The following is a 57,671-nucleotide window of genomic DNA, read 5'->3' as shown; positions in this document are numbered from 1 at the left end:
GATGGGGACTTTGTTGAAGCAAGTTGGGATGAAGCACTTGACCTTATAGCAAACAAAATGAAAGATGTTGTTGAAAAACATGGTCCAGATGCATTGGTTGGAAATTTTTCAGCAAGATGTACACTAGAAGATAACTATGTAGCACAAAAACTTATGAGGGTGCTTGGAACAAACAATATAGATCACTGTGCTCGTATTTGACACGCTCCGACAGTGGCAGGACTTGCCAAAACAATCGGTAACGGAGCAGCTACAAACAGCTTCACAGAGATAGGAACTCATAGTAACTGTATATTAATGATAGGTTCAAACCCTGAAAATGGTCACCCTATCGTAGCTATGCATGTTCAAAGGGCTTTAAATAGAGGTGCTAAACTAATAGTTATAGATCCTATAAAAACAGAATTTGCAAATAGAGCAGATATACATTTGCAACTCGAACCAGAGCATAATATACCTGTAATAAATGCTTTGATTTATACAATCATAGAAGAAAATCTTGCTAATTATGAGTTTATTAAAGAACACACTCATGGGTTTGAATATGTCAAGGAGGCTGTAAAAGATTATTCGCCAGAAAAAGTTGCTACATACACAAAACTAAAAGCTGAAGACATAAGAGCAGCGGCTAGAATTTATGCTACTACAAAACCAGCTGTAATAACACATGGAATGGGCGTAACACACTTTAATCACGGTGTAGGTGGCGTTTGTGATATATCAAACTTAATGCTTATAACAGGTAATATTTGTGAAGTTGGTAGCGGGGATTTGCCTATAAGGGGTCAAGAAAACGTTCAAGGCTGTTGCGATATGGGCGTTTTACCAAATGTATTTCCTAATCTAGGTGCAGTAACAGATCCTGAGGCAAGAGAATGGTTTGAAACAAAATGGCATCTACCAAAAGGGCATTTAAGTGATAAGGTAGGAATTCATAAAACAGAAGTTCCGAATGCGATATTGGATGGTAAGGTTAAGTTTTTTTGGACTATAGGTGAAAATCCTGTTATATCCGAACCAAACACAAACCACTTCTTGAAGGGTGTTTCTGAGGTTGAGATGTATGTGGTTCAAGATATTTTCTTAACAGAAACAGCTTTAAAAGCTGATATAGTATTGCCAGGTGTTGCAAGTAGCGAAAAAGAGGGGCTTTATGCAAATGCTGAGCGTAGAGTTCAGCACAATGATGCGGTCATAACACCTCCAGGCGATGCAAGACAAGACTGGTGGATAGTATGCGAACTTGCCAGAAGACTTGGATATGGGGAACTATTTAACTATAAACATCCGGAAGAAATATGGGAAGAAGTAAGAAAAATAGACCCTAAAAGATACGGTGGCATGAGTTATTATAGACTAAAAAGAAATCACGGATTACACTGGCCATGCCCTGATGAAAATAGTATGGGTGGACAAAGTCTATATCTTGATAAAAAATTCTTTACACCAGACGGAAAGGGAAATTTAGTACCTTGTTTGTTTGTTGATAAAGCAAGTGATATAGAGACAGCAAAAGAAGATTTTGCAAAAAAATTAAACATGCCAGAAGACTATCCTGTAATGGCTGGGTCTATTGATGAAAAAACAGATGAACAATACCCCATACAGTTACTAACAACAAGAAAAGTATATCAATATACAGTTGGCACAATGACAAGACGCTCAAAAGCGATAGAAGAAGGTGGCGATAGCATAGGACCTATAGCTGAAATGAATCCGGCACTAGCTGCTAGGTATGGAATATCTCACGGCGATTTTATAAAAGCATGGAGTAGATATGGCTATATAGTAATCAAAGCTGACTTAACCGACTGTGTTCCTGATGGAATCATACAGATGACATTTCACTACTGGGAAAGTTCATGTAACGAACTTACAAGTTCTGGATGGGATTATATATCAAAAACTCCTACATTTAAAGCTGCAATCCAAATCAAAAAGATAGATGAAGATGAGTTTTTAAGAGTTAGAGAGTTGAAAAGAGAGAAATTCCAAACTTCAAAAATCATATTTGATGACTTTCACCATCATCCTATGACTTTTTAGACATTTATACCATTCCTTGTTTGGAGATGGTTGTATTATTTTATTTTTTATAAATTTATTGTACGGCTATATCTCTATAGCCGTATTACAATCTTTATTTATGATCAAAAGCTTTTTCAAGACTTAAAGGCATCGCTTGATAGCCTATACCAGTTCCTTCAAACTTCATCCAAAGGCTAGGAGTTGTTGAACCCCATTTAAATTCTAAAAGTTCAGGAGCAGATGCACCAACTGGAACACCTTTAACCATATCAAACTGCATACCAGCAGTTGCTGAATAAACAACCAAAGAGTCTTTATCTTTATGATACTCTGTTAAGCTTGTAATGGAACTATAAAAATCACTTCCTCTATCTTTACCATATTCCCAAACTTGTTGTATAGTCATTTTCTTTTGATCTATTTTATAAACAACAGCACGAGAGTATTTCATACTAGCAATAGCTGGCTGTTCCATACCTCTTGCATCACCATTATCAAATACCGTAAGATAAACCACATCTTTATTTGACTTAGAGTCAATCAAAAATGCAGTATGTTGTGTCCAAGTCCAGTCAAATCCACCCTCATCATTTAGATATCCTGGGCATTTACTATATTCATCATCACAAACTATTTTTTTACCTTTTGCATCAACTGGTTGAAGTAGTTTATCTTGGAATTGTTTTCCCCAACCTTTATGAGCACCAGCTATCCATTTTACTTTTTTATCTCTGCCTATCTTAATCATAGCACTTTGATGGCGACTTGAGATAATAATAGAATCATCATTTGGATCATAATCAACACTATTTACATGAGCCCAGTTTCTACCTATACCGGTTCCTGCTATATCACCAAATTGATTACTTTCATCAAGCTTAGCAAGTTCTTCTGCACTTATGGTATGTCCTGCTTGAGAAGCATCAACATTCAGACAAACCGCACCTTGATCTAAGGCCATAATAACATCTTTTCTATATGGATCTAAAATTTTATATAAAGGCCATTCATCTACGACATATCCATTTTGATCTATCTCAACGATAACATCTCTAACTGTTCTTACATTTTTACCATCAAGCCTTTTTAAGTTAGATGAGCCAACTCTTAAGAAGTAATCACCATTTTGAGCAGCATCTAAAGAGTGTGAAAAGTCATTATAAGCAAGTGGTAATTGGCGGTTAAATATCTCTCTACCCATTAGATCATATTTTACATATCTTTGACCATAACCCCAAGTTAAAGCGCCATCTGCATTTTGTCTAAAACCCATTTGAATACCGGTATTATAAATATCGCCTGGATTTAAAAGTTTGTCTTTATCAAAATACCATCTAACCTCGCCTTGAGTATCTATAACAAATGAATTTGAGTCATTATTCCACTCTAAAGCACCACCAGATGGGTTATTCCATATAGCTTGTGCGCTTCTTCCTGGCATTTTGCCCGGCACATTATTTACAAGATAAAGTCTGTCAGAAAATTCCTTATCTGCCTTTTTAACTGTTACTTTACCAAAAGGCATACCTGTATGAGATTTTAAACCAGATGGAGTCATTCCAACAGGTCCTGTTGAGATTTGATACTTTTCTGTTACTTTTTCTGACTTTCCATTTAGCTCTGTTTTTGTATAACTTACTTCAACTGTGTTTGTATATGCAGCATAAAGACCAAAAACAGGTATACCGCCATGAGTTCTAGCTGTTTTATTATCTACTTTATAACTTACTGTTTGACCGCCTGGCTTTGGAAGTATTGTTACTTTAATATCAGATAATTCATATCCTCCGTTTCTAATTACCGCTGTAAGTGGTGCAAGACCATAAGGATTTAACTTAACTTCACCTATCTTACCTTGAACTTGATAATTTATACTAGGACCACTCAAGCCTCCCATACCAAGAGCAGATACACTAAGACCACCGACTAACATTGTGGCAACTAAAGCTGATGAGATTATAGATCTTGTTTTCATTTGTTCTCCTTTTAATAGGTTTTAAATGTAATTTTAAAATATTTTAATCATATAAAAATCACATGAATATTAAATTTAATTTATAAAAGCTTTTATAAAAAATAATTTTTATATTTAATCTTAAATTTATACTAGCGTTATTTTTTTGGAAGTTGGTTTGTATAAAATTACATTATCAAATTTTATCACAAGGAGTTTTATTATGAAATCTTTATTTACTAAGACAACTAAACTTTTGTCAGCTGTTGCTATCTTTGGTGCTTTAAGTGCAAATGCTTTTACAGAAGGAAAAGACTATATGAAATTAGAAAATCCTTTGCCTGTAGAAAACAATACACTAACAAAAGTATTTAGTTATGCTTGCCCATTTTGTTATAAATATGATAAAAGTGTAACACCAAAAGTTGTTGAAAAAGTTGCTGGTTTAAAATATGTTCCATTTCATCTAAAAACAAAGGGTGATTATGGTGAGGCTGGAAGTAAAATATTGGCTATTTTAGCTGTTAAAGATATGAAAAGTGGCACTAGTCTTTTAGATGAAAAATCACTATTTAAAAAAGCTAAATTTGCATACTATAAAGCCTATCATGACAAAAAAGAGAGATGGGATGCTGGTAAGAATGAAGCAGCTTTCTTAAAAACAGGTCTTGATGCTGTTGGTATGAGTATGGATGAATATAACAAAGAGTTACAAACTCCAGAAGTTCAAGACTTACTTAAAAAATGGGATGCTGCCTATGATGTAGCTAAAATTCAAGGTGTTCCAGCATTTGTTGTAAATGGTAAATATCTAATCTATACAAGTAGTATCAAATCAATAGATGGTTTTGCACAACTTATAGAAGAACTATTAAAAAAATAGGCTTTAAAAATGAATATAATACAAAAAATATCATCTTGGCAATATACTAGATACCCTTGGATATTGTTGATAATTGTAAGTGCGGGGCTAGTAATCCTAGCCCACTCTTTCTTTCAGCACTATCTTTATATGCCTCCTTGCGAGCAATGTGTATATATAAGATTTGCATTTTTATGTATGACTCTTGGTGGGATATTAGCAACAATAGACCCTAAGAAAAATTATTTTACACTACCTGGGTATGCTTTTGCTTTTTGGGGTGCGATACAAGGAATTATGTATAGTGTAAAGCTTGCTAGAATACATGCAGCAGCACATAGTGATGATCCTTTTGGTGTTCAAGGTTGTTCAACAGATCCAACATATCCATTTAACTTACCACTTCACATATGGGCCCCTGATTGGTTTTTACCTACTGGGGATTGTGGATTTGAAAACTCTGTAATACCAGATGGAGTTACTTTAAATAGCATTCAAGAATACTTCATAAACCTATATCAAGATGGCTGGTATTTGATACCTTCACAACACTTTATGTCTATGGCAGATAGTACTTTACTTGGCTTTGTTGTTTGTTTTATTGTATTATTAGTGTTATTTACTAGTAAAATCATAACAACGGTTAAAAATCCAAAATAATAAAAAGGTCTATTTTTAGACCTTTTTATGATAATAGCCATAACTTATGAAAAAGAAAAGATATTTAAAAATGGAGAAGAAATTTATCTATCTTATCTTCAAAATAAATTCTTTTGGCTCTTTGCTTATAATCTAAATAAGCTAGTTAGCTATGAGATGATAGAAGAGTTTGTGTATGGTAATGAGTATGTAAGTAAAGGTGCTATTCAAAACACTATATTAAGATTAAAAAGAGAGCTTGGCATAAAGCTAAAAAATGTATCAGAAACAGGATATATATTAACTTGTGATTAGGTTTAACAAAAAAATGTTAGCAGGAAAACCTGCTAACCCAAAAAATTAAGCTTTTTTCATATCAAATTTATTTACCATAAATCCAACAAGACCTACAAAGAATAGTCCCCCGACAACATTCCCCATAGTAACAGGTAATAAATTTTTAATCAAAAAATTAAATACATTAAGAGAATTTAAACCATCAACACTAACGCCGTGCAAAGAGCTAGCAAGTGCGTTAATATCGCCTGAGTTTGCAGCTAAATAGTGAGATTTTGCTATCAATGCTTCTGTAATTATAAACATATTTGCAACGCAGTGCTCCATAGAACAAGCAACGAAAGCACCTATCATCCACATAATTGCAAAAAATTTACCCGCCAAGTCATTTTCAGATGTTGCTGTCCAAATAGCCATGCAAACAAAAACATTACAAAATATACCACGTATAAAAAGCTCATGAAATGGAGTTGAGATTTTACCTACACCAGTTGGTATAAAGTGATGCAAAATATATCCATCAAATTTCAAAGGAAGCCCTGAATGATAATACATATAAGCGATCAAAGCACCGCCTATAAAATTACAAATCCAAACTAAAATCCAATAGCTAACTGTTTTTCCTAGTGTTAATTTTTTGTCATAAGTACTTACACCTGATAAAACAGAGCTAGTAAAAAGATGTCCCCCATAAAAAACAACCATCATAAGACCACAAGAAAAAGTTATACCTCCTATAAAATTAGCCATGCCTATTGATTGTTTTTCAGCCATGTCTACCGTTGAGTGAGCCCAAAAAATATCACCCATGGCAATAGCAGCCCCCGCCATTATTGCCAAAAAGACCACACTTATAAATGGAGTGTGAGCTTTGTGTTCCATTGAGCTTGAAACAGCCTGTGCTGTTTGTGCCGGATTTAACATTTCAACCTCCTTTTAAATTTTCATCTATAAATTCAATCTTTTTAAGAGCTTTTTTTGCACTTTGTTTTGCTTTTTCACTCATACCCTCTTTAAAATCAAGAACATTTTCAAGCAAAACATTAATTCCCAAAAAAAGCGTTTTAGGACATATTTTTCTTAAATAACTTAAAAGAATTGGAGTTGGTAGATTGTGTGTCGAGTAGATATAATCTCTATCATCACTTAAATCAAAAAATTCAATCTTCTCATCATCAAATCCGCTCATAGCATCTACGACTATAAGTATATCTGGAGCAAAATCTCTTATCGCACCAAACTCATTTTCAGGGACATCTTCCCCAAAAAAAACCTTCCAATCTTTTAAATTTTCACAAACTAATCGTCCAACCTCATTACCAACATCATCATCTCCACGCAAAGGGTTACCTATACACAAAACGGCTTTGTTCATCAAAAATCCTTTTTAATAACTAAATATCCTTCACGTAAATTTAGTAGAATTTGTTTAAGTTTACCATCACAAAGTTGTGGTAAAAGTCTTAAAGCATGCTCTGCAAAAATTTCAACTTCAAAATATTTGCTAAGATTTCCAAGCTTAAACTTTACATACTCGCCAGACTCATTTAGCATTTGTTCGTATTCCTCTTCACTCATTTGTGCTATTTGTTCGCTAAAATCAATCGTACCAACACCATGTCCAACGCAAGTTGAAAATATTTTTATATCTTTTAACTCGCGTGGCATTTTGTCGTTATCGTCCATATGGCGTTTTGTTAGTTTAAAAATTCTTATCATCTTTTATCCCAAATCTCTTTTTTAGGGTCTATACTAAAGCTTTTATCGGCTTTTGTATATTTTAAATAAATATCATTATGTAAAATCGCCATACATTCAGCATATCTAGGGTCTTCTTCTTTTTTAATAGCTTCTAACAAAGTATTTTTAGTTATATCCGCATTATGAATGTCGCTTGAAGAACTTACAGCGCTTATATATTTTTTATAAAGTTCTCTACCAAAAACATAACTCATAAGCCTTTTTGACTCAGCTTGTAAATCTCTTTCAAAAAGTATATCACCCATAACTGACTCTTTTACTTCTGGCGCAAGAGTTGTATCATTCTCATAGCTCTTTTTTTCTAGCTTTTGATCGATAATCCCAAGTGCCATTCCAAGGCCATATATAACACTTGCTGGGTGTGGAGGGCAGCCTGGTATATAAACATCAACCGGTATAACCTTATCTATACCACCCCAAACACTATAAGCATCATGAAAGATACCGCCACTAGAACCACAAGCACCAAAAGCAACTACTATCTTTGGATCTGGTGCTGCTTCATAAGCACGCAAAAGTGGATAATACATCTGTCTAGTAACAGGACCTGAACATACCAAAATATCAGCGTGGCGTGGATTTGCTACAAGTTTAAATCCAAAACGCTCAGGGTCCCACATAGGTGTAATTGCCGCAAAAATTTCTATCTCACAGCCGTTACAGCTACCGCAGTCTATCCTATAAACACTAAAACTTCTTTTTATATTTTGCAAATGTTCTAATTTTGCTGTTAGGTCATTTGCTGTTTTTATATTATCTGGAACTTGATATAAACTCATCTTATCCCCTTTATTATTTTATGTTTGTCTCGGCAACTGTTGTTAGCTCTTTTACAGCTGCTGCCTTTTTACATTCAGGGCATATATATAAATACTCTTTTGCTTCTTCTAACCTATGTGGTAACAAATTTGCTTTTTCAAGTCTTGCATAGCTAAAATTTATAAGTCTTTTTGGAGTAAAAGGTTTATCACAGCATTTACATCTTTGAATTTCTAACTCCCCTCTTTGGATAAGCGCAGACTTATCAAATTTAACAGCAAGTTCAAAACTATCACTAAGCTTAATAGCACCTGTTGGGCATACCTCATCGCAACGACCACAAAATATACAACGACCACAGCTAAACTCCCAAATAAGTCTAGTTTGCTCTTCGTTCATTTTTATCTCGATTGCGTTAGATGGACAAGCAACACCACAAGCCGCACAACCTATACAAAGTTCATATGTATAATTTGGCTGTCCGCGAAAATTATCAGGAACTATGTAAGGTTCAAATGGATAAGCATAAGTAGCTTTTCCGTATTTTTTTGTTACATCAAATAATTTCATCTTAACTCCCTTAATGGAGAATCTTTTAATGTTTGAGAATATAATTTCAAATCTTTTTCAGTTAAAATTTTACTCTTTTTAGTTTTAACATCAACAACTGTAACACGCTCGGTACAAGAGTAGCAAGGGTCAAGCGAACATACTATCAAAGCTGCATCAGCTATTGTATTTCCTCTAAATTGGAAGCGAAGGCTAGGCCAGTTATTGTATGTAGCGGCTCTACATCTCCAACGAAATACTTTTTGAGCGCTTCCTTGCATAATCCAATGCACATTTTCACCCCTAGGCGCTTCATCGTGTCCTAAGGCAAAATTCTCAGGCTTAATCATTGTTTTTGGATCTATCATTATAGGTGTTTGAGGCATTAGTTCAAGACATTGTCTAATGATATGAATTGAGCTTTTTAGCTCTTTATACCTAACCATCTCTCTACTAAATACATCGCCACCGTGTTCAACAGCAACTTCAAATTCTATCTGTTTAAAAAAGTCATAAGGATGGTCATATCTATTGTCTCTTTTAAATCCGCTACCTCTCATATTTGGACCAACCGGACTAAAATCACGAGCTACTTGTCTATCAAGAATACCAACTCCTTTCCAGCGACCTATCTGTCTTTTATCATCCATAACAGCATCCCAAATTTCATCTATTTGGACGTCTAGTTTATTTATGATTGCTATTGATTTTCTTATCTCATTATCGGTCATATCTCTTCTAAGTCCACCCATGATAACGTTACCATAAGTTTTTCTACCACCAGTAACAAGTTGAGCTAACTCCATTGAATACTCGCGAACCCTAAAAATATGCATAAATGCGTTATAGTTACCAGTCACCTCACACGCTAAACCTATATTTAAAAGGTGTGAGTGAAGTCTTTCTATCTCAAGACAAATAACTCTAATGGCCTGAGCGCGAAGAGGAATTTCTAATCTTATAGCCTTTTCAGCAGCCTCTATACAAGCTATGGCGTGGGCGTATCCGCAAATACCACAAACCCTTTCAGCCAAATAACCCATTTGGTCATAGTTCATTCTGTTTTCGGCAAGTTTTTCCATACCTCTATGTTGATAAAATAGTCTATAATCAGCATCTATTATCTCATCGCCATCGCAAAATAGTCTAAAATGCCCAGGCTCATCGCTTGTTATGTGTAAAGGTCCAAGCGGAACATCAACAACACCATCGCCTTTTGGAAACAAAAACTCAGCTTCTGGTTCATCTTGATGTGCGACAGGGTCTGGTCTATAACGATAGTCCATCGCATCTTTTCTAAGTGGATGTAGGTTTTCAGGCCAGTCATCACTTAAAACCAAACGACGTTTATCAGGCAATCCCTCAGCTACAAGACCATACATATCATATGCTTCTCTTTCATACCAAACACAAGCTGGAACGTGAGGTGTGACAGATGGAAAAGTAGGATCATTTGCTGGAATAAGTGTTTTTACAGTAACAAAACATTTATCCTCAGGCAAAAAATCATCTTTTTCTGTCATTTTTGAACCTTCCATAGACAAAGCATAATATAGTGCAAAATGTCCATTAAGTTCGCGCTCATCATTTGGTATCATTGTGCTTATAAAACCACCAATATCATAATAAAGTGTTTTTACAGCCAAAGGTAGATCATTTCTATCCACCAAAACAGTAACTTGATCATCAGCCTGTCTTGTAACCTCTAACACATTTACTTTAGTTTTTAAAATTTGTATAAAATTATCGCCACGCATTTTTAACCTCTCATTATTATTCTTACGCCATTTTCAACTAAAGTATAAAAGCTATCTACATGCCACAAACCAAAGACAACTATCAAAACACATAATGCTATCAATGGTATATTTTCAATTAAACTCATCTCTTTTTTGTGAGCAATTTCGCCTTTACTTTCGCCAAAACTAGCCATATTAAAGTGTGAAAAGTCTGCTATAAAAATTATAGTAAGTGCAACAGCAAATAAAGCAACAGCTCCAAATTGTCCACTTGTTATAGCTTGTTTAAATACCAAAAACTCGCTAACAAATATCGCAAAAGCTGGAACACCAACCAACGAACAAACAGCTGCTCCAAACATCATAGTTGTAACAGGTGCTATTTTTACCATGCCGCCCATTTTACTCATATCTTTATGTCCGTAAATTCTTGCTATATTTCCAGTTGAACAAAATGCAAGTGCTTTTGTAAAACTATGAGCTAGACAGTGAAAAAGCGCTGCAAATATTCCTATTTTTCCACCAACGCCCAAAGCAAATGCAATAACACCCATATGAGCTATAGAGTGATAAGCAAACATTCTTTTTACATCGTGCTGACGCATTAAGAAAAATGCTGAAACAAAAAGAGTAATTGTTCCAGAAATAAGCATAACATTTTGTGTAAATTCAAATCCAATTGCATTTGATACAATAGCGTAATATCTAAAAATAGCAAGCATAGCGCATTTTAAAAGCACACCAGAAAGAAGCGCTGATATAGGAGCCGGACCTTGTGCGTGAACATCTGGCAGCCATGTATGAGTTGGTGCTAAACCTGCTTTTGTTCCAAAACCAATCAAAGCAAACACAAATATAAGTTTTGCAATATCTGGGTTTAGATTTTTAGCATTTTCAATTATGTTTGTATATAGCATAGATGACTCCCCATCACCTAGATTTGCAAATGTTGCTGAATACAAAAGTATGGTTGCATAAAGAGCAAATGCCAAACCTATAGAACATAAAACTATATATTTATAACCACTCTCTGTAGATTTTTTATCTTTATTTATAGCAACTAAAAAGACAGAAGCCAAAGTTGTTGCTTCAATAGCTGCCCACATAAAAGCTATATTATTACAAACAACACTAAGGCTCATTGTAAATATAAACACATGACAAAGAGAGTAGTATTTTTTTAATGTATCTAAATTAATATGTCTATCAGCTACTTCCCATTTCATATATGTTGTTGAATATAAATTCACCAAAAAGCCAGTTACTGCTATCAAAACCAAAAACACACTTCCTAATCCATCCAAAAACAAAAACTTATCATCAGTAAAAAAAGCCCCATCTTGCAATACTTTGCTAACATTAAAAAGCAATATTAGTGAAGTCAAACCTGACACTAATATATGTATAAAATTTAGTTGTTTATGCCATTTTGGAGCAAAAAATAGCACTAATGCACCTATTAAAGGCGTGATTAACAATAAGCTTAAACTACTCATCACTACCCCCTTAAATTTGTAGCCTTAGAAGTATCAAGGCTATCGTAAATTTTATAAAATCTAACAGCTAATACACTCATTATGATTACAGCAAAAAGTGCATCTGTTAAAATTCCTAGTTCAACTAATTCGTGTGAATTAAAAGCCATCAAACCAAGGCTTAGATGTATTCCATTTTCAAAAAGACAATAAGAAAGTATCTGTTTAATAAATGAGTTTCTAAGTATGAACCCAAAAATACCCATCATAAATATAGTAGCTGAAGCTATTAGGGCTATTTTTTCTTTGATAAGAGAAAACTCTAAAAAAACACCGTGTATACTCATGGCTATTGCTAAAGAAAATCCCATAGCCACAACAGGGCTAACAAAAAATCCGCCAACCGGCTCATCTTCACTCACAACATTTAATTTTTTTATCACAAACAACAAAATAGATGGGACAAATAAAACCTTTGTAAAAAAGGCAACATAAGCCCAATTTCTAAGCTCGTGAGCATCAAATTTTGAAGATAAAACAAAAAACATACTCACTAAAAGCAATGTCTGAATTGCATAAACAAAAACTGATAATTTAAGACCTCTCAACCCAAAAACAGCCAAAGATGTCGCTATCATAGCGATAGATATTGTATCTATAATACCCATTTTAAACTCCTAAAGCATAAAGACTTAACGCTATAAAAGAGATACCAAGTGCAAAAAGTGCATTTTTACGGAGACTTGATGTAATTTTAAAGCGTGGTCCGAAGTTATCTATAAAAACAGCGGCTACATAAAACACACCTGTTTTTATAACAAAAACTATAATTGCTAAAATTGGATTTGAGAAATTCCAAGGCTCAAATATAGTCAAAAACAGACCTATCATTGCAAATTGTTTTAATATCAAAGCTGCTTGAACTAAACCCAAATCATATCCAGCATACTCACCAAGCAAACCCTCTTGAAGCTCTTGCTCAGCTTCGGCAAGGTCAAAAGGCTTTCTTCCTGTTTCAGCATACATACACCATAAAAAAGCTATAGAAGCAACAGCAAAACTAGGAATTTGATATCCTATGGTGCCTGTTTTTACCATTTCTTGGATTTCAACCAAATTTGATGTTTTTGCTGCAAGCATTACAACAATAAGACACATAATCATAACAGGTTCAACAAAAATTCCTATCATCTGCTCCCTGCTTCCGCCAGTTGCTGCAAAAGGGTTTCCGCTATCCATAGATGTTGCACCAAATATAAATCTAAACAAAGCGCCTAGATAAATAATCACAAATATATCAGCATAAGCACCAAAATCAGAATTTTGACTATATGTAATAGGTATAGCAGCTAATATTCCTGCTGCCGTAGCAAACAAAACAAAAGGCGCATATCTAAAAACCCAATGAGAACAAGAAGGAGTTGTTCTTCCTCGTTTAAATAATTTTTTTATGTCACGATAAGTCTGAAAAAAATCGCTCCCTTGTTTTGATTGGAGTTTTGCTCTAAGTTTTCTTGCCATACCATCAAACAAAGGTGCTACAAGGACTATCACAACAACTTGAAATATCATTAAAAATATAGTTTGCATAATAATTCCTTATATCAAGAAATAGCTAACTGCAAGCATTAAACAAAGATATATAATGATATAAAATGAATAAACATTTGTATATCCGCTTTGAAAAATACCTATTTTATCAGCTATTTTTTTGCTTAAATTTATAAAAGGTTCATAAAACAATCCCCACCAAATATCTTTTGGATGATTATGGTACTCAACAGGAGAGAAGTAATCTTTACTGATGACTTTTTTCTCTGAACGAAATAGCCATTGCATTATTTTTCTAAGATCTCCAGTAAAAGGACCCGCTGTGCTTTGCATTCTTTGGTTGTATTTAAAACCGCAAGCCCAAGGGTCTGTTTCTCTTGGTGCTGTTTTATTTGCTTTCATAACAGCAAGCATTATAAAAGGAAGTATCATTGTAGAACACAAAATTACAGCTATTAAAGGAGTAGATATAAAGCTACCCATAGGTGATGCAACTGAACCAAACTCTGTCTGAGCACTAAAAGAGCTTGGAGTTATTGAGTTTACAACTTGCATTATATAATCTGCAACAGTGCTTGCGCCGATACCAAAAGCTATACAAGCTAATGTTAGTATTGCTATACCAAGTATCATTCCTATAGGGCTTTCTTTTGCATGTTCAAAAATTTTCATATCTCTTGGTGTTCCGGCAAATATAACAGAATAAACTTTTACAAAACACATTACAGCCAAAGCACCAGTTAATGCCAATGCAACAACAGAAAATGTAAAAGCATATCTAGCGACAACACTATCTTTTAATGCACCTTGAAGCATACCTTGATATGTAAGCCACTCAGAGACAAAACCATTTACAGGAGGAAGAGCTGTGATCGCCATACTTCCTATAAACATACCAATAGCTGTCCAAGGCATTTTTTTTGCAAGACCGCCCAAAACTTCCATATCTCTTGTGTGAGTTGCGTGCAAAACCGAACCGGCACAAAGGAATAAAAGTCCTTTAAATATAGCGTGATTTACAACGTGATAGCAACCAGCTAAAAATCCTATAGCTGCCAAAACAGCATCGTTTTGTGCAAGACCATAAATTCCTGTTCCAAGACCAAGAAGTATAATTCCTATATTTTCAACTGAGTGATACGCCAACAAAGCTTTATAGTCGTGTTGGCAAAGCGCATACAAAACACCAAACAATGAGCTAGCTGCGCCCAAAGCTAATATAGTAAGACCAAAATAAGGGCTAAGTGGCAAGTAAAGTGTAAATTTAACAAGTGTAAATAATGCAACTTTTATCATAACACCACTCATAAGAGCTGATACATTTGATGGGGCAGCTGGGTGAGCTAGCGGAAGCCAAACATGAAATGGCCACATACCAGCTTTTGAACCAAAACCAATCAAAAATAATATAAATACAACTATTGAAGCACCTAAAGGCATATTTAGGTTTGCAAACTCGCTAAATTCTGTGCTGTTTGCATAATAAGACAATAAAAGCAAACCACAAGTTATACAAAATGCTCCTATTTGAGCTATACCTAGATATATCATAACAGCTTTTAGAGTGCCTTTACCATCGTTTACTAAAATCAAGAAAGATGATATAAGTGTCATCAACTCCCAAAGAACAACAAAGCAAAATACATTGTTTGCACTAATTACAAGAAGCATTGACAAGATAAAAGCGCTAAACAAACTTGCAAAAACAGCAACATTTGCTTTTTTGATATATTCGTTTGCATAGCTCATACCATAAATACTACTTGCAAAACCTATAAATACAACCACAAAGCTAAAAAAGTTACCAAGTGGGTTTAGTGCAAAATTTGGAGAATATAAAAAATTTCCACCAAGCAAAAAGCTATCACTAACACCCATATTGCATACAAAATGACTCATAGCTATAAAGCAACTAATCGCACTAAGTCCAAATCCAGCCTTTACGGCTAATTTTGGATTTTTATAAAAACACATACTAATAATAGCGCTTAATACAAAAAGCAAATAAATTTCAACCATCTCAGGCCTCCTCGCTTTGCATTATCTTATGCAAAAACTCATTTGCTGACTTAAAGTCTATACTTTTGCCAAGTTTGTGATTTTGATTTCTAGGATCTACCATAATAAGAGCTGAAGTAGGACAAACATCAACGCATGCAGGTCCTTTTTCCTGTCCATAACACATATCACATTTTATGGCGATATTTTTAGCTCCGGCTTGTGATTCTATTTCTAGATAATATTTTGGTTCAACTGAATAATTTACCGAAGGCATAAGTTCAGCGCTTGAACTAATAGCTCCATAAGGACAGGCGATAGTGCATAATTTGCAACCTATACATATCTCCTCGTGAAGCTCAATACAATCATCATCAAATCTCAATGCACCAGTCGGACAAACATTTGCACAAGGGCCATCATCGCATTGTCTACATTGTGTTGGCATTACACCAGCAGCTTGTCTTAAAACAGATAGCCTTGCTTTTGATAATTTCCCCCTCTCATAAGCGCTTTTAAAACACGCGGCCATACAAGTAGCACAGCCTATACAACGCTTATAATCAGCAATAACAAATTTATGCTGTTTCATAAATCCTCCTCGCGTTTTGTGAAAAACTTTAACAATTTTATAAAATTTCAATTTTTTTTTCTGTCATTTTCCTGACATTTATTATTTATAAAAATTAATTTTTATAATTTTGTATATTTTTATATATTTATAGTATAGCTATATAGGGGACTTGTATTATTTATAATGTAATATGTTTTATATATTTTAAATTAAAAACTATGTATTATTGATAATAAATTACATTTATAATTAAATATAAATGTAATATAATTATTTAAGATATATTTTATTATAAAGAAAGTTCAATGGACTTAAATTTATCATCTTTATCTGATATATTAAATCCATTTTTAAGATATAGCTTGATAGCTTTTTCGTTTGAGTTTAAAACGGATGATTTAATTTTTAAAACCCCCAAAACATTAAAAGCATATTTTTTAATCTCATCAATTAACACCTGCCCATATCCTTTTAAGTTTGGATTTTGATACAATCCAAACTCGCAAGAACTTGTGTCTATATCACTAAATGATATAACACCGATAGGGCTATCTTTTTTAAAAACTAAAAAATATTTTTTTGTATTTGAATGTTGAAGTGATTGAATAAAAATTATATGTTCATTTAGGCTGATATTTGTAGTTATCATAAATTTAGAAACTCTTTCGTCATTTCGCCAATTGAAAACCAAATGAGTTTCTTTATCATCTAAATCTATAAAGTTTTTAATCCAAACCATACTTTTTTTAGTACCAAAAATCAGATGTTGGGAATTTTTGATTTTTTACTTCATTGGCGTATTCTTGTATAGCATTTCGAACCAAGCTGGCACCACTCATATATTGCTTTACAAATTTTGGCTTAAATTCCTCAAAAAATCCAAGCATATCAGAAAATACAAGTATTTGTCCATCAGTCTTAACGCCTGAGCCTATTCCTATAGTAGGAATTTCAAGAGAACGTGTTATCTCATCTGCAACATCGCTAATAACACCTTCTAAGACTATACAAAAAGCTCCAGCATCTTGCAAAGCCAAGGCCTCTTCTTTTAGCCTTTTTTTATCATCATCATTTTTACCTTTTATCTTATAACCACCTTCAAATCTAACTCTTTGTGGCATTAAGCCTATATGTCCGCAAACACTTACACCTTCTTCTGTTAGTTTTTTAACAGTAGGAACAACCCTCATACCACCTTCTAGCTTTATACAATCAGCTCCGGCTTGTTTTATAAACTTTACGGCATTTTTTAAAGCCATCTTTTCATTTTGATAACTACCAAAAGGCATATCGCCCATAATTAAAGCCCTTTTTGCACCAGCACAAACAGCTTTTGTATGATAAAGCATAGATTTTAAATCAACATTTAGTGTGTCCTTTTGGCCATTAAAACTCATATTTAAACTATCTCCAACCAAAATAACATCAACATAATCATCAAAAAGTTTTGCAAACAAAGCATCATAAGCGGTTATTGCAACTATTTTTTCATTATTTTTTTTATTTAATATATCTTGAGTTGTAATTTTTTTATAAACTGACATTTAAAAAACCTTTGTTTTGTATTAATTGCATTTATTGCACTTTGTATTTTACCAAAAAAAATGTTACAATTAGGTTACAGTTTTTCAAGGATTAAATATGGGTATATTAAAAAATTTAGAGATAGATTATTCATTTGAGATTGTGGAGGAATTCTTATCACACTACTCAATAATGTGTGATATTTCAGAACCAATCGTAATAGGCCTTGGCAATAAAACAAAATATAACGAAAATATAAAAGAGCTATTTAGAATTTATCACAATATAAAATCAGCAGCTGGATATATGCACCTCGAGCCTATAATACATTTAGCAACATTAGCAGAAGAAATTTGCACAGAAGCTAGAGAAATAGAAGGTCCAGCAAATGATAAATTTATAGACTGGTTGTTACTAGTTGGGGATCAATTCATAAAATACAAAAATGATTTAGAAAATGACTCTGAATATTTTAGTATTCTAGAACCATTAATAATAAATATACCGGTAAAACTTGACTAAAATTTAAAAAGATATTAGAATATAAACTTAAAACATGGGAGTGACTTGGCTTCGACAGGAGCAGAGTGGCTACGATGGCATGTCGCTTTGAGCAAAGCGTAAAAAGCTCAAAATTAAATTTAAACGCAAACAACGTTAATTTCGCTCCTGCTTACGCTAAAGCTGCGTAAGTTCAGTTGAGCCTTGCACTTTTTGATGCTATCTAAAAAAGATTGCAAGCTACCCAGATAGTGTAGATTTGTATTTTGGCACGATATAGGTTGAAATTTTTGCCTTAGCTAGGATAAGTGTTTTGGAAAGTGAGCATGTCTTAGTGAATTTTTCACTTTTGCTAAACATGTAGAAGTTGTGGTTGTTTTGTTTTTGGACAGGGGTTCGATCCCCCTCGCTTCCACCATTTTACTTATTTTTCTTTAATAAACCACTACAAATCATAATTTTCTTTAATTTTAGTTTTTTATGTTGTTTTGATTTTTTAAGCAATTTTAAGAGACTAAACAATAAGCCTATTAAAACACAATAATAATTCAAAAATTTTATTTACAATTTTTAGCACCATTTTACAAGACACAAATCCAACAAAACTTATTGTTTGCCTTGGGCATATTAAATAATTTTGTATCTTAGTTTTGTTTTTATAAAAATATTATTATTTATTGATTATAATAAATAAATTTACATTTTATTTTATAAGGAGAAATATATGTTTGGATTTTTACGTTCCAAGCAAGGAAAAATGGTGCCTGAGTAGGAAGTCTTAGCAACCTACAACCGCAAAAGGTGGAATGCTATTTTTGGCATTTTTATCGGCTATGCTGCATTTTATATCATAAGAAACAACTTCATTCTCTCAACTCCATATCTACAAAGTGAGCTTGGCTTTGATAAAACAGATATAGGATTAATATCTGGAACCTCTCTTGTAATTTACGGCTTTAGTAAAGGTTTTATGAGTGTTTTAGCAGATAAGGCGAATCCAAAGTGGTTTATGATATTTGGTTTGGTTCTTTCAGCACTAGTCAACCTAATGATGGGATTTAGCACAGCATTTTGGCTATTTTTTATATTGGTTTGTTTAAATGGATTATTCCAAGGTATGGGCGCTGGTCCTGCTTATGTAGTTCTTGCCAGTTGGTATCCTAGAAAGTCTCGTGGTCTTATCACTTCTATATTTAATACATCGCACAATGTAGGCGGGGGACTTGTGGCACCAATAACCGGTGGGGCAATTGCTTGGCTAGGCACAGATCACTGGCAAACAGCAAATTTTATAATTCCTGTTGCAGTAGTTATTTTCATATCTGCTATTTTTGCTATTTTTGGAGCTGGAAAAACATATAATGAAGGTCTTCCTCAGCTAAATAAAATTTTAAACAACGACAAAGATGAATTAGTAACAGCAAAAGAAGATGGTGAAAAACTAAGTAGCTGGGAAATACTAAAAAAATATATATTAACAGATAAAAATGTATGGTTTGTTAGCTTTATAGATGTATTTACATATATGATACGATTTGGTGTTCTTACATGGCTACCGCTTTACTTACTAGAAACAAAAGGATTTAGCAAAAAAGATATGAGTATAGCATTTGCTATATTTGAATGGTCGGCTATTATTTCAACAATAGCCGCAGGTTATTTAACAGATAGCTTCTTTAAAGGTAGAAGAATGCCTCTTTCTATAATTTCTCTTGTTATAGTAGGTGGTGCTATGTTTATTTATCACGGCGGAGAAAGTTTAACTACCGTAACACTAGGTGCTGCTATTATTGGTTGTTTTATATATGTGCCTATGTTCCTTAGCTCACTTCAAACTATAGAGCTTGTTCCGCCTTTTGCAGCTGGTTCGGCCACCGGTCTTCGTGGTCTTTTAAGCTATGTGCTTGGTAGTTTTTCGGGAACTGCGCTTATAGGATATATGGCTAAAAATTATGGCTGGGATTATGGCTTTTATCTTTTAATGTTTGCTGTTGTTGCATGCATTTTATGTTGCTATATGGTTCATTTAGGAGTTATGAAAATAGAAGCTGAAAAGCTTAAAAAATAAATTTTAACCCCTTTAAAAAGGGGTTTAATACTATCACAAAAAATAAATCAAATAATACTTTCAAGCACTTTTTCCCCAAAAATTTTAAGATTTTCTTTGTTGGTTATATCCTCTTTGAAAAGTGGTATTTTTGCATAATGATATTTTCCAAACTCATTATCGCTTTGCTTTACATATTGTGCTTCTTGTGAGATTCTTGAGCTTAAAAAATCATCATTTGAACTATTAGGAAGGACTTTATTTAAAACAACAGCATAAGGTTTAAGATCTTTTTGATCTAAACTCTGTATAGCTCGTTGTGTTTCGGCTATAGCTAGCTTTGAAGCATTTAAAACCAAAACTATACCGCATTTATTGCTATCTTTTACTAAATTTGAAAAAGCGCTATATCTTGCATATCTTTCATCAAGTTTTTCTATAAGTCGACCCCTTATAAAACCATCTGGATCGCTAAATCTATTTTTGTCACCACCATCTAAATGCCCTAGTACTTTTTCGCTCATTCCGCCTCGCTCTTGCATACTAAGAAGTGTCTTACTCCAATCCCTTAACTCTTTTGGCATAAAAAATAGTCTTAATGTATGTCCTGTGGGAGCAGTATCTATGATGATATGGTCATAACTAGATATTTCTTTTGTTAGTATGGTGCTTAGTCTTTCAAACAAAGCCGCCTCTAAAGTAGAAGAACTATCAGCTATTTTCGCAAAATAATTATCTATTTGTGCATAGCTTGATGCACCAACAAAGCCTCTCATATCTTTTGCTACTTTTTGGACATATTCTTTTGCCTCAAGGGCAGAATCAATCTCCGCAACACTTAACTTTTCATCTACTTTTGTGATAGAGTTTTTAAACTCAACATCAAATATATCACTAAGATTGTGTGCTGGATCTGTTGAGACAAGCAAAACTTTTTTAGCATTTTTACCACTTGATAAGGCTACTGCCAGCGAGCTTGATGTAGTGCTTTTGCCAACACCGCCTTTGCCACCTACAAATATAACTTTTGGAAGTTCTTTGTTCTTCATTTATCTCCTTTAACAACAGCAACTGCATGGAAAATTTTCAAAGAATGAGTGCTTAAGTCCAACTTTTTGATGCCAACGATGAAATTTTGGCATAAGAGCAGGAAGCATTTCAAGTGTATAAAGCGAATAAGGATTTTCTATACCATAAATTTCACTAAATGTGATAATCATAAAAAAATCGTCAATTTCGGAATTTTCTTTCATAATGGCACTTTTATGCATGCCAACATAAAAACTCTCAAGATCTTGTGAGAATTTAATAATTTTTTTTATCATTTGTATCCTTTTGTATAATTCTTGCCAAGCCAAAAAAGGCAAGGCAAGAAATAGGATTAAGCGGCTGCCTTTTTATCGGCTAAAATTTTGCTTATAACTTTAAGCGCAGAAAGCACAACTAGAAGTGTTACAACTATAACAATAGCATTTAAGGTTGTAAGTAGATAATTTTGGTCATTATAATAATCACCAAGTTTTATAATCGCCCCCCAGAAGCTCATTACAAGAATAAAGCTCATAGGAACAAGAGCTACCAAGCTACCACCGAATTTTTTAGATTTTAGTAAAATAACAGCAACAACCAAAAGTGTAAGACTAGCTAGAAGTTGGTTTGTAGCACCAAATAAAGGCCAAATCGCAACTTTACCATCACTAACACCATTCATAGATATAGTAAAAGATGTAATAACTGCAACTATAGTAGCTATACCTTTTCCTCTTAAAAAGCCTATATTATATATATCCCCCCACTCTTGGATGATGTATCTTTGAAGACGAATACCAGCATCCATTGTGGTTGCTGCAAAAAGGATAACCATAAGTGAAAGCAATGTAGCACTAGCTTCTTGTGGAATGCCAAGTCCTTCATAAATAATAGCACCACCACCAGCAACGAAACTCGCAGTACCACCTTTATACAAATCAGCCCAAGTGTCTAGATTTAAATCGGCATTTATTAAGCTTAGTCCAGCAACACAAGCTATAATTGTAGCAAGTGATAACGAACCCTCGCCCATAGCACCTAGATATCCAACAAAACGAACATCTTTCATCTTATCAACTTGTTTTGAAGTTGTTCCAGAACTTACTATACCATGGAAACCACTAATAGCACCGCAAGCAACTGTTATAAATAAAACAGGAACTACGACATGCCAACCACCAGGATTATCTGTAATAGCGGGTATAAATGTAGGTGCAGCAACTGTTGGATGAACTATTATGATACTTGTATAAAGCAAGATAAGACCAACAAAAAGCTGTATGCCATTTACATAATCTCTTGGTTGTAATAAAGCCCATACAGGAAGTATAGAAGCTATACCAGCATATATATAAAGAAGTACAACCCATTGAGCATTTTGATTAAGACCAAACATTGAATCAGGCAAACTTAAAGGCACAGCAACACCAAGCGGAACAAGCGCATAAAGAGCAATAACAGCTACTATAGTAACAGGCACAAGTTTCATTTTAAATTTATAAATAGCTTGTCCCATTATAAGGGCTATAGCAACGGCACCCCAAGCAGGGATAATAGTGCTTGTATGCTCGACACTTTCTTTTGCAATAATCACACCAAAAGCACCGTTTACCATTAGAAGAACCAAGAATATAACAATCATAAACAACTGACCAACTTTGCTTCCAACAAATCTGGTACAAATAGTTCCTATACTCTTACCTTCGTTTCTAACACTAGCCCAAAGTGCTGACATATCGTGTATACCAGCAAAAGCAACAGTGCCTATAACAACCCATAAAAATGCAGGCAACCAACCCCACTGCACAGCAATAGCTGGACCAACTATAGGTGCAGCACCTGCAACCGCAGTAAAGTGATGCCCCCACAATACAAATTTATTAGCTGGAACAAAATCAACATTATCACAGTATTCGTGAGCGGGAGTAGTAAAATTATCATCAAGTTCCAAAACTTTTGATGCATATAAGCGAGAATACACAAACCATCCAAAGCCAAAAACAACAAAGCCGACCAACATAAGCCATACAGCATTCATAGCAAATCCTTTTCATTTAAATTTCATTTATTATAACACAAAAAAGTATTTATACCAATGTATTTAATAAATTAAATATTAAATTTATACAACCATTGCCAAAAATATATCATTTTAAACCCAAATATTCAAACTAAGTAACTAAATATTATATTAAAAATTAATTATTTATAAGCATTTTAAATAAAATTTATATTATTTATTGTGGTCAATAAAATATGCATTCAAAAAAATCTTTAAGTAATAATCAACAAGACTCTAAAGAAAATTAAAAAACTAATATATTAAATTAAAAGAATAAGCATAGAAAATACCATATCAATCTTTTTCTTCATAAAAGTTAAATAAATTATCTTTAGTGAATATACATATTTATAACATTTAAACAAATAGATAAATAAATTTATCAACAAAAAAAGAACATGAATCAATTCACTATAAATTTTTTATAATACTTATAAAGATTCTACATTATCAAATAACACTTTTATAAAGCATTCAATTATACTTATCTATAAATATAGCAGTATTATATGAGTAAAGTATTGATAAACTTACTAAGATTTTTAATAAAGAACGAAACAGGAATAATCGCTAATTTACCTTTCAGTACATAAGTACTTCGTATACTTACAGCTAATTAATCTTTTTTATATTATTTAAATAAAAGAACTTATATATAAATACTGTAGGAGTATCACACAATTACAGTTGTTTTTATATTATTTGCTTGTAACTTTATAATATGATTTGTTTAATGAGTTGATTAGTGATTGTAAAATTTCTATTTTGTTTATATGTCCATTAAGGAAGAGTTTGTTTATTTAAGTAGTTTTGTTTTTTATATCTTTGTAAATTTGATTTATCTGCTCACTCTTTTATTTTGCTAGCACATTTTATAATTATTATATTCTAATAAATTTGCTCCTAATTATTTCTATATGGATTATAATCATAACCTTTTAGATTAAATTCTGCGCTAATTGAGCTATTAAAATTCCTCCTATAAACAACAAACCTACCATCTAGCTATTAAGCAAAAAGAATTTAAATGATTTAAAAAGAATAAAAAACAATTATCCACAATCAAATAAAATATACCACTTGTATATTAATCATAACCAAGTAAAACACAATAAAATAAAAGAATAAAAAGAATTTAAATTTATTAAATAAAAAAACATAAGAAAGAATAAGAAATAAAGATATACAATAAATAAAGATATATGAATAAAGAGAAACTAATTGGATTTATAAAAAGAAAGAATAAACAAAGCTCGCAGCGACTTACTTTCCCGACATCCCAGTAAGAGAGAGTATCATCAGCCAGGACGAGCTTAGCTTCTTGGTTCGAGATGGAGCAAGGCGTTTCCTCGTCTGTATAGCCACGAGCAGTGTTAAATAAAAGATTTAAATATAATCTCTTATTTAACACTGTTTGTGTTAAATTATATCGTTAAGAGTAAAGCTTGTTTTATCAAACAATCTTTTCTTGTATAAGGTTTTACCCTTAACAAGGAAGTGATGCTTAAAAAGATAAGCAAACGAGCTATTAGTACTGGTCAGCTAAATGACTTTCATCAATTACACACCCAGCCTATCAAACTAGTAGTCTACTAGAGCTCTTAAAAGAAGATTCATCTTGGAGTTGGCTTCGAGCTTAGATGCTTTCAGCTCTTATCACATCCGAACGTAGCTACCGAGCGATGCCCTTGGCAGGACAACTCGTACACCAGTGGTTCGTTCAACCCGGTCCTCTCGTACTAGGGTCAACTCTCCTCAATCTTCTTACGCCCACGGCAGATAGGGACCGAACTGTCTCACGACGTTCTGAACCCAGCTCGCGTACCGCTTTAAATGGCGAACAGCCATACCCTTGGGACCTGCTCCAGCCCCAGGATGCGATGAGCCGACATCGAGGTGCCAAACCTCCCCGTCGATGTGAGCTCTTGGGGGAGATCAGCCTGTTATCCCCGGGGTACCTTTTATCCTTTGAGCGATGGCCCTTCCACACAGAACCACCGGATCACTAAGACCGACTTTCGTCCCTGCTTGACATGTACGTCTTGCAGTTAAGCTGGCTTATACCTTTATACTCTACGAACGATTTCCAACCGTTCTGAGCCAACCTTTGTAAGCCTCCGTTACATTTTGGGAGGCGACCGCCCCAGTCAAACTACCCACCAGACATTGTCCTGCATGAGGATAACTCATGCCAGTTAGCTATCAGAATAAAGAAGAGTGGTATCTCAACAATGGCTCATATACAACTGGCGTCATATACTCAAAGCCTCCCACCTATCCTGCACATCTTTATCCCAATAGCAGTGTCAAGCTGTAGTAAAGGTCCACGGGGTCTTTCCGTCTTGCCGCGGGTAGGAGGAATTTTCACCTCCACTACAATTTCACTGGATCCCTCTTCGAGACAGCTCCCATCTCGTTACGCCATTCATGCAGGTCGGTATTTAACCGACAAGGAATTTCGCTACCTTAGGACCGTTATAGTTACGGCCGCCGTTTACTCGGGCTTCGATCAAATGCTTCGCAGAGCTAACATCATCAATTAACCTTCGAGCACCGGGCAGGCGTCACACCCTATACATCCTCTTACGAGTTAGCAGAGTGCTGTGTTTTTGGTAAACAGTCGGGAGGGACTCTTTGTTGTAACCTTCAATGCTTACGGAGTAAATCCTTAACAAAGTTAGGCACACCTTATACCGAAGATACGGTGCTATTTTGCAGAGTTCCTTGAAGAGAGTTCTTCCACGCGCCTTAGAATACTCATCCCACCCACCTGTGTCGGTTTACGGTACGGGCAACATTATCTAAACTTAGAAACTTTTCTTGGCTCGACAGTATCAAGGATTCAGACTCGATTCCGAAGAATGTTGTCTGCCTGTGGGGTCTCGGCTTAAAAAGAACCGGATTTGCCTGATTCTTAACCTACACCTTTCGACCAGCACTTCCATCCGCTGGCTCCTTTAACTCTAAGCGTCCTTCCATCGCACAATAATGTTGGCATTGGAATATTAACCAATTTTCCATCGCATACCCCTTTCGGACTTTGCTTAGGACCCGGCTAACCCTACGATGACGAGCATCGCGTAGGAAACCTTGGGTTTACGGCGTTGGGGATTCTCACCCCAATTATCGCTACTCATGCCTGCATGCTCACTTCTATCCGCTCCAGCGCTCCTTACCGGTACACCTTCAACGCTGAATAGAACGCTCTCCTACCACTTAGTAAAACTAAGTCTAAAGCTTCGGTACTCATTTTAGCCCCGTTATATTTTCCGCGCAAAATCACTAGACCAGTGAGCTATTACGCTTTCTTTAAAGGATGGCTGCTTCTAAGCCAACCTCCTGGTTGTTACAGTAACTTCACATCGTTTTCCACTTAAATGAGATTTAGGGACCTTAGCTGTTAGTCTGGGTTGTTCCCCTCTCGACGACGGATTTTATCACTCGCCGCCTGACTGCTGTGATTACACACTAGGTATTCGGAGTTTGATAGGGTTTGGTACATTGGTGTATGCCCTAGCCCATTCAGTGCTCTACCCCCTAGTGTTACGACACAACGCTATACCTAAATATATTTCGGAGAGAACCAGCTATCACGATGTTTGATTGGCCTTTCACCCCTATCCACAAGTCATCCCATAGCTTTTCAACGCTAGCGGGTTCGGTCCTCCACTGGCTCTTACACCAGTTTCAACCTGCTCATGGATAGATCACATCGTTTCGGGTCTGCAACATCTGACTAATCGCCCTATTAAGACTTGCTTTCGCTACGGCTCCGGGTTTCCTTAACCTCGCCAGACATCACAACTCGCAGGCTCATTATGCAAAAGGCAGTCCATCACCCTGATAAATCATAGGGCTCTGAATGATTGTAAGTAAATGGTTTCAGGTTCTATTTCACTCTGATCACCTCAGTTCTTTTCACCTTTCCCTCACGGTACTTGTTCGCTATCGGTCTAGTAGTAGTATTTAGGGTTGGATAGTGGTCTACCCAGCTTCAGACAGAATATCACGTGTTCCGCCCTACTCAGGATACTGCTAAGTAAAACATCGCTTTCATATACGGGAGTATCACCCTCTACGCTTAACCTTTCCAGGTTATTCTATTAGCTTTGTTTAGTCTATGTTGCAGTCCTACAACCCCACTAGTAAACTAGTGGTTTGCCCTCTTACGCGTTCGCTCGCCGCTACTAGCGTAATCTCTTTTGATTTCTCTTCCTGTTGGTACTAAGATGTTTCAATTCCCAACGTTTGCTCCATTATATGGTAACTGACATCGCTATCAGTTGGGTTGCCCCATTCGGAAATACCCGGATCAAAGCCCCTTGACGGCTCCCCGAGTCTTATCGCAGCCTGGCACGTCCTTCATCGCCTCTACTAGCCAAGGCATCCACCATTTACTCTTAGTAGCTTACCTTTTTTACCTATTAATACATAATAAGTTGTTAGTATATTTTTTGTTATATTCTAATTCGCATCACTTCCTTGTTAAAGGTAACTGTTATACATAATAAATAAAATATAATAATTATACTTTTACTATGTAGTTACTAAATCTAAACACATAATCCCCAAGACGGAAAGCATTAACAGATAATATAGATAAGTTTTAATCCTATAATATCTTGTGATGTTAAACTTCTGTATTTATATACAAGAGATTAGATATTTAAATCTTTAACAAGTCCTGTAAAATTGTTTTTATTAAAACTTGCTTGTGACTCTTAACAATTGTAATTAAAAGAACAACGATTTGTTTAAAAATAAAATATTGACTTAATATTTTAAAGGAGATAAACTCCGTTTCTCAAATCGTGAGCTGGAATTATATAAGAGTAATGCTTAATATGTGCTTAATGTTATAAAAAAAATAAAAATATTTTAGTGGGTGATATTAAATAAAAATACGTTATCTATAAATCATAGTTAATAATTAATTTTAATTGCTACAATAATTTTAGCATTGTGTATTTAATTTTTTTATATTTTAAGATATCATAAGGCGACAAAAAGTCAATAATAGATAAAATAAAAATAAAAAATCAACAAGGATTAAAATGGAACATAGTTGCAAAGATAATGGTTGTGATGGGTTTTTATTAATGAAACAACAGCAATCTTGTGTGGTATTAGCTGGTGGCAAAAGTAGTAGGATGGGAATAGATAAAGCATTAATGCCTTTTAAAGACAAGGCAAGTCTATCTGCATATGTAACAGATAAGCTATCATCTATTTTTAAAGAGGTTTATATAAGTGCAAAAAATAATAAATTTAACAATGCTAAACTTAATCAAAGCATTAAATTTATAGCCGATGAAAGCGATGAAAGTTCTCCAATGATTGCACTTGCTAGTATACTTCATCATTTTAATGAACCAGTTTTTATACAACCTGTTGACATGCCTTTTTTAAAACCCGAGAGCATCAAAGATATGTCTAAGCTAAAAGATGATTTTGAAATCGTAATAGCTTGTGAAGCAGAAAGAGATCATGTACTTTGTGGTTATTTTTCTCCTAGCGTAGCAGATAAAGCAAAAAAATTAGCTAAGGATGGAAAGCATAAAATAAAAGAGCTTTTAAAAATTTGTGATGTAGTTAGGGTTGAACTTTCTGGTGATAATGAAGGGATAAACCTAAATAATCCTGATGATTTAAAAAAGGCTTTAAGTTATGAATAAATCATTATTTATATTATTTATTTTTTCTTTTTATTTATTTGCAAATGATGCTGATAAATTTAACCTTGCGAATGAGCTAGAAGAAGCAGGCGATATAAAAGGTGCAATGAATATCTATAAAAGCTTAGCCTCTAAGAACATAGAAAAAGATTCAAGTTCAGAAGAACACATTAAATCAGATATTATAAACAATTCAAAAGCAAAAGATGAAGCACTTTTTAGGGAACTTTTTGCTGGAAGTAGTATAAGTTTTCATGAATTAAACTATTTGCTCTTAGGTACATATGCTTCTAGTGTCCCTAATAACGATAGACAAAAATTTGAAACCAAATTTAACATAAGTATTAAAAAACCGATAGAAATTTCACTATTGCCGAAATGGGCCAATCTTTATATGGCATACTCTCAAACATCATGGTGGCAAACAGGAAAGCATAGTTCGCCTTTTAGAGAAACAAATTATAGGCCAGAAGTTTTTATGCGTCTATATACAAACAATGAACGGATAAATAGCTTTGATATAGGTGTTTTACACGAATCAAATGGACTAGGTAAAGATAAAAGCAGAAGCTGGAACAGGGTATATGCTAGCTCTAAATTAAATTTTAGAAATCTATCCATAACTCCTAGAGTTTGGTATCATATAGGAGACTTGAGCGACAATAAAGACATTTATCGTTATTTGGGTTATGGTGACATAAAAGCAAAGTATACTACAAAAAATATATCACTTGAACTACTATTGCGCAACAACTTTCATTTAAAAGACAATAAAGGAGCGGTTCAAGCAAGTCTTGTATTTCCACTATTTGGTGGAATTTTGGGATACTTACAATACTTTAATGGATACGCTGAAAGTTTAATAGATTATAACCACAGCACAAATAAAATAGGCATAGGTTTTACGTTACTTAGATAAAAGCAGAGGGTTAGAAACTCAATCTTTTCTAACCCTTAAAAAAGTAGCAAAGCGTGGTATACCATTTTTTGTTAATTTTTGATATTTGAAAGTAATAATACTCCCAATCTTTGGTGGATTTTTACGATTATCATCACTAAAACCAGATCCTATTTTAAATCTAATTCTATTTGCTAACTCACAAGTTATTGATCCCATCATATCTTTATACTTACCTTTGCCTTTATTTATAGACACTACCTTACACTCTTCATCAATAAATCGTTTATACTTTAAATTTAAATTACTTCTTGATTTTATGTATTTAGAGTTTGGCGCGCGAATTACAACACCTTCTCCGCCACTACTTATAATCTCATCTAACAAGCTATCTAATTCTTTCTTGCTTGTTATAAGTTTTTGGGGTATAAGCTTTATATGATTTTTTATATTATTGTTGTTGGAATTTTTATCTATATAATCTTGAACTACTTTCAAACGCTCAATCAATCCACCATTTGTATTAGGCACATCAAATATATAATAAGTTATATTTTTCCATTCTTTTTCATTTGGTGTTTGATCCATAACTATACTTTGTATTTTTTCAAATTCATCTGTTTTAGTATACAGTTCTCCATCTAATGCAAAGTCTGGAAGTGCTTTTAAAAAATAAGAAGGTGCATTTATAATCTTACCTTGTCTGCTTTTTAAATTTTTACCATCCCAATAAGCTCTTATGCCATCAAGCTTCTCACTAGCATACCATCCACTTATATTCTGATCTTTATATGTGCCAAGCTTCATTAATTCAATAGCATAAATACTTTGAATACATATAAAGACAATAACAATTAACTTTAAAATTTTATCCACCAATATCCTTTATGATTTTTAATATTTTTTATTAAATTGACATTACACAATCATATCTAAAAAACAACAAACAACCAAATAAGATAAAAAAATAAAAAACATTAAATTAAAATATATAAGAATTTAAATAAAATAATCTAAGCAAAGAACTATTATAAAAATCAAACAATAAGAAATAAAAAAAATAAAGAATTTAAAAACTAATCTAATATAGTTTTATATTTATAAATTAAGAAATAAAATAAAAAAAATATATAAAAGTTAAAAAAGAAAAAGTAATAAAAACAAAAAAAGAAAAAAGTAAATTAATAGTTATAATATATTAGATATAAATAAAATAAACAATGATAAAAAAATATGGAATAGTTAAAAAGAGTATATTGTTAAACTATATTAATGGTGGGCCTAACAAGACTTGAACTTGTGACCTCACCCTTATCAGGGGTGCACTCTAACCAGCTGAGCTATAGGCCCTTAAATGGTGGAGAATAGCGGGATCGAACCGCTGACCTCCTGCGTGCAAAGCAGGCGCTCTCCCAGCTGAGCTAATTCCCCAATATTAATTTCTAAATACTAATAGAAATAAAATATATTTAATTATTAGCTGTCAATCTTTCAAAACTAAACAAGGATCAATTGATATATTTTCCTTTGATGTATATCTTGTGAGAGAATATACATTGTACTCTAGAAAGGAGGTGATCCAACCGCAGGTTCTCCTACGGTTACCTTGTTACGACTTCACCCCAGTCGCTGATTCCACTGTGGGCGGTAGCTAGTTTAGCATTCCGACTTCGAGTGAAATCAACTCCCATGGTGTGACGGGCGGTGAGTACAAGACCCGGGAACGTATTCACCGTAGCATGGCTGATCTACGATTACTAGCGATTCCGGCTTCATGGAGTCGAGTTGCAGACTCCAATCCGAACTGGGACATATTTTATAGATTTGCTCCATCTCGCGATATTGCTTCTCATTGTATATGCCATTGTAGCACGTGTGTCGCCCCGGACATAAGGGCCATGATGACTTGACGTCGTCCACACCTTCCTCCTCCTTACGAAGGCAGTCTCATTAGAGTGCTCGCCCTAAGCGTTAGCAACTAATGACGTGGGTTGCGCTCGTTGCGGGACTTAACCCAACATCTCACGACACGAGCTGACGACAGCCGTGCAGCACCTGTCTTAACATTTCTGCAAGCAGACACTCTTCCATCTCTGGATGATTTGTTAGATATCAAGTCCGGGTAAGGTTCTTCGCGTATCTTCGAATTAAACCACATGCTCCACCGCTTGTGCGGGTCCCCGTCTATTCCTTTGAGTTTTAATCTTGCGACCGTACTCCCCAGGCGGTATACTTAATCCGTTAGGTGCATTACTGCCTTGACTAGCAAAGCAACAACTAGTATACATCGTTTAGGGCGTGGACTACCAGGGTATCTAATCCTGTTTGCTCCCCACGCTTTCACGCCTTAGCGTCAGTTGAGTTCCAGCAGATCGCCTTCGCAATGGGTATTCCTGGTGATCTCTACGGATTTTACCCCTACACCACCAATTCCATCTGCCTCTCCCTCACTCTAGATTATCAGTTTCCCAAGCAGTTCTATGGTTAAGCCATAGGATTTCACAAAAGACTTGATAATCCGCCTACGCGTCCTTTACGCCCAGTGATTCCGAGTAACGCTTGCACCCCCCGTATTACCGCGGCTGCTGGCACGGAGTTAGCCGGTGCTTATTCGTTAGGTACCGTCATGGTTCTTCCCTAACAAAAGGAGTTTACGCTCCGAAAAGTGTCATCCTCCACGCGGCGTTGCTGCTTCAGGGTTTCCCCCATTGAGCAATATTCCCTACTGCTGCCTCCCGTAGGAGTCTGGACCGTGTCTCAGTTCCAGTGTGACTGATCATCCTCTCAGACCAGTTATGCGTCATAGCCTTGGTAAGCCATTACCTTACCAACTAGCTGATACAATATAGCCTCATCCCTTACCGAAAAACTTTCCCGACCAAACTTATGTTTGGAAGGAGTATAGAGTATTAGCAGTCATTTCTAACTGTTGTCCTCTTGTAAGGGGCAGATTAGCTATACATTACTCACCCGTGCGCCACTAAGATTAAAAAAGCAAGCTTAATTAATCTCCGTTCGACTTGCATGTATTAGGCACGCCGCCAGCGTTCACTCTGAGCCAGGATCAAACTCTCCATATAATTTATATGAAGTTTTTAATCTAAAAAACTTTAATTTTTTTGTTAATCAGTTTTAAGTCTATAAACAATATAGACTGGCTCAATCGATCACTTGTTTAGATTTCAAAGATTGACTAATAGTTTAACATTTATAATTTAACAGAACAACGATATTTAAAAAGAAAAGCTTTATTAACTAAAAAGTTAAAGGTGGTTTCTCAAATCGTGAGCTGGAATTATATAAGAGTAATGCTTAAATGCTACTTAAATAGAGAATAATATTTAAAATAATTTGAATTTGGGTGAGATACATAACAATTAATAAATAAATAACCAGAATAAGCTATTTATTTCATGATAAGTTAGCTAATATTGAACATCAATAACACTAAACATAACACAAAAAAACAATATCCAATCTTATTCTTACTTAAAATCACTAAAAACATTAAAAACTTACTAATAAATATTTACTATTACAAAAATCTAATTTTTATCCAAAGAAAATAATAGTAATTTTAAAAGAAAGAATTTTAAAGTGGTTTAATATTTGAAGAATAAGCCACAAAATCAATAAATATATAAATAAATGAAATTTTGGTAACTTATTTTCTATAACTACTTATATTATTTTATTGATATTCTTTCATTACAATTTTAAAATATTAAAAGGGTTGGAATAAATAAAACAAAACTAATGTTAAATTTATAGCTAAGAATTGATAAATTATTAAGTATTTGTAAAAATTAAAATTTATAATAAACTCCTAAATTTAATAAATTTGTTTTATTCCTGTTTTCAATAGATAAATTATAGTTTGCTTGTAATGACACCTTTTGATTAATTTTATAAGCTCCTCCGATACCAAACCATACTTTATCTTTTGGCTCACCAGCTCCTTTTACGGCAACATCTTTATAGCCATTTGCTAAAACTTTTGCCTTAAAATCGAAATTTGCTGGATTGCTATTATAAGAATAAAATACGCTTGAGTTTAAGTTTAATTTTTGTAAATTTAAACTAGTTCTTAAACCCAAAATAACATAATTAGAGCTATATCTTTTTGAATTAGCTTTCAAAGAGCCAAATTCATATTTTTCTTCAAAATCATTTCTTTTTATTCGAGTAGCCTGATTTGCAATAAAAGGGTTTATTAAAATATTATCAATATTTTTTCTAACTCCAATTTCTGTATATAAATTATACACTTTGCTATCAAATTTTGAATTTACTCTTTTATTAATAACTTCTCTATTTACACTGCTTGACACATTATTTAACCCACCGATTCCTAATATATATATATGCATATCCTAAATCTTTACTCAAATAAAGCATAATACCTTTGTTTTTCATATAGATATTTCCTAAATCATTATTAAATTTAGTATCTGTATTTGCATGCACGAATCCTATACCAAAGATATAATCGCTAAATACACTATCGACTCCAAACAAATTACCTTTTGTTTTAGATATAGCTTTTGTATAATTTTTTGTGTTAATTTTACTATTAGCATACATTCCATCGTACCAAAAACCACTACTATTTATTATAGATAAGCTACTTACTCTGTTACTAAAAGAAATATTTGTTAATAAATTATGATTAAAAAGTATATTTTGGCTAGAAGTATAAATTTCACCTGAGAGTGAATCTATCATTTGTGGGAGTACGTTAGCATGTGCATTCATTACTCTTACTGCCGTAGCTGAAATTTCATTTTGTTCTTGAGTTTGCGATAGCTCTTCTAAAGCCGTATCGAAATTTTTAGCCGTATTTGAAGAGCTGGCTGTTACGTATCCTGCTGCTTGTAATACAAACGCCGTAGAATTTCTATTATACTCTACCCATATATTTTGCTTATCTTTATCCATATAAAAACTAGATAAATGTATATATCTTGATACATTATTTGAAGTTTTATAATCTCCATTATAGTTTTTTATCTCGTTTGCTTTTACTATATTTCTTTTTTTGGTTTGAGTGCCTATTACAGAATGGATATTTTCAACATCGGCTAGGATATAAGAGTTATCTTTCATATCCATTGTACCCGTAATTTCTAAATTTGACTTGTCGATATCTATGGCTATGCGACCTTTATCTTTTGAAACGTAGTTTCCATTTATTTTAAGACCATTTCCGTATACCTTTAACAATCCACCATTGTTTGTTACGCTATATGTATTGCCATTGCCTATATTCACAGTGTTGTTATGATTTTCTGCAAGAAGCGTTCCATCTTTTTCTATTGTAACGTAAGAATTTTTCAGTGATTTTTGGACAACTATAGCGCCATTTTCTATCCATGTTATACCTTGATAGGTATTTTCTCCTCCTAAGTATAAAGTTCCAGTTCCTTTTTTGTATATTCCGGCATCGCCTGCCATATCGTTATTCCAAGTCAGTTTTCTTGTATCTTTATAATTTCTATAATCAAAATCAACTGTAAATAAATTTTGTGTTACTCTATGTTTGTCTTTGTTTGTCAAAAGGCGTTTATCTAGTCTTCCTGGACCTCCTAAGGCTCTAGTTTCATTTAATATTCCCCAGCCAAATGTCTCATCCGGATTTTCTGTTTGATCTTTTGTGCCTGGTTTATCTGCGCTAGATAGGATAGTCATAGTAACTAAGTGATTATTCATCCATGGGAATTTCGTCCATACATTCGCAACCGCAGCGGTTACCACAGGAGCTGAAAATGATGTTCCTTCTATATATTTATAGCATCCATAAGGACTATTTGTACATTCGGCGCCAGGTAGCTCTATAGTCCAATTGCCTCGAGCTGTGATACCCCAATTTTTACCTTTGTTTCCTATTTTATTTGAATAATTTGCAAGTTTAGATGTATTTCCTGTTTCATCAACTGCCATAACGGTTATCCAACCATTTCTAGCATCATCGTTAAGATGAGGATAGAGCGACTCCGGAGATGCATGATTTGTATGTTCATTTCCAGCAGACCATATGAATATACTATCTGTCGTTGCATACCAGGCAACATTTGGAAATGTCAATCGTACATCTCCGTGATTAGTCCCATTAAAACCATATGAATTATTAAAAATTCTAGCGCCTTTATTATGCAAATTTCTATAATCATTTTCAGTAGAGCCAATCAGGAGTGAATTTCTATTTCCCGATAGACCTGCTGACCGAACGAAGATCTTAGAGTCTGTGTTGTGTTTCACAATCATGTGAGTTACCATTGTTCCGTGATGTTGTTTATCTTTAGGGTCTTGTGTGGTTTGCGTTATATCTATTCTAGATTTGCCATCTTTTTTAAATTTTTCAGAGTCATAAAAGAAAGTATCGACTACACCGATATCCATAATCTTTTTTTCATCTTTCTTGGTATCTACTAGATTGCTATCTAAATTCTCTGTGCCTTTCAAAGTTCCTTGAATTATACCACTTGGTAAAGGTGCTAGCGGAGACACAGGGGAGGGGTTATGTGGTAGGCTAACAGCGGGTAGTACTACAGGTGGTGCTATATGATTGTTATTGGGACTATTGTTTGGATAATTTGGATAATTATTTGGGATTGATGGACTGCTACTACTACCACCACCACCGCCACCACCGCAACCGATAAATAATACAGATATTATTGGTAAAACTACAAATTTTTTTGCATTTTTTCTATTTTTAAGATTGGCTAATTTCATTTTAATCCTTAAGTTTGTTTTTGAGTAAGACTAGGCTATAATCTTAATTCAAAGAAATTAAAGACATAACTTAATATAATTAAAGTTAGGTAAAACCGCAAATTGTATCCAAAAACTGTAAATTGAATCTCAATAAACTCAAACAATGATTATTTTTTAAAAATAAAACAAAAGAGGCTTACAAATACCTAAATAAATATCAAGATGAGTTTAAATATGGTGATTACGTAAGCGAAGTGCAAACCGCAATGGACAATCTGTTTTTCAAACTTGATGAAAACAATGCTACAAAATTAAGAGAGCATTATAAAGAACTTATGAAAAAATATCAAAATGCAGATATAGGCAAAAAAGCTTTACTCTCTCTTATGGATTTAAATATTAAAGAAAGAAAATTTAAGCAAAATTTGGAGTATGCCGTTTTGGTTAAAGACTTAAATCAAACAAAAGGCATTGAGTATCTAAACACATCAGCGTTTGAGCTTGTAAAAGAAAGCGTAAATCAAATTTTGCAAGATAAGTACAATGACGAAAAAAAGATTATGAATATCGGTGTAGTCGATACTTTCTTTTATAAATCTAAAAAATTTGAAAAACCGAACGGAACATCCAGAATAGAAATAGTGCAAACAAATGAAGATCCGCAAGATAAACAACATCACGGAACAATGGTGTCCCATACAGTTGTGAATCATAATGAAAAAGCCAAAATATTCGCCCTTTCGACAGGGGTATCTAGAAGTAGCAATTCGATTGCCTATACTTCACAACATTACAAACATTTACATGACGATAAAAAAGTTAGAATTTTTAACAATTCATATGGTCTTAATGGCACTGATTACGGACAAGCAAATACAACATTTGGAAATGTTGCCCACTATGCAGCGACAGATAGTATATTCATATGGACTGCTGGAAACGATGGTGTATTGGGAGAAGAATATTCAAATCATGCAAGTCCACAAGCCCTTTATCCTTTATTGAGACCAAATGCTCAAAACGGCTGGATAACCGTTATGGCAGTTGATGATAGTGGGGACACATCTAAACTTGCGAGTTATTCAAACAAAATAGGAAACAAAGGTAAAAATTGGGGTATCACGGCTCGGGGGAATTGGGACATAGACCTACCAGCTGATGAGTGTGAGAACTATAGTCCCAATGGATGTTATAAATATATAGAAGGAACATCATTTTCAGCTCCTGTGGTAACCGCTGCGGTTGCGAATGTATGGACGAAATTCCCATGGATGAATAATCACTTAGTTACTATGACTATCCTATCTAGCGCAGATAAACCAGGCACAAAAGATCAAACAGAAAATCCGGATGAGACATTTGGCTGGGGAATATTAAATGAAACTAGAGCCTTAGGAGGTCCAGGAAGACTAGATAAACGCCTTTTGACAAACAAAGACAAACATAGAGTAACACAAAATTTATTTACAGTTGATTTTGATTATAGAAATTATAAAGATACAAGAAAACTGACTTGGAATAACGATATGGCAGGCGATGCCGGAATATACAAAAAAGGAACTGGAACTTTATACTTAGGAGGAGAAAATACCTATCAAGGTATAACATGGATAGAAAATGGCGCTATAGTTGTCCAAAAATCACTGAAAAATTCTTACGTTACAATAGAAAAAGATGGAACGCTTCTTGCAGAAAATCATAACAACACTGTGAATATAGGCAATGGCAATACATATAGCGTAACAAACAATGGTGGATTGTTAAAGGTATACGGAAATGGTCTTAAAATAAATGGAAACTACGTTTCAAAAGATAAAGGTCGCATAGCCATAGATATCGACAAGTCAAATTTAGAAATTACGGGTACAATGGATATGAAAGATAACTCTTATATCCTAGCCGATGTTGAAAATATCCATTCTGTAATAGGCACTCAAACCAAAAAAAGAAATATAGTAAAAGCAAACGAGATAAAAAACTATAATGGAGATTATAAAACTTCAAATAATGTATCAAGATATATACATTTATCTAGTTTTTATATGGATAAAGATAAGCAAAATATATGGGTCGAATACAACAGAAAAGCTACCGTACACGTATTGCAGGCAGCAGGATACGTAACAGCAAGCTCTTTAAATACAGCTAAAAATTTCGATACGGCTTTAAATGAGCTAGCACAAACTCAAGAACAAAATGAAATTTCAGCTACGGCAGTAAGAGTAATGAATGCACATGCTAACGTACTCCCACAAATGATAGACTCACTCTCAGGAGAAATTCACGCATCAAATCAAAACATAATACTCAAACAAAACCAGACCATAAATCGCACACTAAGCAACAGGATAGCTTCGCTAATGCGCTCTTATAAAAGTGGAGTGTGGTTTGATGGGGTGTATGGTGAGAGCAAAATCACCAAAGAAGGCTACGCAAACACTCTAGCTAAGACAAAAGGAACTCAAATCGGACTAGACGGCAAAGTAACCGATGAGCTAACTCTCGGTCTTGCTATATCAAAAAGCGCTTCAAAAGCTACTTTTGACAAATCAGCAGGTGATATAAAAATAGAAAATGACAATGTTTCGGTGTACGGATCTTATGATTTTTTAAATTTTTATCTCTCTGGCAGAGTTGGACTAAATGATTCAAAAAATGATATAAAAAGGGTTGTTGCGGACAAAAACTCCGATGTATCATACAACCACAAAACTTACTCTGCTTACACTGAGCTAGGAAGTTTTTATAATGTTGATTTTGTGAATTTAAATCCATTTATAGCTACTGAGCTAAATAAAATTTCTCGTGGGGCCTTTAGTGAAAACCTGCCTTTAGGAATTACTGCGGATAAAAAACGCTATAATACATACTCTATATTAGCAGGTGTGAGGTCTAGCTTTAAGTTTAACTCTCTTACGCTAAATTCTAATATCACCCATTCATGCGCTCCAAAACCTAATGATTTTAGCTTTGACGCTAAATTTAGCAATATGAATAACAACATAAATGTAAAAGGTATATCACAAGCCAAACATATAACTTGGCTAGGATTTGGGCTAATTTATGATGTAAATGAAAATTTTACCGTCGACTTTAAGCACGATGTGTCAATACAAGATGGCAAAAAAGATAATAGCGTCTTTACTTTGGGTGCTTTTTATAAATTTTAATAAATCGCAAAACAAACAAATATATATTAAAGAATTTTATATAAGGTTGGGAAACATGGAACAAATTAAAGAATTTATAATTTTAATTTTAAATAGTAAAAAGATATTTTTATAACCCAACCTTAAATAAAATTAGTATAATAATAATAATAAAACATCTAAATTATAGAGTCGCAAAATATATTTTAGCTCTTACATTAAAGATCTATAATCATATATGCTCTAAATTTTAAAAAATATGAAAGATTTTTTTAAATCAACAATATAAATAAATCATATTTGAACACAACAAACTTTCTGCTTTTGATGAAGTTAATCTTGTAATTGCAATCATCTTTAAAGATGGAATATCCTTTGAATAATTCCATAAAGACAGGCAATCGCGCAAAGTTTACAACCTATACATATATTTTCACGAAATTATATATATGACTTATATGAAAATATAAAGTCTGATTACAGCAAAGACACTCGCACAAAAATAGCCGTTCGCACTGACGACATTGGTTTGATATTTTAACCAATATCAATAAAGTATATAGTGTGTAAGCGTTTGGACAGGCTTTTTCACAAGCTTTACACCCAATACAAAGCTCTGGATTGCATATCACAAACCTATACTTTTTTGACATTTTTAGCCTTTTTGTGTAAATTAAAAAACATTTATTGTATCAAAAGGTAGAGAAATAAAAAAAATAAAAATAAATTCCATGTCATTTTATTAAATTTAATTGAGCTTCACAAAGAGATTTATATGAACTTTGTATATTTGTATTTACACATTCTGTTAAATATTGCTTAGCAAGTTGTGGTTTTTTTTGTTGGATATAAACAGTAGATATTAAGTTTAAAGCCCTACTTCTTTCTTCTGGTTTAAGCCTTAAACTAAGTATATATTTTGCTTCATCCAACGCATCACTTATATGATCTAATTTTAAAGACGAACTGGCATATATAAAGTTGAGTTCTGGCGTAAATGTGTTTATTCTAACACCATTTTGAAGCGCTAATGCCTTTTTTGAATAGATATTTGCATTTGCAAAATCATTCTTATAAAAAGCATATTTACTAACTTTATCATAAGCTTCTATAAGCTTAAAATCTTGACCTCTTATCTCATCCATAACTTGCAAAGTTGCAATGGCTTCAGAAAATCTATCAAGCTCCAAAAGAGAATAAAATCTAAAAAATAAGGCAGGAGTTGGATCTGAATGCTCAACACTAGCACCCAAAGAGATAGCATCATTTGCAGCTTTTATGCTGTTTTCATAATCCTTAGTCTTATAGTAACTATCACTCAAATTTACAAGCCACTCAACCCTATCTTCTAAATCATTATCATAAATATGTGTTTGTGCTAAATTTAATGCATCTTTAAACCTAGCTGTTCTATTAAGACATTCATATAGTTTAAATTGAGCTAATTCAAGCCTATTTACATCATAATTTTCAATCAGCTTTACAACATCTTGACAATCATTTTGTCTTATACTGTCTTTTGCAAGTTCAAATGCTGATGTTTTTAGATATTCAATGCCTTTTGTTTGATTTAAGTCTTTAACCAAAACGGCATACTCCAAATTTTGCTTAAATTTTCTTTCTTTAATATTTAAATCCATAAGAGAGAGTAAAGCTTTTTTACCTATATCTGCATTTTGATATTTTTTCATAAGTTCTTTATAATGCTCTCTTAATTTTGTAGCATTGTTTTCATCAAGCTTGAAAAACAGATTGTCCATTGCGGTTTGCACTTCGCTTACGTAATCACCATATTTAAACTCATCTTGATATTTATTTAGGTATTTGTAAGCCTCTTTTGTTTGATTGTCTTTTGCGAGTTCTATACCTAAATTTTTCAAAGATACTTCATATAAATGATCTATTTTTCCAGTGTTTTTTACTAAAATTTCATATATCTTAGCTGATATTTCTGGCATTTTATTTCTTGCAAAAACACCAGCTAAGTCAAATGCTTTTTGTTTATCCTTTAAAAAATAATCATTATTTGAGTTTAGAATTTTAAGCACATATTTCTTTGCATCTTGTATTTTTTCTTTTTCTATGCTTTTGTTAGTTAAGCTTAAAGCTGCGCGACTTGCTATATTTATATTATCTGTTGCATAAAGCACATTCTCATAAAGCTTTAATGCATCTTTGTCTTTACCATTATTATAAACAGCATCAGCATAATCAAGTATCGCAAGAGAAGTAAAAACAGACTTTGGATGCTCATTTAAAAGTATATCTATCATATATTTTGCATCACTAAGAATATTGTCTTTTATGTATGCCCTTGCCACCATATACAAAACTTCAGGGTAATTATCATCTGATACAAATTTTCTCATCCAAGCCTTGCCTTCTTGAACGATATTTTCAGGAGTAAGCTCTTCGTATTCATCTTTTGTTTCAAAGATTTTATCCATAGCTCTTAATCTATAAAGCAAAAACTCACCAGCAAAAATACTTTTTGGATGGCGCTGTATGGCTATTTGCGTATCATCTATGACCTTATTATAGCTTTTGTTATCATAAGATTTTTTTATCCCTATATAGATATCTATATCATTGCTATCAAAACCTTCAATAGGAGCCTTATTAAAATCCAAAGCTCCTACATTTGGTCTTAAAAGCAAATCAAAATTTGGAGCGAAGTTTACACCATTTGGTAATGTTTCATCAAACTCTTTTAAATTTGGATCCACAACAATATCAAATTGTTTTGAAGTTTTGCTTTTATTTGTCTTAACGTTAGTATCAAAATACAACTTATTTTCGGTGTTTATAAGTCTTGAGTTTGCCTTTGGCAAGACAACTATAAAAAACTTTCCATCTTGTTTTTTGTAGTTTATATCCATAAGATCAAGTTCAACATCTTGTATGTCCATCATGCCATTATCATCCAACATACAAGCATATCTTTTTGTGTTATAAGCCAAAATTTGTTCAACACACTCAAATTCTTTATCATCACTAATCTTTAAGACACTATAAGATTTTTTATTTTCAATACCACTATTTAAACTAATAGTAAAAGCAAAAAGCAAAAATGGGCAAAATAAAAATAATAAAATTTTATTCATTATATCTTTTGGACTCTAACCAACCTAAAATTATATCCATTTACCTTTTTTACAGGCACAAAAGCTATCGTTCCTTTTAAAGTTGTATCTAGTATAAAATCGGCATTAAGCTCAAAATCTTCTGCTTTTAAAAAAATATTATCCTTACCTTTTACCTTACTTGCAATAGCAAAGCTTGTGCCACCTTTTACAAAAGAGTCTTGCGAAATATACTGATAAATAACACTACCATCATAACCATCAAGCTCTTTTAACTCGGTAAATTTTTTATCAATTTTTATCTCACTAGCTTCGCCATCAGCTAAAACTATATCAATATCAAACAAGTTCAAAAACTCAAAAAGCATTTTAGAGTCAGGATGAGTAAAGAATGAAGAGTCTATAATTATATTTTTTACATCTTTCATCCACTCTTTTAACTCATCAAATTCTTCTTCCCCAACACTACATTCACCGCTCAAATAGCCTTCATCTAATCCATCAAAATACTCATCTTTGATATCTAATGTGTATTTACAAAGCAACGCTAATACATAGCTAATGCTTCCTATTTCGCATTTTATTAGATTTTTGCTTCCTAAAATTTCATCATTTAAACAAGAAATATACTTAAACTCACACTCTTTAAGCTCATTGGCTAGTTTTAAATTTGATAAAGATAATAAATTTGCCAAGCTTAAAGTTTTTGCTTTCTTAAATTCTTTAAATTTCAAAATTTATCTCCTTTTTTAAGCTTTTATTATCTCTTTTAAAGACTTTATTTTAGCTTATTTTTTCAACAGCATCAATGCTAGCTATCGCTCTTTCTTCTCCAAAAAGCTCTCTTATACATCCATCTTTTGCTAAAAGTATCCTATCTGCTATATCAAAATAAGAATCATCGTGACTAATAGCTAAAATACTAATTCCTTGATTTTTCAAATATGGTAAAATTTCTCTGTAAAAAACTCTTTTAAAAACCGGGTCTTGATCAGAAGCCCACTCATCAAGTATAAGCAAACTTCTTTTTTCACTAAGTGCGACTAGCAGACTAAGTCGTTTTCTTTGCCCAGTAGATAAAGAAGTGGTACTAAGTTTGCCATTTAAAACCTGAACTTTATCTTCTATTTTTAACATATTAAGCAATTTAGTATATTCTTCTTCATTTGAAAAATCACCATTTTCATCTATGACTTGTGAAAAAAGATAAAGGTCACTAAAAATAGCACTTATATTGCTTTGAAAATCAGACAAGTTGTCATGACCAATAGCAACATCATCAAGGTAGATTTTTCCCGAACTTGGCTGCAACAAGCCACAAACCAAATTTGAAAAAGTGCTTTTACCACTTCCGTTTTTGCCTATTAAAAATATCATATCACCACGATTTATTTTTAAATTTAAGTTTTTTAATCCAAATTTATCATTATATTTAAAATTTACATTTTCAAAACGAAGCTCTTTCCAATTTTTATCAAGTAAACTTTTAGGCAAAAAATCATCTTTATAATCAACAAAATTTAAGCTCGTTAGTTTTTCATAACTCACCTTAGCACTAAGCAAGGTAGGAACAGAGCCTATAAGTGAAGTCAAAGAAGTTCTTAAAAAAAGTATCGTTAAAGCTGCCGTGATAGCTGTTTGTAAACTAGCCCAATTTAGAGAAATGGATAAAAATATACACATACCAACCAAACCAAGAAGCATTATATTGCTCCAATTATCACTAATTGAATTATATATATCAGCCTTTATAAGATTTATCTTTTTTTCATTTGCAACATTATCAAACTCATCAAAAACTATACTTGCCCTATGCCTATTTAGAGTAAGCTCTTTATGACCTTGAACCACATCTTCAAAGCTTGATTGAAGCCCATCATCGCTTTTTCTAGCAAGTTTAAAGTATTTGTGTATATTACTCATAAAAAATACACCAACAAATAGCATTGCAAGTATCCAAACAAAAACAAATAAAAATAATTTTGGAGATATATAAATAAGATAAATGCTAGTAGCTGCCATAAAAAATAAACCCTGTATAAAATTTGGCACACTCATTAGAGCAAATGAAATAGTTCTTATGTCATTATTTAAACTTGCAATTATTTTTGCTTTTCCTATTAGCTCTATTTGGCTATTTTTAGTATCTAAAATGCGTTTTACAACCTCTTTTCGCATATTGTAAACAAAATTGTGTCCAAATATAGAAAGGCTAGCATTTGCATATATAGACACAACCAAGAAAATAACCAACAACAATAAAAACTCAACCACAACAAACACATCAAAATCGACTATAGTTAAAATTTGATTATTTATAAAAGATAAAGTTAAAATACCAAGTCCACTATACAAAAGTGTTAAGAAAAATATTTTTATAAGTGTTTTTATATTTTTTTTAAGTATTTTTTTTATCACATTTAACTCTTTTTATGCAGGTATTTGCAAATATCTTTTTAGTATTATTAGTGCGGCCATACTATCAAGCTTACCATCTCTTTTATCTTTTACAAAATCAGCAGCCTCAAAGCTACTAAACGATTCATCTTGATATATAATCTTTCCATCAAAATCAAGCAAAGATACAAAATGCAATATCCTTCTTCTCATTTCATCTTCACTACTCCCACCAATAGGCACGCCAACGACCAAAATATCAGCATTATATTCACCCAAAACCCTACTGATATCTCTTGATGCTTGGTTACGATTTTTCCTAAGTATAGGTGTAAGCGGAACAACTACACCTTTAAACCCAAAAGCTAATCCTATACGCTTTAATCCGATATCTATAGCTACAAATTTTTCATCGTTCATTGTATTTTAATACTACTCTTTATCTTTTTTAAAATTTCCCGATAAAATTTTTAGCGGCATTGTAAGCTCTATCGCCTAATTTTTTAGCTTCCTGCTTTAAATCCAAAGATTTTATCTCTTCAAATTTTTCACCTGTTTTCTTATCAAACTCTTTTTTGATATGGTCAAACCTATCATTTATATTAAAATCCGCCCCGTTTTTATTTATAGCTGATTTTAATTTTTCAAGTTTTTCATTTGCCACATTTACAAGCTCTGATATATTTTCATTTAACCTTAATTCGTTTAGTCTATCACTAATTTGTTCACTTGCTTGTTCACTAAGTCTTTTTAATTTAGATTTGGCGTTATCTAATCTTTCATCAATAATTACTTTTATTTCATCTTTAGAAGGAGATTCGCAAGATGTTTCAAGCTCTCTTAACATATCTATAAAATTTTTATAAATATCTTTTAACTGATTTATGTTTTGTGATAGCTTTAACTCATCTGGTATATATTTTGATTGCTCTTTAATTCTCTCAATAGAGCTTATTATACCTTCTTTTGTTCCAAATATAGCTCCGCCAACTAACTGTTTTGCAAATATATGGCTTTCATTTGCAACCTCAACAGCAGCAAGTATTATGGTTTTTGAAATCTCAAGTATTCTATTTTTATCAAACTCACCCTCGTGTATAGCAGAGTATGTCATGCTCTTTGAAATTTGGTAAATGGTGTCTTGCACATTAACTCCATTTTCAAGAGTTGTCAAAAATGCATTTTGAGAACTCTCTTTTAAAATTTCAAGCATTCTTGTTTCTTGAATAATGGCATTATTTAATAAATTTAAAAGCTCATCTTTGTGTTTTAACTCGCTATTTGAAACTATATCTTCAGCAGATTCAAAAGAAAATCTTAATTTTTGTCTTATATCATCTTGGTTTGATTTAATTTTTTTTGTTATCTCATCTTTGGCATTTAAAAGCTCGTATAACTCACGCTCTTTTTTGCCAATCAAAGCTTGATTTATTCCTTCCATAGCAAGTTTTAAATTTTCGGTTGTAGCTAAATCGTATTTTAAAAACCCTGCAAGCAAATCATTCATCTTTTCTTTTAAAGTATTTTTAAAATCATCCAAATTTAAATCACTAACATCGCTAAAATAATTAGCACTAATATCTTTTAAACTTTTAAAATCGCCATTTTTATCTTTATAATTTTTTAAACCTATATCCAATTTATCTTTTTTATCTTTCATTATATTTTTCCTTAAAGAACATATTTCGCACTTTTTTTAAGCAAAGAAAATACTTCAAGTCGCTCTGCTTCATTTTTTACAAAAACACTAAGATTATAGCTTTTATATTTTTTATCTTTACTAAATTTTGAAAAGCTTATCAAACAATCTCTCTTGCCCAAAATCTCTTTTATTTTATTGTCAATATCAACCTCAGAATCATATATAACCTTATACTCCCAAAAAATTGGGTAAAGTATCTGTGCTTTTTGTTTATCAAAGTCTAGTATATTCACCACTTTTTCCTCCACTCTTGCTTTCAAGCATAATATCACTTATAACCATGCTTTTATCTATCGCTTTTATCATATCATATATAGTTAAAAGTCCTATACTCACACTAGTCAATGCTTCCATCTCAACACCAGTTTTTCCATCTATCGTTACAGTAACAAAAAGTTTATAAGCATATATATCACTTAATTGTACTATATCACACTTAACGCCTAGTATATTTAAAGGATGACACATCGGTATAAGTTCACTTGTCTTTTTTGCACCCATTATAGCTGCAACAACAGCTGTTTGGGCAACTGGCCCCTTTTTACCGGTATTGTTTTTTACAGCCTCAAAAGCCTCTTTGCTCATTTGTATAACACCACTAGCCGTAGCCACTCTTTTTGTAATATCTTTTTGACTTACATCTACCATTTTTGGACGATTGTTTTCATCTATATGTGTTAGCATAATTATAATTCCTTACATATTTTTAAACATTATAACAAAAATATTTAACAACTATATATTATACGCTTAATAGACCAATCTAAAGAAGTTAAAAAATTCTATTTTTATGTATGAAATATGTATTTTATATTTTCATTAATTTTAAGTTAATTTTTGATTAATAAGAACAATGTAGTATTCCGAAGTTCAAAAAGAAATACCTCCTTTTTGTAGTAAGCCCTCTTTCCCCCAAGAGGGTTTTTTATTATTTACCTTGTTTTATTTTTTCTTGCCATTCATCAAGTGTTTTTTCAAAACCTATTGAATTACTTTCATAAAATTTCAAATCTTTTTCAAGATATCTTTGTTTTACCCATCCGCCAAAATTATGAGGATATAAATAATCTTTTTTTTCAGGCAATGTATTGATTAAATACTTTGGAATTTCAAGTTTTTCATTGTTTTTAACATATTCCAATGCTTTGTTTATAGCCTTATAGCTTGAGTTTGATTTAGGGGATGAAGCTAGATACACAACACATTGAGAAAGAAGTATTCTCGCTTCTGGATAGCCTATTTTTAAAACAGCAAGTAGTGTATTTGTAGCCACATTTAAAGCATTTGGATTTGCATTTCCTATATCCTCGCTAGAAAAAATTAAAAGCCTCCTAGCTATAAAATCAGCGCTTTCGCCCTCATCTATAAGTCTTGCAAGATAATAAATACAGGCATCTATATCGCTACCTCTTAGACTTTTTATCAAAGCACTAGCAAGGTTATAATGTGTATCATTATTTGATGCACCGCTACAAACACTATGACCTCTTAAAATTTTAAGATTTTCAAGTGTTATATGAGTGTCAAGACTTAGTGCAAACTCAAGTAAATTTAAAAAGCCACGAGCATCGCCTCCGCTACTTTTTATAAGATACTCTTTTGCATCATCATCTATCACAAAATTTATTTTATCTTTGATATGAAAAAGCATTTTTTCAAGTTCAGTGCTATCTAATGGCTGAAACTCAAACAACATAGAACGACTTCTTATACCGGAACTAAGGGTAAAATATGGATTTTCAGTGCTTGCCCCAACAATTAATGCTTTGTAATTTTCCATAGGAACAAGCAAGGCTTCTTGTTGTGTCTTACTTAGTCTATGAATTTCATCTATAAAAAATAGAGGTTTTGTTAGTGCATTTTCATAATTTTTTAAAATTTTTCTAAATTCTTCAATCTTTAAATTTCCACCATCAAACTCATAAAAATCATAATTCAATACTCCAGCCAAAGCCCTGGCAAAGCTTGTTTTACCGCAACCAGCAACACCATAAAATATACTATGAGGTATTTTTTTATTTTCGATAAATTTTTTAAACACCATTACTATTTGTTCTTGACCGTATATCTCATCAAGATTTTTAGGTCTAAATTCCAATGCGAACACTAGCCATTTTTCCTTTTTTAACAAATTCTAATCCAAACAATTATAATTTGTATAGCTTTGAAGTGCATTAAAATCTATAATTAAAAACTCATGAGCTGTTAATTTTCTTATAATATCATCTTTAATAAGTTCATTAAAAGCAGTTGAGGCACTTTGTCGCTTAAGCCCAACAAAAGAAGAAAGCACTTTAACCGAAAAAGGTAAAAATACATAATAATAGCTATTTTGCTTTAAATCTTGCTCTTTTGCTAACTCTATTAAGAAATTTGCTATTCTCCCTTTTGCGCTTTCATATAAAATGGATTTTATAATTTTTCTTTGAAGTAAAATTATTTCAATAAGAGCTTCATTTGTTATTTTATTAAACTCAAAACTTTGAAAGATATCTTTTTCATCTTCTAACTCTATGCTATAAATTTCACTATCTTCTAAAAATTCTAAAGCACAACTATCATCAAGTATGGTTATATTATTTTTTAGGACATGATAGATTATAAATTCATCTCCATCTTCAAAAAAAGATAATTTTGCCGAACCATTTTTGATAATAACAATGCTAATATTATCTGTATACAAAATACTATCTTTTTTTAATAATCGATGCTTAAATAAGGTTTTATATTCTTCTTTTTTTAATAAATTATTTATTTCTAATTCAGCTAAGCCTATTCTAGTTCTTGTCTTTTTCATTACTTTTTCTTTAAATATAATAAAATATATTTTTAAATTATAAATTAAAAATACTTAATTTTTAAAATATTATTTTTTTTTAAATATTATTTTTTTCAGTTTAGTATTATTATATATGTAATTTATATTATTTATTTAGCTTAAATAACCAAAAATACAATATTTTACAATATTCATATTTAGCATATTATTAAAAATATATTAAATTTAAAAATTAATTTATTTTTTTAGGAGTATAATCGCAAATTATGATCTTTAAAGGAGGTTTTATGGAAAATATAGTCAAAACAACCTGTCCCTATTGTGGTACTGGTTGCGGTATAGACTTGATCGTAAAAAATGGAAGGATAATTGGTGCCCAAGCAACAAAAGATCATCATATAAACGATGGAGAGCTTTGTTTAAAAGGAATGTTTGGTTGGGAATTTGTAAATTCTTCAAAAAGAATAACAAAGCCAATGATACGCAAAAAAAATGGCGTATTTAACAAAGATGGGGAACTTTGTGAAGTTAGTTTTGATGAAGCTTATGATTTTGTAGCTTCTAAATTCAAAGAAACGGTGAGCAAATATGGTCCTAATTCTATAATGGGATTTAGCTCAGCTAGATCAAACAACGAAGACAATTATGTTTTTCAAAAATTTTTTAGAGCTCAAGGTAGCAACAATATAGATCATTGCGCTCGTCTTTGACATGGTCCAACAGTGGTAGGTCTTACCAGTACTTTAGGAAATGGAACAATGACAAATGATTTGGTTGAATTTGCTACAGATACAGATGTATTTTTTCTAATAGGAACAAATACAAGCGAATGCCATCCTATAATAGCCATGCAAATGCAAAGGGGCTTGGAACGTGGCGCAAAAATGATAGTGGTGGATCCAAAAAGAACAGATATGGCAAAAAAAGCTGATATATATCTACAAATTCCAATAGGCTCAAACATAAAAACACTAAATACAATTATAAATATAATCATTAGTGAAAATTTACAAGATCAGGAATTTATAGACAACCATACAACAGGCTATGAACTAATAAAAGAAGCTGTTAAGGACTTTACTCCTGAAAAATTTGAAGCCGATACAGGAATAAAAAAAGAGCTTATAATACAAGCTGCTAGATTATACGCAAAGGCAAATACTGCCGCTATTTGCTACACAATGGGGATTACTCAATTTACCGATGGAACTTCAAATGTCTTTTCTCTTTCTAATCTAGCATTAATCACGGGAAATATAGGCAAAAAAGGAGCTGGCGTAAATCCACTAAGGGGTCAAAATAATGTTCAAGGCTCATGTGATATGGGAGCTTTACCAAATGTTATTCCAGCTGGTGCTGTAAATAGTGAATACGCTCAACAACAAGCAAAAAAAGTATGGCATTTTGATCTAAACCCAACTCCGGGCTTTAAGCTAACACAAGCGCCAGATAAAATGGATAGTGGGGAATTAAAACTTTTATATGTTTATGGAGAAAACCCTGTTATGAGCGATCCTTGGACAGAGCACTTTGTCCATTCTATACATAAGCTAGATTATTTTATAGTCCAAGATTTGTTTTTAACAGAAAGTGCGCAAAAAGCTGATGTAGCGCTTCCAGCTGCCGGATGGGGAGAAAAAGATGGAACATTTATCAATACTTCAAGAAGAGTTCAAAGAACAAGAGCTGCTAGCATACCTGCAAAAGGCTTAGAGCCTGACTGGAAAATAGTATGTAATATAGCCCAAAGAATGGGGCTAGAAGGCTTTAATTTTTATACAGCGGCAAGTGTATGGAATGAACTAAGAGAACTTATGCCTAAATATTTTGGAGGTATAAGTTATTATCGTTTAGATAAGCTTGGCGGTATATCTTGGCCTTGTCCTGATGAAGACCATCCTGGAACACCTGTTTTATATACAGATAAAAACTCAATGCTTCCTGATAAAAAATTTAAACTAGTTCCTGTTTTATATTCTGATTCTAAAGATGCAAGAGCAAAAATGGAAGAGGATTTTAGGATAAAAATGAATATAGACAAAGATTATCCAGTTGGTAGTGGATCTCTAAGTGAGGTTCCAGATGAAGTTTATCCTTGCTTATTTACAACAGGTCGCAAGGTTTATCACTACCACACAGGAACAATGACAAGAGAGTGTCCGGCTTTAGAATATGGGGCTGGATTAGAAGGAGCGCTTATAGAAGTTAGCCCAGATATAGCACGAGAGCGAGAACTTGAGGATGGATGTTATGCGCTTGTTAGTAACAAAAGAGGCAAAATAGCTGCAAAACTCAGAATAAATCACGATTTGAGAGAAGGAACTATATTTACGACTTTCCATTATAGCGAAGCTGATGGAAATGAGCTTGCAAATGCTAATGATACAGACCCATTGTCAGGCATGACTCCTTTGAAAATAACAATAGCAAACATAAAAAAACTTACAGAAGATGAGTTTATAAAATTTAGAGAGTTAAATGAAATGAGTATGCACTCAGAAACACCTTATCTCTCACCAAAAAGATACACATAACATAAAGCAGTCTTTTTGACTGCTTTATTATAATTTATTGTTGTTGTTTTAAATTTTCATATGCCATACAGGCTTTATCATTACCCATTTGACAAGCTTTTTGTGATAAATCTCTAGCTTTTGATAAATCTTTTGCAACACCTTCGCCAGCATAATAAGCTTCAGCTAGTTTCAAACATCCTTTATCATCACCATAATCACAAGATAATGAGTAATTATTTACAGCTTTTTCAAAATCTTTTTGATTATAAAATATCTCACCTAGCATAAAACATCCATAAGGCAATCTTCCATCGCAAGAAATTTGAAAATACTTTAAAGCATTTATATCACTTTGTATAACACCCCTGCCATCGCTATAAAATTTTCCTAGATTATAGCAATTATACATATTTCCTTTTTCACAGCTCTCTTTAAAAATTTTTGCTGATTTTTCATACTCTTTATCAAGAACAACATCCTCGCTTGGTTTTACACCACCAGCAAGCTTATCATTTGCTCCCATACCAAAGCAAAAAACAGACAAAACAAATAAAAAAACAATTTTTTTCATTTTCATTCCTTATTAAATTTATCTTTCCACCACGAAATGGCAAATAACATGCCAAAACCTTTTACCTTGCTCTCATCATATAAAAACTCATCAATTTTATTTCTAGGCACAAACACGAGTTCAATACTCTCATCATCTATACCGCCACCTTCACTTATCTTCATACTCTCGTCTATTTGCGCATAAAACATAGTTTGAGTAGCACCACCAAAACCCAATGCAGAATAACACATTGTTATACGAAAAACATCCTTTATATCATAGCCTACTTCTTCTATACACTCTTCTTTGATTGTTTGTTCTTCAGTTTTACACTTGTCCATAATGCCAGCACAAAGTTCATATGTAAAACCTTGTTCTGTGCTTTTTATATTTTCTTTTTCTTGAGAATACCAAACAGCTGGCCTAAACTGCTTAACAAACAAAAAAGCATCTTTTTCTACATGATAAAGGAGTATAGAAACGCTATTAAAAGCCTTTACGCAATCCCAATCTCTAAGTTTTCCATTTTGTTTAAATTCCATCTTAAAAGGTTTGAGATATTTTGATTCGCTAAGTGGTAAAATATTTAATTCTGTTATATAAGTATCCATTTTGCAAGTCCTAAAAAACTAAAAAATCCTATGCCATCAGTAAAAGTTGTAAGCAAAACAGCAGATCCAACAGCTGGATCTATATTTAAACGCTTAAGAGTAAGTGGTATAACTGTCCCAAAAAATCCAGCCAAAGATAAATTTACAAGCATACTACAAGCTACAACAAGACCCAAAAGAGCCTTATCAAACCAAAGCCAAGAGATAACACCCATAACAGCACCAAAAATAACACCGTTTATTATAGATATTCCTACCTCTCGTCTTAAAACATACTTTGCATCCTTAAATTCTATCTCGCCCAAAGTAAGCCTGCGAACCGTAACAGTAAGTGCTTGCGTACCTGTATTTCCACCCATGGATGCAACTATCGGCATCAAAACAGCAAGTGCTACATAAGATGCAATAGCATCATCAAAAATACCTATAATGGAAGAGCTTACGATAGCCGTAAAAAGATTTATAAAAAGCCAAACAGCCCTTGCTTTACCAGCTTTTGCTAAAGTATCCTCTTCCTCAGCTTCATCATTAAGACCAGCTAGATTATAAATTTGCTCAGTTGCACTCTCTTGAATAAAGTCGTGAATATCATCTGCTGTAATACGACCAAGCAAAATACCCTTGCTATCAACAACAGCGATAACATTTAAATCATACTCTTGAACCAATGCAACCGTATCTTTTATATCTTGTGTATCAAGTGCCGAATAAGGACTATAATAATCAGGTTCGTGTTCTTGTATTATTTGTTGTAATTTCTTTGAAAAATCAAACAAAATCAGCTCTTCAAGAGGTATAGTGTATTTTAAAATTTTATCATTATTTACAATAAAAAGTTGAGATATGTTTTCTAGTTCGCCGGCATTTTTTTGTTCACGAAGTCTTGTTACAGCATCACCTAATTTTTCATCAGCATAAGCCCAAAAAAGCTCGGTTTGCATATAAGCACCCGATTCATCATTGGAATAGCTTCCAAGTCTTAAAACATCAGCTTGATCTTCTTTATCAAGACCATCAAATATCTCTTTTGCTTTATCTTCATCTATATCTTTGATGTATTGTAAAAGATCTGTTTGATCATCACTTTCAAGCTCTTCTAGGGCCTCAACCATCTTATCGGTAGATATATTTTCTATAACATCTTTTAGAAGTGATTCAGGAAGCTCAATAGCAACATCACCTAATACATCGGTTTTTATTCTAGCTAGATAACTAGTATAAACATCTTCATCATGATACTTTAATGCTTTTAAGTGCTGTGCTATATCGTAAGCACTAAGCTCATTTTCTAAATCTTGTTTTAAATAAAGGTCTAAAACTTTTTGTACCTCTTTAATATCATCAGTATTCACATTAAACCTTTTTAATATTCAACTACATCTAGAATTTTCTCAGCTTTTTGAGTTGTTAAATTTTCTTGATTGTATTTATTAATTTCTTTACTGTATTTATCAACAATAGCTCTAAATTTCTTACCGCTTTTTCCACCAGATATACTTCTTACAACTTTCATCATTTTTTCAGGGTTAACAGGTTTATTGTTGATATAAAATCCAAAATGCAAATGAGGTCCAGTGCTAATACCAGTGCTTCCAACATAACCTATAAGCTTACCTTGAGAAACTGTCTGATTTACCTTCAAGTCTTTGGCATAGCCATTTAAGTGAGCATATAGCGTCTCATAGCCGCCACCGTGGGATATAATTATTGTTTTGCCATATCCATTTTTTCTACCTATAAATCTCACTTTTCCATCAGCAGATGATTTAACAGGAGTTCCTCGTGGAGCTCCATAATCAACACCCAAATGGGCTCTATATCTCTTTAAGATTGGGTGCCACCTCTTTAAGGTAAAAGGAGATGTTATCCTTATATTTTTTAAAGGTCTAACAAAAGCTACTTTTGTCTTGTCTTTTCCACTTTGATCATAAAATTTATCATTATAACCATAAACGATATTTTTTCTACCTCTTGTTTCAATCATCGCAGCATGAATATCAGGAGTTCCAAATATTTTGCCAAGCCTTATCTTCTGGGTATAAAGTATAACTATCCTATCGCCCTTTCTAACCTTTCTAAAATCAATTCCTTCATTTTTAAAAGCATCTCTAAAACCAACAGCAAGTGCAACAGAACCAGTATAATTATAGATATCTTCAGTTACAGAACGCTCTAAATTAATATTTAAAACTTTTTCTTGAATCTCGTAAGAAATTGGAATAAAATCTAACTTAAAAATATCATTTGCATCTTTATATATATGAATTTGTAATTCATCATTTACTGGTATCAAAATTTGTAAGACATTCCCATTATTATCTCTTGAAATTTGATATTTTAATCCTGCAAAAATTTCAGCTGCTAGCTCTTTATCTTCACTAGAAAGATTATAAAAAACGGATAATGGTATTTTATTTTTCTCTAAAAAGCTTAAAAAAGGAGTTCCGCTTGGCCAACTTAACTCTTCTACGCTTGGTTTTATAGCGTATAAATTTATAATTAATAATACAAGAGCAATTATTGGTTTTAACATCAGAATCCTTTATAAAAAATCTTATTATATTACTAAAAATTTCTTTAAATTATGCAAAAAATAAAGCATTTTAGGTTATAATCTAGCCAATTTTATTTATAAGGAAGTTATTTTGAAAAAAATTATGTTTATTCTAGTTTCGTTATTTATTGTTAGTTTTTGTGCTGATTTTAGTATGGCAGAATACAAAACTCCAATTATAAGCATAGAAGAAAATGGAGTAGCAACAATAATAGATAGCCCAGATATTGTTGTTGGTTCAAGTGGTATTGTTATCCATAAATTCGGCGATTACGACAACTCTATAATAGCAAGGGTTAGTGTTGTATCAAAAAAAGGGGGGTTCGCAAAAGTAAGATTTGAAGTTTTTGATTCATTAGCACAAAAAGCACTTCCTATGCCTGGCATAGCGCCACAAAAAGGCGATGAAATAATATTAAATTATCTATATTCAAGAGCTTTAATTATTGTTCCAAACAAAGAAATATATGAAGAAGTAGTGTCTTCTTTTAAAAATATAACTTTTATACATCCAGATATTGTTGGTGCTTATTTAAGTTATGAATATAAGCCAAACCCTAGCAGAGATGATTTTAGAAAAATGTGTTCTCAAAGTGCCAGTGGTTTAATATTTATAGCAATGGATAAAAAAAGTGTTTTTGCAGACTGCCAAAGCTTTGATGTAATAAAAGAGTTTAAAAGTGGTGAAGTTGAATATTATCAACTACCATTTTATACCCGTGTAAAAGATATTGATACTATATTTTATAAATTAAACAGTGAACATATAAACAACTACGATTCTCATTACGATAAACTATTAAACCAATAAATTACTTATAGCTTAAAAAGCCAATTTATAATTATAGGTTGGCTCTAGCCTTAAAATAAAAAAAATATCAACCTATGTTTCTATAAAAACCACATTAGGCTTTTTAAAAAATAAAATTAGTATTTAACTTAAATAAAATTTTTAAGCTAACATATTAAAAAATTACTAAATATGACATTATAAATTATAAGCTTCAAATATAAATTATTATAACATTAGATAAAAATCAAGTAATAAAAAGTTTTAAATCCTTTTTAAAGTAAGTTTTAATAGAATATGTTACTTTAATATCATTCAAGGAGTACAATTGAAACAAAGAGCAATAGATCACATGAACAAAGATCATGTAGAAGTTCTTATTAGTGTTTATAAGAAATTTGGCAATGCTAATGCAGACACAACAAATATAAAAATGACAGACATGAACGAAAACGGTATAGAAATAACTTGCAATGACGATGTTATATTTGTTCCATTTATTACCAAAGTAGAAGATCATGATGGATATAAAGATGCAATCATAGAACTATATGCTAGCGTAAAAGAAGATTCTAGTACAAGCAAAGTTCAAAAAAACATGGTTGAGTTTATGGATAGCTTTAAAACTTTAGTAATTTCAAGCATCAAAGATGGACAACCAGTATCATCATACTCACCATTTGTAAAAGAAGGTGACGCTTTTTATATATGCATATCATCAGTAGCAAAACATTATCATGCTATTAAACAAAATCCAAATAATATTTCAGTTTTTTTTATACAAGATGAAAAAGAGGCTAAAAGCTTATTTGCTAGAGTTAGGGTAAGCTTAAATGTTGTAGCTGAATTTGTAGATGATGCAAAAAGAGCTGATATAATGGATAAGTTTGAAAAATTA

Annotated in this window: 45 protein-coding genes, 2 tRNA genes, 3 rRNA genes, 1 other RNA gene and 1 pseudogene (2 of these 52 running past the window's edge); 13 read left to right on the top strand and 39 right to left on the bottom strand. The window is 32.7% G+C overall.

Going from position 1 to position 57,671, the window contains the following annotated elements:
- A protein-coding gene (locus CPIN17260_RS01470; RefSeq protein WP_078405835.1) for a molybdopterin oxidoreductase family protein crosses the window boundary here: on the top strand, nucleotides 1–2,046 show its 3' portion. It extends 222 nt beyond the left edge of the window; only the last 2,046 of its 2,268 coding nucleotides appear in the window; its start codon lies beyond the left edge, outside the window; the stop codon is at nucleotides 2,044–2,046.
- Between the two features lie 94 nt (nucleotides 2,047–2,140).
- Here CPIN17260_RS01470 and CPIN17260_RS01465 read toward each other — a convergent pair whose 3' ends face one another.
- The gene (locus tag CPIN17260_RS01465; protein WP_193431669.1) at nucleotides 2,141–4,003 is read right to left on the bottom strand and encodes an aryl-sulfate sulfotransferase; all 1,863 of its coding nucleotides are present in this window, start codon (nucleotides 4,001–4,003) and stop codon (nucleotides 2,141–2,143) included.
- A 202-nt stretch (nucleotides 4,004–4,205) separates the two neighbouring features.
- Here CPIN17260_RS01465 and CPIN17260_RS01460 point away from each other — a divergent pair, with 202 nt between their 5' ends.
- The 3 genes and pseudogenes from CPIN17260_RS01460 to CPIN17260_RS01450 all read left to right on the top strand — a co-directional run.
- On the top strand, nucleotides 4,206–4,865 hold the full coding sequence (locus CPIN17260_RS01460) for a thiol:disulfide interchange protein DsbA/DsbL (RefSeq protein ID WP_069637188.1): 660 nt from the start codon (nucleotides 4,206–4,208) through the stop codon (nucleotides 4,863–4,865).
- A 9-nt stretch (nucleotides 4,866–4,874) separates the two neighbouring features.
- A complete protein-coding gene (dsbI, locus tag CPIN17260_RS01455; RefSeq protein ID WP_078440450.1) occupies nucleotides 4,875–5,504 on the top strand; it encodes a protein-disulfide oxidoreductase DsbI in 630 nt (209 codons plus the stop codon).
- Between the two features lie 36 nt (nucleotides 5,505–5,540).
- A pseudogene (locus CPIN17260_RS01450) lies at nucleotides 5,541–5,798 on the top strand (DNA-binding response regulator); the annotation flags it as partial.
- 45 nt (nucleotides 5,799–5,843) lie between these two features.
- Here CPIN17260_RS01450 and CPIN17260_RS01445 read toward each other — a convergent pair.
- The 13 genes from CPIN17260_RS01445 to panB form a co-directional block, all read right to left on the bottom strand.
- Complete coding sequence (locus tag CPIN17260_RS01445; protein ID WP_069633397.1) at nucleotides 5,844–6,704, bottom strand: formate/nitrite transporter family protein; 861 nt, start codon at nucleotides 6,702–6,704, stop codon at nucleotides 5,844–5,846.
- A 1-nt stretch (nucleotide 6,705) separates the two neighbouring features.
- Nucleotides 6,706–7,155, bottom strand: coding sequence for a hydrogenase 3 maturation endopeptidase HyCI (locus CPIN17260_RS01440; protein ID WP_069633396.1), 450 nt, complete (start codon nucleotides 7,153–7,155; stop codon nucleotides 6,706–6,708).
- Nucleotides 7,155–7,499 (bottom strand): formate hydrogenlyase maturation HycH family protein, encoded by a 345-nt coding sequence (locus tag CPIN17260_RS01435; protein WP_069633395.1) that lies wholly within the window; start codon nucleotides 7,497–7,499, stop codon nucleotides 7,155–7,157. Before CPIN17260_RS01435 ends, CPIN17260_RS01440 begins: the two co-directional genes overlap by 1 nt.
- Nucleotides 7,496–8,320, bottom strand: a complete 825-nt coding sequence (locus tag CPIN17260_RS01430) for an NADH-quinone oxidoreductase subunit B family protein (RefSeq protein WP_069637108.1) — start codon at nucleotides 8,318–8,320, stop codon at nucleotides 7,496–7,498. Before CPIN17260_RS01430 ends, CPIN17260_RS01435 begins: the two co-directional genes overlap by 4 nt.
- 13 nt (nucleotides 8,321–8,333) lie before the next feature.
- Nucleotides 8,334–8,870: a formate hydrogenlyase complex iron-sulfur subunit gene (locus tag CPIN17260_RS01425; RefSeq protein WP_078440449.1), complete on the bottom strand. Its 537-nt coding sequence runs from the start codon at nucleotides 8,868–8,870 to the stop codon at nucleotides 8,334–8,336.
- Complete coding sequence (locus CPIN17260_RS01420; RefSeq protein WP_069637106.1) at nucleotides 8,867–10,606, bottom strand: hydrogenase large subunit; 1,740 nt, start codon at nucleotides 10,604–10,606, stop codon at nucleotides 8,867–8,869. Before CPIN17260_RS01420 ends, CPIN17260_RS01425 begins: the two co-directional genes overlap by 4 nt.
- A 2-nt stretch (nucleotides 10,607–10,608) precedes the next feature.
- Complete coding sequence (locus CPIN17260_RS01415; protein ID WP_078440448.1) at nucleotides 10,609–12,084, bottom strand: hydrogenase 4 subunit F; 1,476 nt, start codon at nucleotides 12,082–12,084, stop codon at nucleotides 10,609–10,611.
- 2 nt (nucleotides 12,085–12,086) lie between these two features.
- Nucleotides 12,087–12,731, bottom strand: a complete 645-nt coding sequence (hyfE, locus tag CPIN17260_RS01410; protein ID WP_069638273.1) for a hydrogenase 4 membrane subunit — start codon at nucleotides 12,729–12,731, stop codon at nucleotides 12,087–12,089.
- A gap of 1 nt (nucleotide 12,732) precedes the next feature.
- Nucleotides 12,733–13,653, bottom strand: coding sequence for a respiratory chain complex I subunit 1 family protein (locus CPIN17260_RS01405; protein ID WP_078440447.1), 921 nt, complete (start codon nucleotides 13,651–13,653; stop codon nucleotides 12,733–12,735).
- Between the two features lie 9 nt (nucleotides 13,654–13,662).
- A complete protein-coding gene (locus CPIN17260_RS01400; RefSeq protein ID WP_078440446.1) occupies nucleotides 13,663–15,633 on the bottom strand; it encodes a proton-conducting transporter transmembrane domain-containing protein in 1,971 nt (656 codons plus the stop codon).
- 1 nt (nucleotide 15,634) lies between these two features.
- The gene (locus CPIN17260_RS01395; RefSeq protein ID WP_069633387.1) at nucleotides 15,635–16,204 is read right to left on the bottom strand and encodes a 4Fe-4S dicluster domain-containing protein; all 570 of its coding nucleotides are present in this window, start codon (nucleotides 16,202–16,204) and stop codon (nucleotides 15,635–15,637) included.
- A gap of 271 nt (nucleotides 16,205–16,475) precedes the next feature.
- Nucleotides 16,476–16,925, bottom strand: a complete 450-nt coding sequence (gene pseH, locus CPIN17260_RS01390) for a UDP-4-amino-4,6-dideoxy-N-acetyl-beta-L-altrosamine N-acetyltransferase (RefSeq protein WP_069637100.1) — start codon at nucleotides 16,923–16,925, stop codon at nucleotides 16,476–16,478.
- 7 nt (nucleotides 16,926–16,932) lie between these two features.
- Nucleotides 16,933–17,730 (bottom strand): 3-methyl-2-oxobutanoate hydroxymethyltransferase, encoded by a 798-nt coding sequence (panB, locus tag CPIN17260_RS01385; protein WP_069637099.1) that lies wholly within the window; start codon nucleotides 17,728–17,730, stop codon nucleotides 16,933–16,935.
- A gap of 97 nt (nucleotides 17,731–17,827) precedes the next feature.
- On the opposite strand from panB, the gene CPIN17260_RS01380 reads away from it, so the two are divergent.
- From CPIN17260_RS01380 to CPIN17260_RS01370, 3 genes are all read left to right on the top strand, one after another.
- Nucleotides 17,828–18,232 carry an Hpt domain-containing protein gene (locus CPIN17260_RS01380; RefSeq protein ID WP_069637098.1) on the top strand — a complete coding sequence of 135 codons (405 nt, stop codon included), beginning with the start codon at nucleotides 17,828–17,830 and terminating at the stop codon, nucleotides 18,230–18,232.
- Nucleotides 18,233–18,268: 36 nt separating this feature from the next.
- Nucleotides 18,269–18,629: a transfer-messenger RNA gene (gene ssrA / locus CPIN17260_RS01375) on the top strand.
- Between the two features lie 393 nt (nucleotides 18,630–19,022).
- A complete protein-coding gene (locus CPIN17260_RS01370) occupies nucleotides 19,023–20,279 on the top strand; it encodes an MFS transporter (protein ID WP_226997028.1) in 1,257 nt (418 codons plus the stop codon).
- Nucleotides 20,280–20,326: 47 nt separating this feature from the next.
- Here CPIN17260_RS01370 and CPIN17260_RS01365 read toward each other — a convergent pair whose 3' ends face one another.
- The 5 genes from CPIN17260_RS01365 to CPIN17260_RS01345 form a co-directional block, all read right to left on the bottom strand.
- Nucleotides 20,327–21,307, bottom strand: coding sequence for an ArsA family ATPase (locus tag CPIN17260_RS01365; protein WP_069633382.1), 981 nt, complete (start codon nucleotides 21,305–21,307; stop codon nucleotides 20,327–20,329).
- Nucleotides 21,308–21,316: 9 nt separating this feature from the next.
- Nucleotides 21,317–21,583, bottom strand: a complete 267-nt coding sequence (locus CPIN17260_RS01360) for a cory-CC-star protein (protein WP_069633381.1) — start codon at nucleotides 21,581–21,583, stop codon at nucleotides 21,317–21,319.
- 56 nt (nucleotides 21,584–21,639) lie between these two features.
- Complete coding sequence (locus CPIN17260_RS01355; protein ID WP_069633380.1) at nucleotides 21,640–23,325, bottom strand: carbon starvation CstA family protein; 1,686 nt, start codon at nucleotides 23,323–23,325, stop codon at nucleotides 21,640–21,642.
- 1,274 nt (nucleotides 23,326–24,599) lie between these two features.
- A 5S ribosomal RNA gene (gene rrf / locus CPIN17260_RS01350) occupies nucleotides 24,600–24,718 on the bottom strand.
- A gap of 139 nt (nucleotides 24,719–24,857) precedes the next feature.
- Nucleotides 24,858–27,763: ribosomal RNA gene (locus tag CPIN17260_RS01345) — 23S ribosomal RNA — on the bottom strand.
- A gap of 640 nt (nucleotides 27,764–28,403) precedes the next feature.
- On the opposite strand from CPIN17260_RS01345, the gene CPIN17260_RS01340 reads away from it, so the two are divergent.
- Nucleotides 28,404–29,024: a molybdenum cofactor guanylyltransferase gene (locus CPIN17260_RS01340; RefSeq protein ID WP_078440445.1), complete on the top strand. Its 621-nt coding sequence runs from the start codon at nucleotides 28,404–28,406 to the stop codon at nucleotides 29,022–29,024.
- Entirely contained in the window at nucleotides 29,017–29,943 is a 927-nt protein-coding gene (locus CPIN17260_RS01335; RefSeq protein WP_078440444.1) for a phospholipase A, read from the top strand. The genes CPIN17260_RS01340 and CPIN17260_RS01335 overlap by 8 nt, the downstream gene beginning before the upstream one ends.
- Before the next feature lie 18 nt (nucleotides 29,944–29,961).
- Here the strand turns inward: CPIN17260_RS01335 and CPIN17260_RS01330 are convergent, their stop codons facing one another.
- The 6 genes from CPIN17260_RS01330 to CPIN17260_RS01305 all read right to left on the bottom strand — a co-directional run bounded on the left by CPIN17260_RS01330 (nucleotide 29,962) and on the right by CPIN17260_RS01305 (nucleotide 36,657).
- Nucleotides 29,962–30,798, bottom strand: a complete 837-nt coding sequence (locus CPIN17260_RS01330; protein ID WP_226996962.1) for a DNA ligase — start codon at nucleotides 30,796–30,798, stop codon at nucleotides 29,962–29,964.
- A gap of 397 nt (nucleotides 30,799–31,195) precedes the next feature.
- A tRNA-Ile gene (locus CPIN17260_RS01325) sits at nucleotides 31,196–31,272 on the bottom strand.
- 5 nt (nucleotides 31,273–31,277) lie between these two features.
- A tRNA-Ala gene (locus tag CPIN17260_RS01320) sits at nucleotides 31,278–31,353 on the bottom strand.
- Nucleotides 31,354–31,489: 136 nt separating this feature from the next.
- A 16S ribosomal RNA gene (locus CPIN17260_RS01315) occupies nucleotides 31,490–33,002 on the bottom strand.
- 726 nt (nucleotides 33,003–33,728) lie between these two features.
- Entirely contained in the window at nucleotides 33,729–34,292 is a 564-nt protein-coding gene (locus tag CPIN17260_RS01310) for an autotransporter outer membrane beta-barrel domain-containing protein (RefSeq protein ID WP_078440443.1), read from the bottom strand.
- Complete coding sequence (locus CPIN17260_RS01305; protein ID WP_078440442.1) at nucleotides 34,255–36,657, bottom strand: autotransporter serine protease; 2,403 nt, start codon at nucleotides 36,655–36,657, stop codon at nucleotides 34,255–34,257. Before CPIN17260_RS01305 ends, CPIN17260_RS01310 begins: the two co-directional genes overlap by 38 nt.
- Nucleotides 36,658–36,893: 236 nt before the next feature.
- Between CPIN17260_RS01305 and CPIN17260_RS01300 the strand changes: the two genes are divergently transcribed.
- Nucleotides 36,894–39,809, top strand: coding sequence for an autotransporter serine protease (locus CPIN17260_RS01300; protein ID WP_157887317.1), 2,916 nt, complete (start codon nucleotides 36,894–36,896; stop codon nucleotides 39,807–39,809).
- Between the two features lie 398 nt (nucleotides 39,810–40,207).
- Here CPIN17260_RS01300 and CPIN17260_RS09650 read toward each other — a convergent pair whose 3' ends face one another.
- The 10 genes from CPIN17260_RS09650 to CPIN17260_RS01250 form a co-directional block, all read right to left on the bottom strand.
- Nucleotides 40,208–40,441, bottom strand: a complete 234-nt coding sequence (locus tag CPIN17260_RS09650) for a 4Fe-4S binding protein (RefSeq protein WP_078398219.1) — start codon at nucleotides 40,439–40,441, stop codon at nucleotides 40,208–40,210.
- Nucleotides 40,442–40,522: 81 nt separating this feature from the next.
- Nucleotides 40,523–42,892, bottom strand: a complete 2,370-nt coding sequence (locus tag CPIN17260_RS01290) for a tetratricopeptide repeat protein (RefSeq protein ID WP_078440440.1) — start codon at nucleotides 42,890–42,892, stop codon at nucleotides 40,523–40,525.
- Nucleotides 42,892–43,605 carry an NADH dehydrogenase gene (locus CPIN17260_RS01285; protein WP_078440439.1) on the bottom strand — a complete coding sequence of 238 codons (714 nt, stop codon included), beginning with the start codon at nucleotides 43,603–43,605 and terminating at the stop codon, nucleotides 42,892–42,894. The genes CPIN17260_RS01290 and CPIN17260_RS01285 overlap by 1 nt, the downstream gene beginning before the upstream one ends.
- A 49-nt stretch (nucleotides 43,606–43,654) precedes the next feature.
- On the bottom strand, nucleotides 43,655–45,289 hold the full coding sequence (locus CPIN17260_RS01280) for a multidrug ABC transporter permease/ATP-binding protein (RefSeq protein ID WP_078440438.1): 1,635 nt from the start codon (nucleotides 45,287–45,289) through the stop codon (nucleotides 43,655–43,657).
- A gap of 12 nt (nucleotides 45,290–45,301) precedes the next feature.
- Nucleotides 45,302–45,688 (bottom strand): Holliday junction resolvase RuvX, encoded by a 387-nt coding sequence (gene ruvX, locus CPIN17260_RS01275; RefSeq protein WP_078440437.1) that lies wholly within the window; start codon nucleotides 45,686–45,688, stop codon nucleotides 45,302–45,304.
- Nucleotides 45,689–45,716: 28 nt separating this feature from the next.
- Nucleotides 45,717–46,928 carry a hypothetical protein gene (locus tag CPIN17260_RS01270; protein WP_078440436.1) on the bottom strand — a complete coding sequence of 404 codons (1,212 nt, stop codon included), beginning with the start codon at nucleotides 46,926–46,928 and terminating at the stop codon, nucleotides 45,717–45,719.
- 11 nt (nucleotides 46,929–46,939) lie between these two features.
- On the bottom strand, nucleotides 46,940–47,203 hold the full coding sequence (locus tag CPIN17260_RS01265) for an HP0495 family protein (protein WP_226996960.1): 264 nt from the start codon (nucleotides 47,201–47,203) through the stop codon (nucleotides 46,940–46,942).
- Nucleotides 47,184–47,657, bottom strand: a complete 474-nt coding sequence (moaC, locus tag CPIN17260_RS01260) for a cyclic pyranopterin monophosphate synthase MoaC (RefSeq protein ID WP_193431673.1) — start codon at nucleotides 47,655–47,657, stop codon at nucleotides 47,184–47,186. The genes CPIN17260_RS01265 and moaC overlap by 20 nt, the downstream gene beginning before the upstream one ends.
- A gap of 241 nt (nucleotides 47,658–47,898) precedes the next feature.
- On the bottom strand, nucleotides 47,899–49,077 hold the full coding sequence (locus CPIN17260_RS01255) for a replication-associated recombination protein A (RefSeq protein WP_418225667.1): 1,179 nt from the start codon (nucleotides 49,075–49,077) through the stop codon (nucleotides 47,899–47,901).
- A 27-nt stretch (nucleotides 49,078–49,104) separates the two neighbouring features.
- A complete protein-coding gene (locus tag CPIN17260_RS01250; RefSeq protein WP_069636358.1) occupies nucleotides 49,105–49,767 on the bottom strand; it encodes a Crp/Fnr family transcriptional regulator in 663 nt (220 codons plus the stop codon).
- 269 nt (nucleotides 49,768–50,036) lie between these two features.
- Between CPIN17260_RS01250 and CPIN17260_RS01240 the strand changes: the two genes are divergently transcribed.
- Nucleotides 50,037–52,283: a molybdopterin oxidoreductase family protein gene (locus tag CPIN17260_RS01240; protein ID WP_226996957.1), complete on the top strand. Its 2,247-nt coding sequence runs from the start codon at nucleotides 50,037–50,039 to the stop codon at nucleotides 52,281–52,283.
- A gap of 34 nt (nucleotides 52,284–52,317) precedes the next feature.
- On the opposite strand, the gene CPIN17260_RS01235 is transcribed toward CPIN17260_RS01240, so the two are convergent.
- From CPIN17260_RS01235 to CPIN17260_RS01220, 4 genes are read right to left on the bottom strand one after another with little or no spacing between them, the layout of a single operon-like run.
- Complete coding sequence (locus CPIN17260_RS01235) at nucleotides 52,318–52,836, bottom strand: tetratricopeptide repeat protein (RefSeq protein WP_069636360.1); 519 nt, start codon at nucleotides 52,834–52,836, stop codon at nucleotides 52,318–52,320.
- 2 nt (nucleotides 52,837–52,838) lie between these two features.
- Nucleotides 52,839–53,429: an NUDIX hydrolase gene (locus tag CPIN17260_RS01230; RefSeq protein WP_069632683.1), complete on the bottom strand. Its 591-nt coding sequence runs from the start codon at nucleotides 53,427–53,429 to the stop codon at nucleotides 52,839–52,841.
- Nucleotides 53,414–54,781, bottom strand: coding sequence for a magnesium transporter (mgtE, locus tag CPIN17260_RS01225; protein ID WP_069632682.1), 1,368 nt, complete (start codon nucleotides 54,779–54,781; stop codon nucleotides 53,414–53,416). The genes CPIN17260_RS01230 and mgtE overlap by 16 nt, the downstream gene beginning before the upstream one ends.
- An 11-nt stretch (nucleotides 54,782–54,792) precedes the next feature.
- On the bottom strand, nucleotides 54,793–55,962 hold the full coding sequence (locus tag CPIN17260_RS01220) for a M23 family metallopeptidase (RefSeq protein WP_069632681.1): 1,170 nt from the start codon (nucleotides 55,960–55,962) through the stop codon (nucleotides 54,793–54,795).
- Nucleotides 55,963–56,086: 124 nt separating this feature from the next.
- Here CPIN17260_RS01220 and CPIN17260_RS01215 point away from each other — a divergent pair, with 124 nt between their 5' ends.
- Together CPIN17260_RS01215 and CPIN17260_RS01210 are read left to right on the top strand one after the other, a co-directional pair.
- Complete coding sequence (locus tag CPIN17260_RS01215; protein WP_086936817.1) at nucleotides 56,087–56,794, top strand: plasminogen-binding N-terminal domain-containing protein; 708 nt, start codon at nucleotides 56,087–56,089, stop codon at nucleotides 56,792–56,794.
- 307 nt (nucleotides 56,795–57,101) lie between these two features.
- Nucleotides 57,102–57,671, top strand: the 5' portion of a protein-coding gene (locus CPIN17260_RS01210) for a HugZ family heme oxygenase (protein WP_078387374.1). 174 nt of this gene lie beyond the right edge of the window; the window shows 570 of its 744 coding nt (coding positions 1–570); the start codon lies at nucleotides 57,102–57,104; its stop codon lies beyond the right edge, outside the window.

Origin of the sequence: Campylobacter pinnipediorum subsp. pinnipediorum, assembly GCF_002021925.1 — a bacterium.
Taxonomy (GTDB): domain Bacteria; phylum Campylobacterota; class Campylobacteria; order Campylobacterales; family Campylobacteraceae; genus Campylobacter_A; species Campylobacter_A pinnipediorum.
This window is presented reverse-complemented; position numbering and strand designations above follow the sequence as displayed.

Excerpts from the sequence above, each read along its gene's own strand:
- CPIN17260_RS01465 (WP_193431669.1), bottom strand. The coding sequence starts at position 4,003 with ATGAAAACAAGATCTATAATCTCATCAGCTTTAGTTGCCACAATGTTA.
- CPIN17260_RS01460 (WP_069637188.1), top strand. The coding sequence starts at position 4,206 with ATGAAATCTTTATTTACTAAGACAACTAAACTTTTGTCAGCTGTTGCT.
- dsbI (WP_078440450.1), top strand. The coding sequence starts at position 4,875 with ATGAATATAATACAAAAAATATCATCTTGGCAATATACTAGATACCCT.
- CPIN17260_RS01445 (WP_069633397.1), bottom strand. The coding sequence starts at position 6,704 with ATGTTAAATCCGGCACAAACAGCACAGGCTGTTTCAAGCTCAATGGAA.
- CPIN17260_RS01440 (WP_069633396.1), bottom strand. The coding sequence starts at position 7,155 with ATGAACAAAGCCGTTTTGTGTATAGGTAACCCTTTGCGTGGAGATGAT.
- CPIN17260_RS01435 (WP_069633395.1), bottom strand. The coding sequence starts at position 7,499 with ATGATAAGAATTTTTAAACTAACAAAACGCCATATGGACGATAACGAC.
- CPIN17260_RS01430 (WP_069637108.1), bottom strand. The coding sequence starts at position 8,320 with ATGAGTTTATATCAAGTTCCAGATAATATAAAAACAGCAAATGACCTA.
- CPIN17260_RS01425 (WP_078440449.1), bottom strand. The coding sequence starts at position 8,870 with ATGAAATTATTTGATGTAACAAAAAAATACGGAAAAGCTACTTATGCT.
- CPIN17260_RS01420 (WP_069637106.1), bottom strand. The coding sequence starts at position 10,606 with ATGCGTGGCGATAATTTTATACAAATTTTAAAAACTAAAGTAAATGTG.
- CPIN17260_RS01415 (WP_078440448.1), bottom strand. The coding sequence starts at position 12,084 with ATGAGTAGTTTAAGCTTATTGTTAATCACGCCTTTAATAGGTGCATTA.
- hyfE (WP_069638273.1), bottom strand. The coding sequence starts at position 12,731 with ATGGGTATTATAGATACAATATCTATCGCTATGATAGCGACATCTTTG.
- CPIN17260_RS01405 (WP_078440447.1), bottom strand. The coding sequence starts at position 13,653 with ATGCAAACTATATTTTTAATGATATTTCAAGTTGTTGTGATAGTCCTT.
- CPIN17260_RS01400 (WP_078440446.1), bottom strand. The coding sequence starts at position 15,633 with ATGGTTGAAATTTATTTGCTTTTTGTATTAAGCGCTATTATTAGTATG.
- CPIN17260_RS01395 (WP_069633387.1), bottom strand. The coding sequence starts at position 16,204 with ATGAAACAGCATAAATTTGTTATTGCTGATTATAAGCGTTGTATAGGC.
- pseH (WP_069637100.1), bottom strand. The coding sequence starts at position 16,925 with ATGGTTTGGATTAAAAACTTTATAGATTTAGATGATAAAGAAACTCAT.
- panB (WP_069637099.1), bottom strand. The coding sequence starts at position 17,730 with ATGTCAGTTTATAAAAAAATTACAACTCAAGATATATTAAATAAAAAA.
- CPIN17260_RS01380 (WP_069637098.1), top strand. The coding sequence starts at position 17,828 with ATGGGTATATTAAAAAATTTAGAGATAGATTATTCATTTGAGATTGTG.
- CPIN17260_RS01365 (WP_069633382.1), bottom strand. The coding sequence starts at position 21,307 with ATGAAGAACAAAGAACTTCCAAAAGTTATATTTGTAGGTGGCAAAGGC.
- CPIN17260_RS01360 (WP_069633381.1), bottom strand. The coding sequence starts at position 21,583 with ATGATAAAAAAAATTATTAAATTCTCACAAGATCTTGAGAGTTTTTAT.
- CPIN17260_RS01355 (WP_069633380.1), bottom strand. The coding sequence starts at position 23,325 with ATGAATGCTGTATGGCTTATGTTGGTCGGCTTTGTTGTTTTTGGCTTT.
- CPIN17260_RS01340 (WP_078440445.1), top strand. The coding sequence starts at position 28,404 with ATGGAACATAGTTGCAAAGATAATGGTTGTGATGGGTTTTTATTAATG.
- CPIN17260_RS01335 (WP_078440444.1), top strand. The coding sequence starts at position 29,017 with ATGAATAAATCATTATTTATATTATTTATTTTTTCTTTTTATTTATTT.
- CPIN17260_RS01310 (WP_078440443.1), bottom strand. The coding sequence starts at position 34,292 with ATGCATATATATATATTAGGAATCGGTGGGTTAAATAATGTGTCAAGC.
- CPIN17260_RS01305 (WP_078440442.1), bottom strand. The coding sequence starts at position 36,657 with ATGAAATTAGCCAATCTTAAAAATAGAAAAAATGCAAAAAAATTTGTA.
- CPIN17260_RS09650 (WP_078398219.1), bottom strand. The coding sequence starts at position 40,441 with ATGTCAAAAAAGTATAGGTTTGTGATATGCAATCCAGAGCTTTGTATT.
- CPIN17260_RS01290 (WP_078440440.1), bottom strand. The coding sequence starts at position 42,892 with ATGAATAAAATTTTATTATTTTTATTTTGCCCATTTTTGCTTTTTGCT.
- ruvX (WP_078440437.1), bottom strand. The coding sequence starts at position 45,688 with ATGAACGATGAAAAATTTGTAGCTATAGATATCGGATTAAAGCGTATA.
- CPIN17260_RS01270 (WP_078440436.1), bottom strand. The coding sequence starts at position 46,928 with ATGAAAGATAAAAAAGATAAATTGGATATAGGTTTAAAAAATTATAAA.
- CPIN17260_RS01250 (WP_069636358.1), bottom strand. The coding sequence starts at position 49,767 with ATGAAAAAGACAAGAACTAGAATAGGCTTAGCTGAATTAGAAATAAAT.
- CPIN17260_RS01235 (WP_069636360.1), bottom strand. The coding sequence starts at position 52,836 with ATGAAAAAAATTGTTTTTTTATTTGTTTTGTCTGTTTTTTGCTTTGGT.
- CPIN17260_RS01230 (WP_069632683.1), bottom strand. The coding sequence starts at position 53,429 with ATGGATACTTATATAACAGAATTAAATATTTTACCACTTAGCGAATCA.
- CPIN17260_RS01220 (WP_069632681.1), bottom strand. The coding sequence starts at position 55,962 with ATGTTAAAACCAATAATTGCTCTTGTATTATTAATTATAAATTTATAC.
- CPIN17260_RS01215 (WP_086936817.1), top strand. The coding sequence starts at position 56,087 with ATGTTTATTCTAGTTTCGTTATTTATTGTTAGTTTTTGTGCTGATTTT.